Source organism: Curtobacterium sp. AC273 (assembly GCF_979253735.1).
The window spans coordinates 114,448-171,909 of sequence record NZ_CEEDDU010000004.1; the positions used below are offsets into that span (position 1 = coordinate 114,448).

The window sequence follows — 57,462 nt, forward strand, 5'->3', positions numbered from 1 at the left end:
AGCGACTTCGACAGGAACGCGGCGGCCCCGGCGGCGAGTGCGCGGTCGCGGGACTCGCGGCTGTCGACGCTCGACAGGACGATCACCTTCGCGCCGGCGGCACGGCGGGTGCGCACGCGGGCCTCGATCGAGACGGGCTCCTTGAGCACGTCGAGGAACACCAGGTCGGTCGGGAAGTTCTCGCTGTGCACCATCTCGAAGGCCACGTGTGCGCCGTGAGGGCCAGGTCGAAGTCGAAGGCGTTCACCGCGATCCAGCTCGACAGGCTGTCCAGCAGCACCTCGTGGTCGTCGAGGATCGCCAGCCGCGCGCGTCGTGTCCCGGGTTCGGCAGGGCGGGCGTGCCCTCCGTGATCCGGCTCGGGTCAGTGCTGGTCATAGGAGAACCTTAATGCGAGGGCGGAGGGTCGGACGGCGACGTCCAGATCGGGGAACGTCACCGGAGCACCGCGAAGTACGGGTCGAAGGTGCGGTGGATGCCGACGTCGGAGGCGGCGACGGCGAGGTCGATGGCGACCGCGACGCGGCGGCTGCTCCGGCCGCCGGGGTCGTTCGGACCGTCGAGCGGGTCGGGGCTGCGCACCGGGGCGCCGTCGGCACCGGCCGGGCGGATCACGGCGCGGAAGCCCGCCGGGTCGACTGCGGAGGCGCGGAGCGCCGCGCGGACGAACGTCCGGGCAGGTCCGCTGGTCGACGTCGAGCGTGGCGATGAGGCCGTCCGGGTCGTCGACGTGCGCCTTCCCGTCCCCGGCGACGGTCACCGCCTGCTCGAACCAGGTGCGGTCGGCGTCGGCGACCATCGAACGGCGGATGCCGTCCGCGATCGCCCGGGCCCGCGCCCCGGTCCGCGTCGGTGATGACGTCCTTCGTGCGGAGCTCGGCGAAGAACGGCGCGACGTCACGCGTGAGGATCGTCGACCGGTCCTGCTGCACGCTCGCCGCGATGCCGTCCCGCTCGGCGCGCTCCACCGAGTACGACCCGGCACGGATCTGCACCCGTTCGGCGAGCCCGCGAACGTCCACGCGAACACCACCGACGCCGCGGTCAGCACGAGCGTCGGCGCCGCGGCGAGGAACGCGGCGACGGCCACCGGCACGTGGTGCGGGAACACGGAGGCCGACGCGCCCGCGGTCACCCCGGCGACGACGGCGAGCACCAGCCCGCCCACCGCCAGGTCGGCCCACGGCCGGTACGGCGCCGTCATCACGATGCCGGTCGCCGCGAGCAGCGTCATGAAGTCGTTGAGGGCGCTGCGGTCCGGGCCCACTGCGCTGCGACGCTCGTCACGGTCGCCGCGGCCAGGAGCGCGACGTGCAGGACGAACGCCCCACCGCGGGAACGGCGCGCGGAACGGGCTCGAGGCGACGAACACGACGGCTCCGGACGCGGCCACGAGCAGCACCGTCAGCGCGCTCAGCGTCGGGCTGCCCGCCACGTCGCGGCTGAACACCGACACCAGGAGCGCCCACAGGACGCCACCCACCCCGAGGACGATCGCGAGCGGTCGTGAGCCCATCGCGCCGAGCGGGTCGTACTGCTGCGCCGTGCGGGTCACCGCTCGGCCTCGTCACGGCTGACGGGTGTGATGGCGGGGACGGCTCCGGTGAGGGCGCCGTACGGCACCGACATCATGACGCTCGTGCCGGACCCCGGCGACGACCCGCACCTGCACGTCGCCGCCGACCCGGCCGATGCGCTCCCGGACGGAACCACGCAGGCCCATCCGGTCCGGGCTCGTCTCGGCCTCGTCGAACCCACGCCCGTCGTCGACGACCATCACGGTGCAGGCCACACCGTCGTCGAACACGCTGACCTCGGCCGCGTCCACGCCGGCGTGCTTGTGGACGTTCGCCAGGCACTGGGACACCGCACGCAGCACCGCCGTCATCGCGGGCTGGTCGAGTCGGGTGAACGCCGCGGGGTCGCCGGTGACCGTCACGTCGAGCCCGGCGTCGCGGTGCTCGTCGACCATCCGCTCGAACGCCTGCACCGACACCCCGGGACGGGGCCACTCCGGCGCCGCCACGGGAGCGGGCCACTCCTTGCCGGTGAGCATCGCCACGTCGGCCTCGACCGTGCGCGCGAGCTGCGGGTCCATCGGGCCGTCCGGGGCGAGCGCGATGGCGCCGAGGTGGTTGAGCACCGTGTCGTGCAGGATCGCCGCCGCCTCGGCCTCGACACCGGCGCGGTAGGCCGAGGCGTGTTCCTCGCGCGCGGAGCGAGGGCTCCGGCTGGACGCGCTCGGACCGCGCGGTGTTCCGGCTGGTAGAAGAGCACCAGGGCGATGACGAACGCCAGCGTGATCCGCGCGAGCACCAGCGGGCGGGCGGGACCGCCCTCTTGTGCGATGGCGATCGAGGTCGCCACGCGACCGACGAGGAACCCGGCGACCGACCACAGCACCACCCGACCGGCGACCGCACCGGCGCCGCCGACCAGCACGAGCGGGACGATCGCCAGCGACAGCAGGTACGACCCCACCCAGCCGGGCGGGGACCTCGCGCTGCACGACGACGGCGAACCACCAGGCGCAGACCCCGCCGACCACGAGGAAGGCGACGGCGGACCGCCAGGTGCCGAACTGCACGTGGACCGCGATCATGCCGAGCATGGGCCACCAGGGCCAGCACGGCGCCCACGGCACGGACGTCCGGGTCGGCCAGCCGGAAGAGCAGGAGGGCGATCGCCGCGGCCACCACGGGCCCGGTCGCCGCCGCGTGGAAGGCCCGCACGGTCGACCACGCGTTGACCCGCGGAGCAGATGCGTGGGGATGCCGAGCACGAGGGTGGGTCCTTCCGGACGGGTGGGAACGCCGCCCACGATCCAGCCACCGTTGGCGCGATCGTGTACCCCGAATGGCAGGGCGATCGGCGACCCGCTCGATGATACCGGCAGCGCGACGATCCAGGTGTCCCCCGAACGCGGACCGACGAGTACTCAGAAGAATGGCGGTGCACCCACGGTCACCGGGGGTGTGCGACGCCGGTCGAAGGCCGGATCGGCGCGCTTCAGTGGGGACGTGACCGGCACGGACTGCTCGACGAACTGGTCCGGTCGTCCGGCCCGCCCGTCCCCAGAACCCGTGCCCGTGCCCGTGCCCGTGCCCGCCAGCGTGCTCGAACGGTCTCCCGCTCGGTTCGAGAACCCCATCGAGCCGGTCGCCGGGTCCACCCGGCCGAGCCCGAGCCCGTGCGCGCGCAGGATCGGCCGCACCCGCTCGGCGAGCCAACGCCGGTAGTCCGCCGGGGCGTACGTGTTGTCGAGGTACATCGCCCGGTACCGCGCGACCAGCTCGGGCCGGGTCCGCTGGAGCCACTCGAACCACCACGGCTTCACCCCGGCCGCAGGTGCAGCGCGGAGTACATCACGCTCGACGCCCCGGCCGCCGCCGCCCGGCCGGCGTCGTCGAGGTGCGCCCGGGTGTCGGTGATGTAGGGCAGGACCGGCATGAGGAACACCGAGCAGTCGAGCCCGGCGTCGCGGATCGCCCGCACCGTCGCCAGCCGCGCGGTCGTCGTCGGGGTGCCTGGCTCGACCTGCTGCTGGAGTTCGTCGTCGTACACGGCGATCGACATCGCGAGGTCGACCAGGACCGACTTCGCTGCCTCGACCAGCAGGGGCAGGTCCCGCCGGAGCAGGGTGCCCTTCGTCAGGATGCTGAACGGTGTGCCGGAGTCGGCCAGGGCCGGATCACGCCGGGCATCAGGCGGTACCGACCCTCGGCACGCTGGTACGGGTCGGTGTTCGTGCCGAGGGCGACCGGGTGCCGGTCCCAGGTCGGCTTCGTGAGCTCGCGGTGCAGGACGTCGGCCACGTTCGTCTTCACGACGATCTGCTGGTCGAAGTCCGCTCCCCGTCGAACTCGAGGTAGGTGTGCGTCGGGCGGGCGAAGCGGTACACGCACGCGTGGCTGCACCCGCGGTACGGGTTGATCGTCCAGCCGTACGTCCCGCTGCCGTCGGCCGCGGGCACGCGGTTCAGGGCGCTCTTCGCCAGGACCTCGTGGAAGGTGACGTCGGCGAACTCCGGCGTCGTCACACTGCGGACGAACCCGCTGTTCGACTCCATGCCCGGGGAGCGCATCGCTCCGCGAGGCATCGATCGCCTGACCACTCCACCGCATGCCGTCATTCGAACACATGTTCGAGCGACGCGCAAGGCGAGAGTGCCCGGAGCCGCTCAGTGGTGCAGGCCCAGCACCTTCGCCGTGCGCTCGAGGGTCTCGTCGGCGAGCTGCGGGTCGCTGCCGAGTCCTGCCCGTAGGTCGGCACCATCACGCGCACCGCCGACTCCCACCGGTCCCAGCGGTCGGGAAGCACTTCTGCAGCATGCTCAGCATGATCGGCACGGCGGTGGAGGCCCCGGGCTGGTCGCCGAGGGCCCGGCGATGGAGCCGTCAGCCGAGGTGATGACCTCGGTGCCGAACTGCAGCACGCCGCCCTTCGCCTTGTCCGGCTTGATGACCTGCACGCGCTGCCCGGCCGTGATCCGGTGCCAGTGCTCGGGCTCCGCTGCCGGCATGAAGTCGCGCAGAGCGTCGAACTTCGTCTGCTTCGATGCGAGCAGCTGCCCGATCAGGTACCGGACGAGGTCGAAGTTCGAGGACGCGACGCTCAGCATCGGCCGGAGGTTGTGCGGCTTGATCGACTTGACCAGGTCGAGGATCGGCCCCTGCTTCAGGAACTTCGGGCTGAACCCGGCGTACGGGCCGAACATCAGCGAGGCGCTGCCGTCGACGATGCGGGTGTCGAGGTGCGGCACCGGCATGGGCGGAGCGCCGGCTACTGGCCTTGCCGTACACCTTCGCCGCGTGCTTCTGCGACCTCGGGGTCGTCGGTGCGCAGGAACTCCCCCGACACCGGGAACCCGCCGTAGCCGCGGATCTCCGGGATGCCGGACTTCTGCAGCAGGTGCAGCGCCCCACCGCCGGCACCGACGAAGACGAACTTGGCGGCGATGCGCTGCGTCGAGCGTCCGACGTCGTTGCGGACGTCGAGCACCCAGCCCTCGCTGACCTTCGACCGCGTGAGCTTGGTCACCTGGTGCGACGGTTCGAACTCGACACCGTCGATCTCGAGCTGGTCGAACAACTGCCGCGTGAGCGACCCGAAGTCGACGTCCGGGCCGGCGGCCGAGTACGTCGCCGCGGTCGGCTGGTCCTTCTTGCGGCCGGGATGAGCGCGGGCGCCCACTGGCGGATCTGCGTCGGGTCGTCGGAGTACTCGATGCCGGCGAACAGCGGGTGGTCCTTCATCGCCTCGTACCGCTTCCGCATGTACTCGACGTTGTCGGCGCCCCAGACGAAGGAGATGTGCGGGGTGGGGTTGATGAAGTTGGTCGGCTCGGGCAGCGCGCCCGTCTCGACGAGGTGCGCCCAGAACTGCCGGGACACCTGGAACTGCTCGTTGACCGTGACGGCCTTCGCGATGTCGACGCGACCGTCCGGGAGCTCGGGCGTGTAGTTCAGCTCACAGAGCGCGGAGTGGCCGGTCCCGCGTTGTTCCACGGGTTCGAGCTCTCCTGCGCGACGCTGCCGAGGCGCTCGTAGACGCGGATCTTCCAGCTCGGCTCCAGCCGGTGGATGATCGCGCCGAGCGTGGCGCTCATGATCCCCTCCCCCGACCAGGACGACGTCGATCAGGTCCACCTGCTTCTCTGCCACCCGTCGATCCTAGCGGCGCAGGCCCGGCAGGCGGCGACCCGACGGACTGGAGGCGCGGTGCCGAGCTGGCACCGCGCCTCCTGTCCAGCAGCTCGTCGCGACCTACGCGGCGACCGTCCGACGCGCGACGATCGCCTCGGCGATCTGCACCGCGTTCAACGCGGCGCCCCTTCCGGAGGTTGTCGTTGCTGACGAAGAGCGCGAGGCCGTGGCCCTCCGGTGCGGACTGGTCGGCGCGGATCCGGCCGACGAAGGTCGGGTCCTGCCCGGCGGCCTGCAGCGGCGTCGGGACCTCGGACAGCTCGACGCCCGGTGCGTCGGCCAGGATCTCGGTCGCCCGCTCCGGCGTCAGCGGCCGGTCGAACTCGGCGTTCACGGAGATCGAGTGTCCGGTGAACACCGGCACGCGCACGCACGTCCGCGACCAGGGAGGTCGGGAGCTCGAGGATCTTGCGGCTCTCGTTGCGGAGCTTCTTCTCTTCGTCGGTCTCGCCCAGACCGTCGTCGACGATGCTGCCCGCGGCGGCACCACGTCGAACGCGATGGGCCGCACGTACTTGACGGGTTCGGGGAACGTCACCGCCGAGCCGTCGTGGGTGAGCACCGCGGTGTCCTGCTCGAGCGCAGGCCCGCGCCTGGCCGAGCAGTTCCTCGACGCCGGCGGAGTCAGGCCGAGACCGCCTGGTAGGTGGTGGCGACGAGCCGGCGGAGACCGGCCTCGGCGTCGAGCACCTTCAGGACCGGCATGATCGCCATCGTCGTGCAGTTCGGGTTCGCGATGATGCCCTTCGGAGCGGCGTCGATCGCGTGCGGGTTGACCTCGCTCACGACGAGCGGGACCTCGGGGTCCATGCGCCGGGCGCTGGAGTTGTCGACGACGAGCGCACCGGCGGCGGCGAACTTCGGCGCGAGCGCACGCAGGCCGTGGCCCCGGCGGAGAACAACGCGATGTCGATGCCGGACGGATCGGCGAGCTCGGAGTTCTCGACGACGATCTCCTCGCCGCGGAACGGCAGGGTCGTGCCGGCGGACAGGCGCTCGCTGAAGAACCGGATGTGGTCCGCCGGGAAGGCGCGCTCCTCGAGGAGGCGACGCATGACCGCGCCGACCTGCCCGGTGGCGCCGACGACGGCGACGGTGAGGGTGCTCATGGACTGCTCCTGCTCGTTCAGCGGCCGGTGCCGGCGTGGGCGACGGCTTCGGAGTCGGCGTCGAGACCGAACGCGTTGTGGACGACGCGCATCGCCTCGTTGAGGGTGTCGGCCCGGGTGACGACCGAGATGCGGATCTCCGACGTGGGAGATCATCTCGATGTTGATCGACGCCTCGTGCAGGGCACGGAAGAGCGCCGCCGAGACGCCCGCGTTCGTGCGCATGCCGGCACCGACCAGCGCGAGCTTGCCGATCTGGTCGTCGTACTGGATGCCCTCGTACCCGATGTCGGCCGCGGCTACCTCGAGCGCGGTGAGGACTCCCTGCCCCTGGTCCTTCGGCAGCGTGAGGAGATGTCCGTGCGACCGGTGACGGCCTCGGACACGTTCTGCACGATCATGTCGATGTTCGCGCCGGCGCGGGCGACGATCGTGAAGATCTCGGCCGCCTTGCCGGGGGTGTCGGGCTCGCCGACGACGGTGATCTTGCCCTCGGAGAGAGTCTCCGGCGATGCCGGTGATGATCGGTTCTTCCACGGTTTCCCCCTCTGCCAGGGTTGTAGACGATGGTTCCCTCGGCGTTGCTGAAGGACGAGCGGACGTGCAGGGTGACGCCGTGCCGGCAGGCGTACTCGACGGCGCGGATGTAGAGGACCTTCGCACCCGAGGCTGCGAGTTCCAGCATCTCCTCGCTGGTGATGCGGTCGACCTTCTGCGCCTTCGGCGCCACGCGCGGGTCGGCGGTGAAGATGCCGTCGACGTCGGTGTAGATCTCGCAGATGTCGGCGTCGAGCGCGGCCGCGAGCGCGACGGCCGTCGATGTCCGAACCGCCCCGACCGAGCGTGGTGATCTCGCCCGTGGTGCGGTTGAAGCCCTGGCACCCGGCGACGATCGCGACGTGCCCGGCGTCGAGGGCTTCGCGCACGCGCTTCGAGGGTGACGTCGACGATGCGGGCCTTGCCGTGCTGGGCGTCGGTGAGCATGCCGGCCTGGCTGCCGGTGTACGAGGACACTTCGACCCCGAGGCTGCTTGATCGCCATCGCGAGGAGCGCCATCAGGATGCGCTCCCCGCGGTCAGGAGCATGTCGACTCACGGCCGGCGGGGATCGGCGTCACGGGTGCGCGAGGTCGACAGCTCGTCGGTGGTGTCGCCCATCGCCGGAGACGGCCACGACGACGTCGTTGCCGGCCTTCTTCGTCTGGACGATCCGCTTCGCCACGCGCTTGATGCTCTCGGCGTCCGCGACGGGCGATCCACCGAACTTCTGCACGATCAGGGCCACTGGCTGGTACTCCGGGGACGACGGTTCCGCGAGGGTGACGCGGTCTGACAGTGGTAGTCGGTGTTTCGCGGATATTGCGTCGGAGCAGGGGCAGACGCAACGATCCTGCGTGGGCTGGAGACGCCCGACGCTCGTCGCTTGGGGCCCGGACGGGGCCGGATCAGCCTCCGACGACCCGGCGTCCCTCGAAGGCGCGCCGAGGGTGACCTCGTCGGCGTACTCCAGGTCGCCGCCGACCGGCGGCCCGGACGCCAGCCGGGTGGTCCGGATGCCCATCGGGACGAGCAACCGGCTAGGTAGGTCGCCGTCGCCTCGCCCTCGAGGTTGGGGTCGGTCGCGATGATGACCTCGTCCACGGTGCCGTCGGCCAGCCGCGTCATGAGCTGCTGGATGCGGAGGTCGTCCGGGCCGATGCCGTCGATCGGGCTGATCGCGCCGCCGAGCACGGGTACAGCCCGCGGAACTCCCGGGTGCGCTCGATCGCCGCGACGTTCTTCGCTTCCTCCACGACGCAGATCGTGGTCGGCGTGCGGCGCGGGTCGCGGCAGATGCTGCACTGGACGTTCTCGGTGACGTTGCCGCAGATCTCGCGAAGCGGACCCGCTCCTTGACGTCCGCCAGGAGCTCGGACAACCGGCTCGCGGTCGAGCGACTCCGTCTGGAGGATGTGGAACGCGATGCGCTGCGCCGGCTTCGGTCCGATGCCGGGGAGGCGACCGAACTCGTCGATGAGGTCCTGCACGATGCCGTCGTACATCAGGCGCCTTCCTCGTGGAGGGAGGTCTCCTCGATGAACTGGGCGTTCAGGATCTCACGCACGACCGCTTCGCCGTACCGACCGGCCACCGGCGTGCGGCGGACCTGGTGCGGCGCCCTGGCGCTGCGGCGCTGCCTGCTGCGCTGGAGCCGTCGCGGGGGCCGGTGCGGGCTGCCCCGCGGCTGGCGATCCGACGGCGGGTGCGCTCGGCGCGTTCGTCGCGGGAGCCCCAGCGGTCGGCGCGTCCGGGTAGGGATCGCCGTCGCCGTAGGGGTCGTCGTCGAGCGGGTAGTCGTCGACGGGCACGTCGTCGGCCGGCGGTCCGGCCGGAGGCACGGCACCCGTGGTCGTCGCCGGCTGCGGTGCGGTGGCACCGGCGGCCGGGGCGGCGTCCGGACGCGTGGGCGCTGCGGGAGCAGCCGGGGCCGTTGCCTCGAGCGAGGACGCCGGGCGGAGCTGTGCCGCGAGGGCAGCGTCGACGTCCGGATCGGACACGGTCGGCGCGGGGGCCACCGGTTCGCCGGTGTCGGTGGTGCCGAAGGGGGGCCGACCACGAGGGTTCGACGTGCTCGGGCACCTGCACCGACGGTCGGGTCGGTCGCGGGGATGGCCGCGACGGCCCACTCGGTGACCGGGGCGCCCGTCGGCTCGGGGGAAGCCGGCTTCGCAGCGGGGGCCGACGCTGCCGGGGCACTCGGAGCATCCGATGCCGGCCGCTGCGACGCGGACCGCTCGGGTGCCTGCTGCTGCTGCGCCGGGGGCTGGGAGGTCGGAGCTGCCTGTCGCGGAGCGGACGCGGATGCCGATGCTGACGCCGTCTGAGGTGCACGGTCCTGCTGCTGCGCTGGCGCCTGCTGCTGCGACTGCTGTGCGGGCTGGGCCTGCGCCGGCTGGGGCTGCGCCGGCTGGGGCTGCGCGGACGGGGACTGCGCGGGCCGCTGCTGCCCCGGACCACCGGGACCGCGCGCCACGAACTTCACGCGGAGCCCGAGGACGTCGACGATCGCCGAGCGCAGGAGTTCGCTCACGCTCGTGGCCGGGTCGGACATCTCCTTGAACGAGGCCACGTCCTGCTGGCTCGGGAACGTCAGGGTGAGCACGTCCTCGCGCAGCGCGGTCACCTGTGCGGTCACCACGACGGACCACGCCGAACGCTTCGCGCGCTGGACGTGCTCGACGATCTGCGGCCACGAGTCGCGGAGCTGCTGGAACCCGACGGCCGCGACGGGGCGCACAGCGGGCTCGTCACCCGCGGCGGTGCCCTGCCCGGTCGACGACGCGTTGGCGGCGCCCGACGGCGCGGGCGTGCTGGTCGGAGCAGGCGTGCTGGTCGGCTGCGCGGCATCCGACGGTGCTTCAGGAGCGCTCGGGACGGCGGCGGCCCACGAGGCTGCTGCTGCTCGCGCGGCGGATCCGGGGTCGGTCGTCGGCATCGCGGCAGTCGCCGGCTCGGGTGCTGCCGACGCCGGCGCAGCAGCAGGAGCGGCGGCCGGTGCGGGCGCGGTCGCAGGTGCAGGTGCAGGTGCAGGTGCAGGTGCAGGTGCAGGTGCAGGTGCAGCGGACGCACGCGCACCCGGCGCGGGCGCGGACGCAGCCGGAGCCGCAGCCGCAGGCGCAGCCGCCGGCATCGTCTCGGGTCCGGCCTGGTGCCCACCGGCGTCCCCGACGCCGACCCGGCGCTCGAGCCGCTCGACGCGGGCGAGTGCGCCGCGCTGGGTGTCGTCCGCCTCGGGCACGAGCATGCGTGCCGTCATCAGCTCGGAGGTGGAGCCGCGGTGACGTCGCCCCGGTCATCTCGGTGAGCGCACGGTTCGCGATGTCGGCAGCTCGCGAGAGCCCCGTCGCACCGAAGACCCCGGCCTGACGGGACATGGTGTCGAAGCTCTTCCGGCGACACCCCGCGCAGCACGGCGGCCGCGCTCTCGTTCGTCGCCGCGACGACGATGAGGTCACGGAGCCGTTCGAGCAGGTCCTCGACGAAGCGCCTCGGGTCCTGCCCGGTCTGCACGACGCGGTCGATCGCCGCGAAGGCCGATGCCGGGTCGGCGACGGCGAGCGCGTCGACGACGTCGTCGAGCAGCGCGGCGTCGGTGTACCCGGGCAGCGCGACGGCCCGCTCGTAGGCGATGGCACCGTCTTCACTGCCCGCCATGAGCTGGTCGAGCAGGGACAGGGTGTCGCGGACGGACCCGCCACCGGCACGGACCACCAGCGGCAGCACGCCCGGGGCGACCGTCACCGACTCCTGCGTGCAGAGCTGCTCGACGTACTCGAGCATCGCGGCCGGCGGACCAGACGGAACAGGTAGTGGTGGGTGCGCGACCGGATCGTGCCGATGACCTTCTCGGGCTCGGTCGTCGCGAAGATGAACTTGACGTGCTCCGGCGGTTCCTCGACCAGCTTGAGGAGGGCGTTGAGCCCTGCGGCGTCACCATGTGCGCCTCGTCGAGGATGAAGATCTTGTAGCGGTCGCGGGCCGGCGCGAACACGGCGCGGTCGCGGAGGTCACGGGCGTCGTCGACGCCGTTGTGGCTGGCGGCGTCGATCTCGATGACGTCGAGCGACCCGCCACCGCCGCGCGCGAGCTCGACGCAGCTCGGGCAGACGCCGTATGGGGTGTCCGTGGGGCCCCTCGGCGCAGTTCAGGCAGCGCGCCAGGATGCGGGCGGACGTCGTCTTGCCGCAGCCGCGCGGGCCGCTGAAGAGGTACGCGTGGTTGACCCGGTTCGTGCGCAGGGCCGTCCGGAGGGGATCGGTGACCTGCGACTGACCGATCAGCTCGGCGAAGTTCTCGGGCCGGTAACGGCGATACAGGGCGGTGACCACGCCCCAGGGTAGCCGGGACGACCGACACCCCGCGGCCGGACGTGACCACCTGTGGGAAGCGGGTGGTGCGCCGGACGCACCGCGCCTCCCGTCCGTGCAGATGACGGACGAGAGGCGCGGTGCAGGCGAGTGCGCGGGGTGTCAGGCGCGGCGGCGGCGGCGGAGGCCGCGCGCCAGACGGGACAACCCCTGCAGGAGGAACCCGAGGACCACCGGGCCGCCTGCGGCCTGCTGCCGAGCTGGGGCCACGTCGGCACCGGTGTAGGCGAGCCTGCCCGAGGCGGACCCGACCGCCGGACCCGACCCGGCGCCCGAGCCAATCCCGCTCCGGACCCGGTCCCGGGTGCACCCGGCAGTCGGCGCGCCCGTGCGCACGCAGGCGATGCCCGGCGTTCCAGGCGTGCCCGGCGTTCAGGCGTGCCCGGCGTTCCGGGGTCGCCAGGCGTACCGGGCCCGCCCGGTGTGCTGCCCAGCGTCGACCACCACGGCGACCGACTGCACGGCCGAGGTGGCCCCGTCGACGGTCTGGGTGACCCGGATCGTGGTGCCCGACCGACGCCGAGGTGGAGCACGACCGACCAGGCGCCGGTGTCGTCCGCGGTGGTGGTGACGGGCGTCCCGTCGTCCGCCACGACCGTCACGGTCGCACCCGGCTCCGCGGTGCCCGTCACACGCCAGTCGACGGTCCCCGTGGCCGAGGCGGTCTGGTGCGCGCCCGGGGTGGGCGACGTGACCGCGAGCGGGTCCACGTCGGCGACCACGATCGGCACCGGCTGCGCCGAACTGGTCGTGCCGTTGACGGACTGGGATGCGGTGATCGTCCAGTCCCCTCCGGCGACGCGGTCGAACGTGACGCTCCAGTTGCCGTTCGCGTCCGCGGTGGTGACCCGGACCTGACCGTTGGACAGGCGGACGGTCACCGTGGCACCCGGCGTGGCGTGGCCGGTCACCGTGAGGAACCGGTGTCACCGGTGCCGTCCGCAGGGAGAACAGCTGGCCCGGCTGCGGGTTCGTGATGGTGACGTCGCCCGGCTGGGCGACGACCACGCGGATGCTGCTCGTCACCGGCTCGGAGGTCCGTCCGCCGACCGTCTCGGTGACCGACACCGTCTGCGTCCCGTCGGGACGTTCCCGACGGTCGCGGTCCACGAGCCGTCGTCCCCGGCGGTCGTCGAGACCGTCCGGCCGCTGACGGACACGGTCACCGTGGCACCGGGCTCCGCCGTGCCGCTCACCGGGATCGATCGTGCTCCCGGTGATGGGGAACACCAGGCCGTCGGCCGGGCTGGTGACCCGGACCGGCGTCGCCCGCGGCGACGGAGATCCCGACCTGGGGGCAGCGGTGGTGTCCCCGTCGACCGTCTGCGAGGCGACGATGGTGTGCGTGCCGGTGCCGACACGGGGGACGGTCACCGCCCACGCCGTCGTCGTCCGCCGTCGTCGTGACGGGGGTCCCGCCGTCGATCCGGACCGAGATCGCGGCGTTCGGCGCGGAGACGCCCTCGACGCGGACGTCGGTGGTGCCGCCGATGACGCGGTACGCGGTGCCGTTCGCCGGCGAGGTGACCACGATCGCGTCCGCCGGGGCGACCTCGATCGTCAGGTCGCGCTCGATCGGCGACGAGGTGGTGCCGTTCACGACCTGCGTGACGACGATCGTGTGGTCGCCCTCCTCGAGGCCCGTGAGCTCCGTCGTCCACCGGCCGTCGGGACCGACCGGGACCACGACGGGCGTCCCGCCGTCGACCACGACGCGGACTGTGCCGCCGGCCTGGCCCTGCCCGCTGACCGGGACGGTCGCGCTGGTGGTGCCGGACGGGACGGTGATGGTGTCGCCGTCCGCGGGGTGTCCACGGTGAGCGCCGTGCCGGGGCGACCGTGAAGGTGCTGCTGACCGGAGCGGACGTCGATCCGTCGACGGTCTGGGTGGCGCGGACGTGTGCTCGCCGACCCCCAGGCCCTCGAGGTCGAGCGACCACGTGCCGCCGGTCGCGGTCACGGTCACGGGGTCGTCCCCGTCGATCGAGACCCGCACCGCGGCTCCGGCCTCGGCTGCACCGTTCGCGGTGACGGTCGCGACCGAGTCGCGCTGGGCGACGCGGACCGTGGAGCCGTCGGCCGGGGTGGCGATGGTGATCGGGTCGCGACGAGCACCCGGATGCCGACCGTGACCGGGGCGGAGACGGTGTCACCGATCCGCTGCGTCACGCTGACCGTCGGGGTCCCCGCCGGTACGTCCGGCACCGAGACGCTCCAGGCGCCGGTGCCGTTCGCCGTCGTGGACTCGCTGCGTCCGCCACCGAGGTCGACGACGACGGTCGCGCCGGGTTCGGCGGTCCCGCTGACGGCGACCGTGGTGGTCGCGCCCTCGCCGGCGACGGTGTACTCCTGGCCGGCCGTCGGCTCGGTGATGCGGACAGGTGCCCCCGCCTCGATCTCGAACGAGGTCTCGACCGGGGTGGTCGACGTGGACCCCGTCGACGGTCTGCGTGACGCTGACGTCGTGCGTGCCGACACCGAGGTCCTCGACGTCGAGCGTCCAGGTCCCGTCGTCGCCGACGGGCACCTCGACCGGGTCGCGGTCGTCGACGGTGACCGTCACGGTGGCGCCCGGCTGGGCGTCGCCCGCGACCGTCACGGTCGTCGTGGCGTCACCGTCCGCGACAGTGATCGGGTCGTCGCCCGGCTGGCGGATGGTCAGGTCGGCGGCCGCGACGACTGAGACCGGGCGTTCCACCGCGGCGCTCGTCGTCCCGTTGACCGCCTGCGTCACCGCTGCCGTGTACGAGCCGGTCGGCACGTCCTCGACGGTGGTGGACCACTTGCCGTCCTGGCCGACCGGCGCCGTCGCGGTGCCGCCCGCTCCGAGGCCGACCGTGACGGTCGCCCCCGGCTGGCCGGTGCCGGCGAAGGCGACGTCGGTGGTGGCGTCATCGTCAGCGACGGTGACGGACGTGGACCCGCTGGGCGTGGTCACCGTGAGCGGTGCACCGGCCCGGACGGGAGACCGCGGCGCTGACCGGTGCCGAGTCTGCCCCTCGACGACCTGGGTCGCGCGGACGGTGTAGTCACCGACCGGGACGTCCTCGAAGGTGGTCCCCCACGAGCCGTCCGGCGCGGCCGTGACCTCGTCGGACTCGCCGTTCGACAGGGTCACGGTGACCGTCGCGTCGCGCTGGGCGACACCCGTGACGCGCACGTCGGCCGTGCCCGCCGCGTCCGCGACGGTCAGGACGTCGCCGTCCTCCGGTGCCGTCAGTGCGAGCGCGGTCGCCGCACGGACCGTCACGGTCTGCTCCGGACTGGAGGCGGTGGTCCCGTTCACCGTCTGGCTGGCGGTGAGCGTCGGGGTGCCGACACCGACCCCGTCGAACGTGACGGTCCAGTCGCCGTCACCGTCCGCGGTCGTGGTGAGCTCGTCGTCGCCGAGTCGCACCGTGACCGGGGCGCCCGGCTCCGCCGTGCCCGACACCGTGACGTCGCGCGTCGCGTCGGCGTCCGGCACGAGGAGCACGTCGCCCGTCTCCGGGGTGGTGACGGTCACCGCGTCGGCAGCCTCGATCGTGACGGTGCGGGTGACCGGCTCGGACGTCGCGAGGTCGGAGACCGACCCGGGCAGCGTCTGCGTGACCGACACGGAGTGCGTGCCGACCCCGAGGTCCGGGAACGTGACCGACCAGGTGCCGTCGGGAGCGACGGTCGTCGGCCGGTCGTCGGCGTCGGGCGTCGTGGCGACCACGGTGGCGCCGGGCTGGCCGGTCCCCGTCACGGTCACGTCACGCACGACGTCCTCGCCCGCCACCGGGATCGCCGCCGTGGTGGGGGTGGTGATCGCGAGCGGGTTCGCCGCGACGACCTGGAAGGTCGTCGGGATCGCCGTCGTCACGGTGCCCGCGACGCTCTGGCTCGCGTTCACCGTGTAGGTGCCCGTCGGTGCGAGGCCGTGGCGTCGACCGTCCACGCGCCGTCGCCGTTCGCCGTCGTCGTGAACGTGGTGTCCGGGCCGAGCGAGACGGTGACGTCGGCGTTCGGTTCGGAGGAGCCGGAGATCGTCACGGTCGCGGTGGCGTCCCCGTCGACCACGACGAAGCGCGACCCGACGGCCGGCGACTCGATCGTGATGGCCGTCCCCGGCACGACCGTGAAGTCGCGGGTGACGGTCGGACCGGTCGTGCCGTTCACGGTCTGCACCGCGGTGACGGTGGTCACCGACGGCGAGGTCGACCGCGTCGGTCTCCCAGTTGCCCGAGGCGTCCGCGACGACGTCGACGGGGTCGCCGTCGTCGACCGTGACGGCGACGCTCGCGCCGGGCTCCGCAGTGCCCCGCACCACGATGCCGACCTGGCCGTCCGAGCCGGCCGGCACCTGCTGCGCGTCGGTGGGCGACTCGATGACGAGCGCGTCACCGGCCTCGACCGAGAAGTCGCGGTCGACGGGTGCGGAGGTCGCCCCGCCCACGGTCTGCGTGACCGCGGCGGTGTGGTCGCCGGTGTCGACGTCCGGCAGGGTGACGGTCCACGTGCCGTCCGTCCCCGCGGTCGTCGTGACCGGGTCGTCGGCGCCGTCGAGGACCACGCTGATGTCCGCGCCCGGCTGTGCCGTGCCGGAGACCGTGACGTCGATGGTCGAGTCGTCGGTCGCGACGGCGGTGGTGCTCCCCTGCGTCGGCGTCGACACGACGAGACCGGCACCGGCGGCGACGGTGATCGTCTGCCGGACCGCCGGCGAGGTGGTGCCGTTCACGGTCTGCGTGGCGGAGATCGTGTGACGGCCGACCAGGACGTCCTGGACGGTGGCGGTCCAGTCCCCGTCGTCGCTCGCCGTGGTCGTCGCGGTCAGTCCGCCGCCGAGCGACACCGCCACGTCCGCGCCGGGCTCGGCGGTGCCGACCAGGTCGAGGTCCGTCGTGGTGCCCGCGTCGAGGACCGTCACGGTGGCGCCGGGCGCCGGGGTCGTGATGGTGATCGGCGCACCGGCGGCCACGGTGAAGTCCGTGGTCACCGGGCCCGAGGTCGTGCCGGCGACGGTCTGTCGCGCGGTGACGGTGCGGTCGCCGACCGGGACGCCCTGGAAGGTGGCCTCCCAGTCACCGTCGTCGTCGGCCGTGACCGTGGCGGTGAAGGACCCACCGATGCCCACGGTGACCTGCGCGTTCGGCGCTGCCGTGCCGGACACGGTGACGGGAGTCGTCGACGTGGTGTCGGCGACGGTGATGGTGCTGCCGTCCTCCGGCCGGTCGATCGTCAGGCCCGGGGCCGCGGTGACGGTGAAGTCGCGTGCGACCGGGGCGCTCGTCGAGGCCCCGACCGTCTGGGTCACGGTCGACTTGTAGTCGCCCGCGGGGACGCCGGTGATCGTGGTCGACCAGGTCCCACCGGCGTTCGCGGTGGTCGTCGCGGTCCGGTCGCCGCCGTTCACGGAGACGTCGACCCGGGCACCGGGCTGCGCCGAGCCGGAGAACGGGACGTCGCGGGTGGTACCGGCGACCAGGAACTCCTGGTCCTGCGTCGGGGTGTCGACGGTCAGCCCGGCGGCGGCGACCACGCGGAACGCGCGGGTGACCGGTGCCGAGGTGCTGTCGCCGACCGTCTGGGTGACGCTGGCGGACTGGTTGCCCACCGGGACCTCGGGAACGGTGACGCTCCACGCGCCGGAGGCGTTCGCCGTGCCGTCCGCGGTCAGCCCGCCGCCGAGGTCGACGTCGATCCGGGCGTTCGCGGTGGCGGTGCCGGTGAGGGTCACGGGGCGGTGGTGCCGGTCGTCGTGGAAGGTCTGTCCGGCCGTCGGCGTCGTGATCGTCAGCGCCTGCTGCGCGACCACGGAGAACTGCTGCGTGGCCGTGCCCGCCGCGGTCCCGCCGACGGTCTGCGTCGCGGTGGCGGTGTACTCGCCCGTCGGGACGTTCGCGATGGTCGTCGTCCACGTGCCGTTCGCGGCGACCGTCGCGGTGCCCGTGCGGCCGTTGCCGAGACTCACGGCGACGGTGGCGCCGGGCTCACCGGCACCGCCCACGGTGACGCTGCGGGTCGACGTGGCCGTCGGCACGCTGAACACCTGGTTCGCGGTCGGAGCGGTGATCGTGGGTGCGACGAACGCGGTGGCCCGGACCGTCGAGGTCGCCAGGTCCACCGTCGCGGCGTTCACACCGGGCAGGACCGACAGGCGCAGGGCGTGGACGCTCCGCGGGCCGGGGTCGTACCCGCGTCCGTCGCGGAACCCGGTGGTGGTGTCCTGCGCGTTGACGGTCAGGTCGATCACCTGGCGGAGGAGCAGCACGACCGGGGCCAGCAGGGTCGAGACGGCCGTCGTGGTGGTCGTCAGGGTGGTGCCGAGAGCGGTCAGCGCGGTGCCGCCGACCAGGGGCGCGGAGGGCGGTCTGGAGCGTCGGCACGAGGATGCCGCTCACCACCGGCGCGAGCACGGTGCCGAGGGGCAGCGGCAGACCGAGCAGGTTGCCGGTCGCGGTGATCACGGGCGTCGCGGTGGTGGTGCCGGCGAGCGCGCCGAGCGTGGTGTCGGCGCGGAGCCCGATGGCGACGGCCGCCGCACCGGCGACGGAGACGTTCGTCGCCACGTCGACCCGGACGGCGGTGGAGTTGATCGTGTTCACGACCGCGGTCTGCAGGGCCGTGGGCAGCTGCGTCCCGAGGATCGTCGCGATGCTCTGGTTGATGGTGTTCACCGCGGCGGTGGTGAGCACCGGGGTGTTCGCCGGCCGGCCGTTGAGCGCCGTCAGCTTGTCGAGGTCCACCGTGATCGTGCCGGTCGACGGGGTGATCGTGACCGCCCCGTCCGGTGAGCGGCTGCTGCAGCACCTGCGTGAGGGTGTCGTCCAGGTTGAGGTTCGCCGTGGCGGTCACCGTGGTGCCGTTGACCGTGACGAGCCCGAGGAGCGCCTGGCGGAGCAGCTGCTGGATCTGGTTCGTGACCGCGGTCGTCGTCCCGGGGAGCACGCCGTTCGTGCCGAGCACACCGTTGACCGAACTCGACACGTTCCGCAGCTGCGTGCGGAGGGACGTGGTCGGTCCGGCGACCGCCGGGCTGGTGAGGGTTCAGGTTCGCCCCGGCGATCCGGTAGTCGCTGGCGGTCGTGACCGTGGAACCGCGGGTGGCCGACAGTCGCGAGGCGAGGGCCCCGACCTGCAGCTGCGCGTTCGAGAGCACCGTCGTGTCGGCTCCCACCCGCGAGAACAGCGGGTTGAGGTCGAGCGTCGCCGCGCCGGTGCCCGACCCGGTGCCGACGCCGATGCCGCCGTCGTTCGTGAGCAGGCCGGAGGACGCCGTCGCCCCGTTCGCCGAGGTCGTGGCGTACTGGCCGTCGACCCCGAGGGTGAGGATGCCGTTCGGCCCGAGCAGGTCGACGTCGTTGCCGAGGTCCACCCCGACCGCGTTGAGCGCCGTCAGGTTGAGCGGCTGGTTCGTCGTGCCGCCGCCGCTGGTGGCCCCGCGCGCGGAGTACGCACCGCCGAGCTGGGCGATGGAGTCCACGTTCACGATGCCGGAGCCGCTGAGCAGGACGCCCTCGGCCTCGGCGACGTCGGTCTGGGCGGCCGCGGCGGGCTGGATCGCCACGGTGGCGGCGACCAGCGCCGTCACCGTGGCGATGACGCCGCCACGCAGGAGGAGACGCCGGTCGTCCGAAGCTCGTCGTCGAGCTCGGCCGCCAGCAGCGATGATCCGTCGTGTCCAGTCGTGCGCTGTCGTGGGTACACGGGTACCCCGAAGCGACGCGTGCCTGCGCATGCGTGTCTCTTTTCCTGGCGGGCGAACCCACCACCTGATCCGGAACTCCCCCGCTGGTGAGGCAGAGGAGGTGCAGGGAACCCTGGTTGGGAGTTTGGAGGTGATCTTTACACACGATCAGGGTGATGTCCGCTGCCCGTTACGGAATGGACTACCTTGCGTGTCGGCCACGCCCGAGGGAAGCCGGGCGGGAAGGAGCACTTTGCAGGAAGACGCAAAGACTCCTCCGCACCGCGCCAAGGCCCGGTTACCCTTGCTGCGTTTCCGCCCTGGGGGAGTTGGCCTGGATGGCGTCACGTGAGGAGCCTCCGGCAGTCTGCCGGACGGAGCGGGCAGACTCGGACACGCCGAAGATCGCCATCGCCGGAGGACACGGCCAGATCGCGCTGCTCCTCGCCCGCCTCGTCACCGACGCCGGCCACGACGCCGTCGCCATCGTCCGCAACCCCGCACACGTCACCGACGTGGAGCAGCAGGGCGCCCGGGCGATCGTCGCGGACCTCGAACAGCTCGACGGCGGCAGAGCTCGCGCTCCGCCTGCGCGGGGTCGACGCGTTGGTCTTCGCCGCCGAGGGCCGGACCGAACAGCGGCGCCGAACGCAAGACTCACCGTCGACCGCGACGGCGCAGATCCTGCTCGCGGACGCCGCCGGAGAGCGCGCGGGGATCGGCGCGCTACGTGATGATCTCGGCTGATGGCGGCGGATCTGGCAGGCGCGTGGTGCCCGCCGGAGCGAGGACGACGTCTTCCAGGTCTACCTGCGGGCGAAGGCCGAGGCGGACGCGACCTCCGGGCCGTAGCCTGCGCTGGACGATCGTGCGGCCGGGTGGCCTCCTCGACACGCCGCCGCGGGGCACGTTACGTCGGCCGGACGGTGCCGCGCGGCGCCATCCCCGCGCGGACGTCGCCGCGGTGGTGCTGCGCGCGCTCCTCGACGACACTGCGGTGGGCGTGCAGTTCGAGGTGACGAGCGGCGACACCCCGATCCCCGCCGCACTGGCCGCGCTCGGCTTTGACGCCGGCGCGCGGCGCTGACGCCGCGCGCGCCGCGACTACAGCGCGACCGCGGCCGACTGCCGGGCGATCTCGAGCTCCTCGTTCGTCGGGATGACGAGCACCGCGACACGGGACGCGTCCGTGGAGATGAGCCGCGCCTCGCGGGTGCCGGCGTTGCAGTCCGGATCGATCTCGATGCCGAGGTGCCCGAGGTCGGCGAGCACGCGCCGGCGCAGCAGCAGCACGTTGTTCTCCCCGCCCTGCATGACGACCGCGTCCAGCCCGCCGAGCTGCGCCGTGTAGGCGCCGACGTACCGGCGGATGCGGTGTTCGGTACACGGCGAGCGCCGCCTCGGCCTCGTCGTCGCCGTTGAGGGCGGCGTCCTGCGCGTCGCGCATGTCGCCGTTGCGGGTCAGGCCCTCGAGCAGCCCGGACTCCTTGTTGAGCATGGTGTCGAGCTCGTCCGGGGAACAGCCCGGCCTCGCGGTGCAGGTGGATGAGGACGGCCGGGTCAAGGTCTCCGGACCGGGTCCCCATCACCGAGACCCTCGAGCGGGGTGAGCCCCATCGACGTCTCGATCGACCTCCCGCCGTCGATCGCCGCCGCGGAGGCCCCGTTGCCGAGGTGCAGCACGATGGTCTTCAGCTCGCCGAGGGGTCGGCCGGGGAACTCCGCCGCCTGCTCGGAGACGTACTTGTGGCTCGTGCCGTGCATGCCGTAGCGGCGGATCCGGTACCGCTCCGCCAGGTCCGCGAGGATCGCGTACGTGTACGCGTGCGGCGGCATCGTCTGGTGGAACGCGGTGTCGAACACGGCGACCTGCGGCACGTCGGCGAAGACCTGCTCGGCGGCGCGGATGCCCTCGAGGTTCGCGGGGTTGTGGAGCGGCGCGGGGCTGCATCAGTTCCTCGATCTCGCGCTCGACGTCGTCCGTGACGACGGTGGCCCAGATCCCGAACGAGGTGCCGCCGTGCACGACGCGGTGCCCGACCACGGCGGGCGGGTACTCGTCGAACGAGGGACCGACCTTCGCGAGCGCGTCGATCATCGCCTGGAACCCGGCGGCGTGGTCCGCGACGGCGGCCGAGTCGTTCGACGAGGACTCGCCGGTGGAGGGCGTTGGTGTGCTTCCACGCGCCGGTCGACTCGCCGATGCGCTCGACCAGTCCGAGAGGCGAGCGTGCGCTCCCCCTCGAGCTCGATGAGCTGGTACTTGAACGAACTCGAGCCGGAGTTGACGCTCGACGAGGGCTGCGGTACTGGGCGGTCGCTTTCTGTAGGGGCCAGGGAGGCGCGGTGCGGGTCGGTCGGTCAGGCCGCGTCGGACTCGGTGCCGGCCTGGATCGCGGTGATCGCGACGGTGTTCACGATGTCGCCGACAGGCGCCGCGGGAGAGGTCGTTGATCGGCTTGCGCAGGCCCTGCAGCACCGAGGCCGATGGCGACGGCGCCGGCCAGAGCGCTGCACGGCCTTGTACGTGTTGTTGCCGGTGTTGAGGTCGAGGAAGATGAACACCGTCGCCCGGCCGGCCACCGGGAAGTCCGGCATCTTCGATGCTCGCTGACCGTCGGGTCCGCTGCGGCGTCGTACTGGATCGGCCCCTCGACGAAGCAGGTCGGGGCGTCGTTCCCGCACGAACGCGGTGCCGGCGCGGACCTTGTCGACGTCGGCCCCGGTGCCGCTGTCGCCGGTCGAGTAGCTGAGCATCGCCACCCGCGGGTCGATCCCGAACTTGCGTCGCGGTCTCGGCGGACGAGATCGCGATGTCCTTGAGCTGCTCGCTCGTCGGGTCCGGGATAATGACCGCGCAGTCGCCGTAGACGAGGACCCGGTCGGCGAGCTGCCATCGGGAACACGCTCGACGCGATCGAGGTGTCCGGCCGGGTCTTGATGATCTCGAAGGACGGCCGGATGGTGTGCGCCGTGGTGTGCTTCGCGCCGGATACCATGCCGTCGGCCAGGCCGAGCATGCACCATCATCGTGCCGAAGTGCGAGACGTCGGTGACGGTGTCGCGGGCGAGCTCGATCGACATGCCCTTGTGGGCACAGGCCGGGCAGCGTACTCCTCGGCGAAGCGTTCGCGGAGCTCGGGGTCGAACAGGCTGACGAGCTGGGCGGCCTCGAGGTCGAGGCCGAGCTCCGTCGCCCGGGTGCGGATCGCGGCCGAGGTCGCCGAGGATCGTCAGCTCGCAGACCTGGCGCTGCCGCAGCGTCCAGGCCGGCGCGCAGGACGCGGTCGTCGTCGCCCTCGGGCAGCACGATCCGCTTGCCGTACCCGCGGGCCCGGTCGAGCAGCCCGTGCTCGAACATCAGCGGCGTGACGACACCGGACAGGGTGAGCTGCAGCCGGTCGCGGGAGGCGTCGGCGTCGACGTGCTGCTCGAAGAGCGCCAGCGCCGGGTCGGCCTTCCGCGGGGAGTCCGCGGTGAGCCGCCCGCGCGCGTCTGGGTGATCCGGAGGGCGGTGTCGTACGTGCCGAGGTCGTTCTGCGCGATCGGCAGCAGAGCTCGACAGCCCCTCGAGCAGCCGGGAGATCATGCGGCGCGGTCTCGAACCCGCCGTTGGCGAGGATCGCGCCGACCAGGCTCGGGAAGGTCTCGGACTGGTTCGCGAGCAGGGTGGCGATGAGCACGTCGCTGCGGTCCCCCGGCACGACGACGGTGCCGCCCTCGATGAGTCGGGCCAGCACGTTCTCCATGCTCATGCCGGCGACGACGGTGCCGAGTGCCTCGCGGTCGAGCAATGTGTGTGCTGCCTCGTCGCGCCACCTGGCGTGGTCCTGGTCTCGCCTGCAACAGGGCCCGCACGGTCGGGGCGACGAGCACGCGGTCCTCGGGGATGGCCCAGACGAGGCCGGGTCCGGGTGGTGGTCGCGGACGGCCGCTGCTGGACGCTCGACACGATCGCGGCGAGGGCGTCGGGGTCGGCGCGGTTCACGACGATGCCGAACACCTGCGTCCGTGCGCCGCCCGCGGCTCGCTGGTCGTGACGTCGGCGACCTGCGCCGCTGTCCTCCGGGGTGCGGGCACCGTGCTCGGCGGCGTCGCGGCCACCGAGGACGAGCAGGACGGGCGCGCCGAGGTTCGCGGCGACCTTCGCGTTGAACGACAAGCTCGGTGGGGCTGCCGACGTCGGTGTAGTCCAGGCCCGAGGACCACGACGGCGTCGCGCTGCCGCTTCGACCTGGGCGAACCGGGTGATGATCGTGGCGAGGGCGGCGTCCGGGTCGGCGTGCACGTCGTCGTACGTCACACCGACGGCGTCGTCGTAGGAGATGCCGACCGCGGTGTGCTGGAGCAGCAGCTCGAGCACGTAGTCGGGTTCGTCCACCGACCGGGCGACCGGCCGGAACACGCCGACCCGTCCGACCGAGCGCGCGAGGGTCTCGAGGACACCGAGGGCGACGGTGCTCTTGCCCGTGTGTCCTTCTGCTGACGTGATGTAGATGCGGGTCGACACGTGCCCAGGGTAGCCGCGCCCTTGTCGTGACATCTGGGAGCGAGGACGCGTGGACGGTCGTGGTCGTGCGCACTCCGGAAGACCTGTACCATTGGGTGTCGCCGCCGCGAGACGGCACCAGGAGAATTCGCCTAGTGGCCTATGGCGCACGCTTGGAAAGCGTGTTGGGTGCAAGCCCTCGGGGGTTCGAATCCCCCATTCTCCGCCAGCACACAGAACACCCCGGACCGGATCGGTCGGGGGTGTTCTGCGGTCCGGGGTCGTCCGGTCCCCCACGCGGTGGACCGCGCTGCCCCCGTCCGCCATGGACTGGCCGCGAAACGAGGAACCGGGGTGGAACGGGCTGTCCCCGATACCCACGGGTCGCCTAGACTGCGCAGACGGACGATCCCGGGACGGGTCGGACACGGTGCACGGAGCGGCAGGGGCGTCGCTCCCGGGCGGACGATCCAGTGCTGCCCGGGCACCCGAGGGACGAGGAGTCCACGTGGGGGACCTGACGGCGCCGGTGACGACACGCCCGCGCAGCACCGCCTACGACGTGGTCGTCCGACCGCGTCGCTCGCTGGTGCGGTCGACCATCCTCAGCGTCGTGTTCTCCGCGGTGCCGCTCGCCGTCGCACTGGTGTGGGTGTCGCTCCCCCTGCGCCTCTGGACCTTCGTCGCCACCGTCGTGATCGTCGTCGCCGTCCTGGTCGGCATCGTGTTCGTCCGGCTCGGCACGGCCTTCGTCGGCATCGATCCTCGGGAATCGCCGTGCACGGCGTGGTGACGCCCAACCGACGGATCCCCGCGAGCGCGTGCATGCAGCCTGGTCCTCGCGACCACCTACGGCAGCACCGTCGAGCGGACCACCCGCGAGCTCGTCGCGTTCGACGCCACGGGCGCGCACCTGTTCCGGTTGCGCGCCGACGTGTGGGGCGACGACGGCATCGACCGCGTCGTCGAGGCGCTCGGGGTCCGGGTCGCCGACGACGACCGACCGGTGCCGGCGCGGGAGTTCGCCCGTCGCTACCCGGCCAGCCGCGCCTGGTACGAGCAGCGCGGGGCGTACGTCGTGGTCGGCGCCGTCGCCGTCGCCGCCGTGGCCGGGCTGCTCGTCGTCGAGACCACGGGCCTCATCGGCGGCTGACGGCTGGCCGCCCCGCCCCGAGCAGGCGCTCAGCGCCGCCGGCGCAGCGTCGAGAAGATCCTGCACGACCTCCTTGGCGATCGTGCCGCCGAGCCCCGACCCGAGCAGGTCGGACAGCGGGTCGTTCGCCTTCCGCGAGGCCGTCGTCCGCGTCGACGTCCGCGACGACGTCCGCTTCGTCCGCCGCGCATCGGCAGCCCGCTCGGCCCGCTCGAACTCCCGCTGCGCCCGCTCGTACTCCTTCTGCGCCGCGGCACGCTCTCGTGCCTCCTGCTTCTCGACGGCGGCCGCCTCCTTCGCGGCGGCCGCGGCGGCACGCGCTGCGTCGCGCTCGGCCTCCGCCGCCCGGGTCGCCGCTTCCGCCTGCTCCTCCGCTGCCGCGGCCTCGGCTGCCGCCGCCTCCATCCGGCGCGCGAGCATCTCGTACGCGGAGTCCGGGTCGAGGCGGGTGCCGTAGGTCGCCAGGAGCGGCGACGCCTGCACACGTGCCGCCATCTCGGCGGCGGGCATCGCGTCCATCGACCCCTCGGGGGCGCGGAGCCGCGTCCAGGCGACAGGGGTCGGCGCACCCTTCTCGTTCATGACGGTGACGATCGCCTCGCCGGTGGCGAGCGAGGGTAAGGACCTCCCCCAGGTCGTAGTCGCTCGTCGGGTACGTCGACACGGTGGCGCGGAGTGCTTGGCGTCGTCGGGCGTGTGCGCCCGGAGCTGGTGCTGGATGCGGGACCCGAGCTGCGCAAGCACGTCGTTCGGCACGTCCTTCGGCGTCTGCGTCACGAAGAAGACGCCGACGCCCTTGGACCGGATCAGCCGGACGGTCCGGATGATCTGGTCGGTGAAGTCCTTCGACGCCCCGTTGAACAGCAGGTGCGCCTCGTCGAAGAAGAACACGAGCTTCGGCTTGTCCTGGTCGCCGACCTCGGGCAGCTCGTTGAACAGGTCGGCGAGCAGCCACATCAGGAACGTGGAGAAGACCTCGGGCTGGTCCTGCACGCCGGGCACCTCGAGCAGGCTGACGACGCCACGGCCGTCGGCGGCGGTGCGGAGGAACACCTGCGTGTCGATCTCGGGCTCGCCGAAGAACTGGTCGGCTCCGGCGTCGGCGAAGGTGATGAGTTCGCGGAGGATGACCCCGGCCGTCTGCTTCGACAGGCCGCCGAGCTCGGCGAGTTCGCCCTTGCCCGCGTCGCTCACGGGGAAGGTCAGCACGCTCCGCAGGTCGGACAGGTCGACGAGCGGCAGCCCGGCGCGTTCCGCGTAGTGGAACACGAGGCCGAGCGAGGACTCCTGCGTCTCGTTCAGGCCGAGCACCTTGGACAGCAGCAGCGGCCCGAACCCGGACACGCTGGCCCGGATCGGCACGCCGGTCCCCTGCCCACCGAGCGAGTAGAACTCGGCCTCGCTGGCCACACCCTGCCACGCCTGCCCGATGCCGGCCGTCCGTGCGGTGAGCTTGTCGTTCGCCTGCCCGGCCACCGCGAGGCCGGACAGGTCGCCCTTGACGTCGGCGGCGAACACGGGCACGCCGTTCGCCGCGATCTGCTCCGCCAGGACCTGCAGCGTGCGGGTCTTGCCGGTGCCGGTCGCCCCCGCGACGAGGCCGTGCCGGTTGAGCATGCCGAGCGGGATGCGGACCTGCACGTCGGGCAGCGCCTCGCCGTTCACCAGCGCGCCGAGCTGCAGGGCGCTGCCCTCGATCGCGTAGCCGTCGCGGATCGCGGTCACGGCTGCCGCGTCGAGCGGCCCGCCGGGAGGCACGGTGCCGGTCTCCGGCGCTCCGTCCGTCGCCGGGGTGGTCGCGCCCACCGCCGTGGTCGCGGGCTCCGCGTCGGGCGCGAGTGGCGCCTCCAGGCCGGTGGGTGCCGGCGACGCTGCGATCACTGGTTCCGCGTCGGGCGCGAGTACCGGCGGTGCCGCCGCGTCGGAGGCGGGCGCCGGCGGCAATGCCGCCTCGAGCGCCGCGGCGGTTCCTCCGCCCGCGCGGCCGCCTCGTCGGCCAGTCGTCGTGCCTCGTCGGCGGCGGCGCGCGCCGCCGCTGCTGCCGCTCGGGCCTGGTCCACCGCGTCGCTCATGGGCACAGCCTATGGACGGGCGGCCCGCGACGGAACGGATCCGTCAGTGCGTGAGGGCCGGGACGGTCCGCGGTCGGACGACGCCCCACAGGATCGCGATCGCGACCGCCGACGTGCACGCCATCACGGCGGCCATCGGGGTGGCGGTCGTGATGCTGATCCAGCCGACGATCGGCGAGATGGGCCCGGCGACGCCGAAGTTCAGCGCACCGAGGAGCGACGCGGCCGTGCCGGCTTCCTTGCCGTGCGCGGCGAGCCCGATGACCTGCACGAGCGGGAACGAGAACCCGCACGCCGCGATGAAGAACCAGAGCGGGACGAGGACACCGACGAGACCGGCCCCGGCCTGGTCGAGCACCATGATCGCCACCGCGGCGAGGAACAGGGTCGCGGTCGAGCACGCCAGGATCCACTGCGGGCCGACACGCTGCGCCAACCGTGCCGACACCTGCACGCCGATCACGACGCCGACCGAGTTCACCGCGAAGAGCAGCCCGTACTGCTGCGCGTCGAGTCCGTAGAGGCCCTGGAACAGGAACGGCGACGCGCTGAGGTACGAGAACAGGCCGCTGAACACCATCGCACCGATCAGGGCGACCCCGACGAAGATGCGGTCCGAGAAGAGCGCCTTGTACCGCTGGCGCATCGTGGAGTGACCGGACTCGTGCCGGCGGGCCGGCGGGAGGGTCTCGACGATGAGGAGTACCGCGGCCAGCACCACGGCCGCGCCGTAGCACGCGAGGAACACGAAGACGCCGTGCCAGCTCACGAACCGGAGCATCTGGGAGCCGATGAGCGGCGCGAGGATCTGTGCGAGGCCGTTCACCATCGCCAGGCGCGACAGCATGCGCACGAGCGGCTTGCCGCCGAAGAGGTCGCGGACGGTCGCCATCGCCACCACGCCGCCGGCGGACGCGCCCATGCCCTGCAGCACGCGGAAGAGCGCGAGGACCTCGACGTTCGGTGCCAGGGCGGCCCCGACCGAGGCGCCGACGTGCACGGACGTCGCGATGATGAGCGGCAGGCGGCGAGCCGACGCTGTCGCTCCACGGACCGACGAGCAGCTGTCCGATCGCGAAGCCGAGCGTGGTCGCCGTCAGGGTGAGCTGGACCGCACCGTCGGTGATGCCGAACTGGTCCTTGATGGACGGGAACGCCGGCAGGTACAGGTCGATGGTGAACGGCCCGAGCGCGGTGAGCGCGCCCAGGACGAAGACGTAGACGAGTCGCTGCCTGCGCGGGAGAGCGAGTCTCCGGGGTGCAGGACGACCCGGAGCGAACCGGTGGTGGCGGGCGCGGTCACGAGCAGGGTCCTTCGGCGGGGAGGGGAACGGAGGTGATCGCGGGATCGATCGAATCGAATCGATTCGCCCGCGGAAACATCCCTACGGGTCGAGTGAGCGTCTCGATGACCCCGCTGTGGGATTCCCGCGTGTTTCCGCGCTCGGAGGACCGTCCGTGAGCAGCGCATGCGATAGGGTCTGACTGCCCGCCGAAGCCGGGCAGAACCGGATCAGAAGGGGGTGGGCGTCATGGTGGATGCCCGGATCCTGCACACGACCGCGGCCCTCCGCGAAGCGATCATGCGGCTCGCGGCCGACCGTCCCGTGTCCCGCATCACCGTCGCCGACGTGACCCGCGCCGCCGGCATCAGCCGCGCGACCTTCTACTCCACGCCGTCTCCCCCGGATCGCTACTCGCCGACGTGCTCACGCCCGAGCTCGACCGCATCCGGGAGGACGACACCGAGGCCCGCCGTGCCGCCGCCGACCGCGGTGCCGGCGCCGACGAGCTCGCCGCCATCTACCCGGCGCGGGGATCAACGCCGTCATCGAGCACGTGGTGACCCATCGGGACATCTACGCGAAGGCACTGCCCGACCCCGAGGACGCCTCGCTGCACCGGCTGCTCGTCGATCACTTCACGGTCTCGAGCGCACAGCGCATCCGCTCGCTCGACACCGTCGACCGCCCCGAGCTCCTCGCCGACGTGGCCGCCGGGTTCGTGGCGCGGGGGCTTCGTCGGCGCGATCGAGGCCTGGCTTGCCGGACCGCGCCGGGCCCTGCAGGCGCTCGTCGACACGATCGTGCTGTCGTTCCCGTCCTGGTGGCGCTGACCCGGTCGGACGACCGGCCGCGGCTCCGGACGCACCACGCGACGGACGGGAGGCACGGTGCCAGCCGGCACCGTGCCTCCCGTCCGTCCCGGGTCGCGTCCGTTACCGGCGCGCCACCTGCGTCATGCCGGTGAAGGACACCGCACCGAGCCCCGTGACGTCGTCGTACCCCTTGGCGGTGGTGAGCGACGTGTCGTGGTCGAGCGTGACCAGGTAGTCCTTGCCGGAGGTCGCGCTCGTGGTAGGCCAGGCGCGATCGGCGACCGCGGCGGCCGACGTCGCTGAACGCCGTCGGTGCGGCACGGTACGTCGCGTACAGCGTCGGGTTCGCGAACCCGAGCCGCGTGTGCGTCGACTGCTGGACGAGCGCCGACAGCGCCGCGGTCAGCGGCGAGGCCAGCGACGTGCCGCCGTACGTCTCGTTCTCGAACGCGCCGACCGCGAGCGTCGAGTCGTCCGTGATCGGACGGATGCCGATCGAGAACCCGGTGTACGGGTCGGCGAGTGCCGCCAGGTCCGGCGAGACGCGCTTGCCACCGGCGAGCGACGCCGGGACGACGCCCTTCTGGTACGCCGGCTGGTCGAAGAGCGTGCTCCGACCACCGCCGGCGCCACCGCCGACCAGGCCACCGGGGAGCGGCGTCGAGGTAGACGTTGCCGCGGTCGCTGCTGACGATCTGGTCGAGCACGTCGCCCCACCCGGTCTCGAAGGTCTTGCGGCCGTCCTTCCCGATGCCGAGGCTCGTGCCGCCGACCGAGGTCACCCACGGGCTGGACGCCGGGAAGTCGGGCTGGGCGCTGCCGAGCGCTGCGGACTCGTCGCCGTTGTCGCCGCTCGAGAAGTACAGGCCGATGCCCTCGCCGGCGGCCTGGACGTGCAGGTTCTCCTGACCGCGGATGCTCGACAGGGGCACGTTCTCACCGACGTCGCCGTAGCTGTTGCTGACGAGGTTCGCGAGGCCCTGGTCGAGGATCTTCGACATCGCCACGTCGAGGCCGCCGCCGCAGTTCGTGCCGCCGACGTAGAGGATCTTCGCGGCCGGGGCGACGGCGTGCACGGACTGCACGTCGAGGGTCTCCTCGCCCTGCCACCCGCTCGGCTGCTGACAGAGCGCCTGGTCGGTGAACTGGGCGGGCGACGGGATGCGCTGGGCGAAGGTCGCGCTCGTCAGGGCCGGCTCGCCGTTCTGCACCGAGTAGCTGTTCGTGTCGTGGACGATCGACGGCGAGGCGTACGCGTCGATGATCGCCACGGTCTGGCCCTGCCCCTGGACGCCCCTTCGCGGCCAGCCCGTCGACGCCGTACGCCGAACGGATCTGCTTCGGGACGTAGCCGCACGCGAACGTGTGCACGCTGGTCTTGCCGTAGGCCGCCGGCACCGTCGCGGTGTGCTGGCCGTCGTACTGCGAGCACTTCGCCTGGATGCCGGTCGGGGCCGTCGCCTGCTGCTTGAGCGAGCGGGCGGGGGTCGAGGTCGCCGGTGTCTCCCCCTGCTGGACGAGTTCCGGGTGGGTCAGCAGGCGGCCCTGGTCGACGCTGACGCCGCTGACGAGCCCGGCGACGGACGCGGGCAGGCTCGGCGCGGACGACGGCGCGACGAGGGTCCGACCCGCGTGCTGGTACTGGTGCAGCGAGACGCCGAGCACCGAGTTCACCACCGAGGCAGGACCGCGGAACACGACGTACTCGTGGCTGGCCGGCACGGCGGTGATCGAGAGGCCCTGCGCCCGCAGGAACCCCGGTCACCTGGTCGGCGTCCGCCTTCGTCGGCGCGTACTTCGCGATCCACGCCGACGGGCTCAGGGGCTTCCGGTAGCGCGCGCTCCCGGGCGTCGAGACGGCGGTCGCGAGGGCCTCGGCCCCGCGCTGGTCCCCCCTGCAGCGGCAGGTACACCTCGCCCTCGACGTCGGTGCTGGCTGCGACCGTGCCGGCGTCGTTCGCGCTCGTCGCCCAGGTCGGGGTCGAGTCCGGCAGCACGTCGTCGGGTCGCCGCGTCGGCCGGGCCGGCGGCGAAGAGCACGGCGCCGATGGTGCACGCCGCGGTGGTGAGCGCGATCGCGGTGGTGCGCGTCCGGCTCGTGGAGGGGGTGGTCCGACCGGGGTCGGTGGGCGTCGTTGCACTTCGGGTCCTCTCGACGGTGAGCCCCTCGTGGTCGCGGGTCGCCGGGGCGGTCCGTTCCCAGCGCTTTCGTGGGCTGCGGTGAGGTGACTGTAATGAGTCGCGCAACGGCTCGGACAGTCGGTGGTTCCACCGACGAACCATGTCACCCGTCCGGGGGGCGAAGCTGTTGCTCCCCTCAGCCGTTCCGCCCCGCCGTTGCTGGGATCGACGGCGGCGTGCTGGGTCCCTGCCCTGAACCGGCGTGCCGGTGTTGCGCGCGGCGCGGCGGCATCGCGCGCACTTCCCGCGCTCAGCCCGTGGTGGGCTTCTCGCCCCGCTGCAGCGACTCGACGACGGCGACGGACTTGCCGACCAGGGCCGCGTCGGAGTCCGTGCCCTGCACCGGTAGTCCGAGGCGACGCCGTCACCGCCCGTCCCCGACGCCGGCAGCGGGTCGCCGAGTGCGACGACGACCGCACCGGCGTCGTGCGCGACCTGGATCTTCACCGCTCAGGGCGGACGGGTCGGCGGCCTCGACGAGGAGCACCTTCGCGCCGGCTCGGACGAGGGTCCGGAGTGCCGCCCGCTGGTCACCGGACGGGTCCGTCGCGCCGGCCACCCGGACGTCGGGCCGGAAGCCCGCCGAGCTCAGGTCCCGCTCGAACCGGTCCGGCAGAGCGACCCCGCCGGAGGGTCGGACCGGCGGTGGCGGCCGCGGGGAGCAGGACGACCCCGACCACGGCGTGCTGGTCGAACCCGCCGTCCGAACTCGTCAGGTCCGAGCTCTCGACCGGGGTGGGCGCATCGGACGTCGTGCCCTGGCACCCGGCCAGGACGAGCATCGAGCACACCGCCACGACGGCGGCCACGGAGCGCAGCACGACGGATCCTCCAACGCTTGATCGATCTGCCACGCTACCCGGTCCCGCCGGTGGCCGACGCCGAGCCCGAAGCCGAGCCGGACGCCGGCGGCGGCACCGGCCCGAGCCGACGGACGGCGGCGATCGCCAGGACCGCGATGACGATCATCCCCGCGAAGACGAGCGGGAACGACACCGTGCCCTCGGCACCGCCGGTACCGATGAACAGCAGGCCGGTGACGGCGAGGCCGATCACGCTGCCCGAGGCGTCGGCGATCGTCAGGGCCGAGCTCGCGAAGCCGTCGTCGCCCTCGCGCGAGAACCGCAGCGTGAGCATCGAGGTCCGCGGGTAGATCGCGCCCATGCCGGCACCGCCCACGAACCACCCGACGACGAGCAGCCACCACGGCAGGGCCAGGGACGCGACGGCGAGCGCGGTGAGCAGGCTGACGAGGACGAGTGCCAGACCGACGCCGAACGTGCGGGCGGCGGTCAGCCAGTCCTCCCAGGCGGCCGTGCACCCACGACGCTCCGGCCCAGCTCAGCGCGGCGACGGTGAGCGCGAGCCCGGCGGCCGATGCCGAGAGTCCGTCCTTCGCCTGCAGCAGGAACGGCACGTACGCCTCGCTGCCGAAGAACGCCGCCGCGACGAGGCCGCGGAGCAGGACCACCGACGACAACCCCGGAGCGGGCGCGGAAGGTCCCGGCGGGCAGCAGCGGGCGCAGGGCGAACCACGTGCCGACGAGTCCGACCACGACGGCCGCCACCCTGGCCCAGGCGCCGAGGTCCGGAGCGATGTTGAGCAGCAGGATCGCGACCGCGGCGCCGACCGACCACGCGATGCGGGCACGCTGCCACGGCGGTCGGAGCGACGCGGCCGGCGGGTGCAGGCGGCCGAGGGTGGGGACGAGCAGGGCGAAGGCGCCGAGGGCGATCACGAGCGCGCCGGCGAAGACCCAGTGCCAGTTCCAGACGTCGGTGACGATGCCCGCCAGGGCCGGACCGACGAGCGCGGGCACCACCCAGGCGGCGGCGAACCCGGCGAACACCGGTCCGTGCAGCTCGGCGGGGAAGATGCGGGCGACGAGCACGTAGAGGACGACGTCGATCGCGCCGGCCCCGAAGCCCTCGACCAGGCGACCGGCGAGGAAGACCTCCATCGTCGGCGCGAGCATCACCACGGCGGTCCCGACGGCGAACAGGGCGGCGGACACCCACGCCACGACCCGGCCGCCGGCGCGGTCGGTCCAGTTGCCGGCGAGCACCATGCCCGGCACGCCCGCCGCCAACGGCGCCGCGAAGGCGAGGGCGTAGAGGGTCTCACCGTCGAGGTCGCGGCTGATCTCCGGCATGACGGTCGTCATCGCCAGGTTCTGGAACGCGGCGACGGCGACGATCGCGACCATGCCGACGGTGGCGAGGGCGTACGGTCCGCTGAACAGACTCGTCCTCGTCGCCGCGGTGCTCACCGATCATCGTAGGGCGAGCCCACGACGTCGGCGCGTGCGCGCCGTCCGTCAGCGCGCGAGCGCCTGCTGCAGGTCCGCCACCAGGTCGCCGGCGTCCTCGATGCCGACCGACAGCCGGACGACGTTCTCCGGCACGGCGAGCTCGGTGCCCTTCACCGACGCGTGCGTCATCTCGGACGGGTACCCGATGAGCGACTCGACGCCGCCGAGGGACTCGGCGAGCGCGAACAGCTCGGTCGACTCGGCGAACCGCCGTGCGGCCGACGGCCCACCGGACAACGCCACCGAGAGCATCCCGCCGAAGCCCCGCATCTGCCGGGCGGCGATCTCGTGCCCCGGGTGGTCGGACAGCCCCGGGTAGTAGACGCGCTCGACGCCCGGCGCGGCGACGAGTGCCTCGGCCACGGCCTGCGCGTTCAGCGAGTGCCGCTCCATCCGGACCGCGAGCGTCTTGATGCCTCGGGTCGTGAGGAACGCGTCGAACGGCGACGAGATCGCCCCGGCGCCGAACTGCAGGAACTGCACCTTCGCCGCGAGCTCCTCGTCGGCGAGCACCACGGCACCGCCCACCACGTCCGAGTGGCCGCCGAGGTACTTCGTGGTCGAGTACACGACCACGTCGGCCCCGAGCGCGAGCGGCTGCTGCAGCGCGGGCGAGGCGAAGGTGTTGTCGACGACGACGAGCGCACCGGCCTCGTGCCCGAGGGTCGCGAGGGCGGCGATGTCCGCGATCTTCATGAGCGGGTTGGTCAGGGTCTCCACCCAGAGCACCGTCTGCGCCGGAGCGCCCTGGAGCGCGGCGCGCACCTGGTCGAGCTCGCTCATGTCCACGACGACCAGCTCGACGCCCCACGGCACGTGCAGGCGGCTGACCAGGCGGTGCGTGCCGCCGTAGACGTCGTTGCCCATCACGACGCGGGCGCCCGGGGCGAGCGCGGCACGGAGCAAGGCGTCCTCCGCCGCCAGCCCGGAGGCGAACGAGTACGCGGCGACGCCGCCGTCGAGGTCCGCCAGGAGCGTCTGCAGCGAGTCGCGCGTCGGGTTGCCCGCGCGCGAGTACTCGTAGCCGTTCCGCATGCCGCCGATGCCGTCCTGCACGTACGTCGAGGTCAGGTGGATCGGCGGGATGACGGCGCCGGTGGGGCCGTCGGGCTCCTGGCCGGCGTGGATGGCGCGGGTGCTGAACTCGGTCATGCTGGGCGGGTTCCTTACTCGGGAGCGGTCGGGCGACCGGTCACTCGGACAGGCCGGTCATTCGGACCGGCCGGTCACTCGGACAGGTAGGTGAGGAGGTCGTGGCGGGTGAGGACCGTGACGGGCTTGCCGTCGGCGACCACGAGCAGCGCGTCGACGGACTCGAGGGCGCGGCGCGCGGACGACACGGACTCGCCGACGCCGATGAGCGGCAGCGGGTCGCCGACGAACCCGGTCAGGGCGTCCGCCATCTTCGCGGCGCCGGTGAAGACCTGCTCGAGCAGCGCCTTCTCCTCCACCGCGCCGACGACCTCACCGATGACGACGGGTGGCTCGGCGCTCAGCACGGGCATCTGCGAGACGCCGTACTTCGTCATGATGTCGACGACCTCGCGCACGGTGTCGGACGGGTGCGCGTGGACGAGGTCCGGCAGTCGGCCGTCCTTGCCCGCGATGAGCGAGCCGACGGTCCGCTCGTCGTCCGTCTCGGCGAAGCCGTACGAGCGCATCCACCGGTCGTTGAAGATCTTGCCGAGGTAGCCACGGCCGCCGTCCGGCAGGAGCACCACGACCACGTCGTCCTCGGTGAGGTCGCGGGCGGCACGGAGCGCGGCGACGACCGCCATGCCGCTCGAGCCACCGACGAGCAGCCCCTCCTCGCGCGCGAGCCGCCGGGTCATCGCGAACGAGTCGGCGTCCGACACGGCGATGATCTCGTCCGGCACGCCGGCGTCGTACGCGCCGGGCCAGAAGTCCTCGCCGACACCCTCGACCAGGTACGGGCGACCGGTGCCGCCGGAGTAGACGGAGCCCTCGGGGTCGGCGCCGACGATCCGGACGCGGCCGTCCGACGCCTCCTTCAGGAAGCGCCCGGTGCCGGAGATGGTGCCGCCGGTGCCGACGCCCGCGACGAAGTGGGTGATGCGCTCCTCGGTGTCGCGCCAGATCTCCGGACCGGTGGTCTCGTAGTGGCTGCGCGGCCCGTTCGGGTTCGCGTACTGGTTCGGCTTGTACGCCCCGGGGATCTCGCGGACGAGCCGGTCGGACACCGAGTAGTAGGACTCGGGGTGCTCCGGGGGCACAGCGGTGGGCGTCACGACGATCTCGGCGCCGTACGCCGTCAGCACGTTGCGCTTGTCCTCGCCGACCTTGTCCGGCAGCACGAAGACGCACCGGTAGCCGCGCTGCTGCGCGACGAGCGCGAGCCCGACGCCGGTGTTGCCGGAGGTCGGCTCGACGATCGTGCCACCGGGGCCGAGCTCACCGGAGGCCTCGGCCGCGTCGAGGATGCGGGTGGCGATCCGGTCCTTCGAGGACCCGCCGGGGTTGAGGTACTCGACCTTGACGAGCACGGTCGCGCGCACCCCCTCGGTCACCCGGTTGAGCTTGACCAGCGGGGTGTCGCCGACGAGGTCGATGACGGAGTTCGCGTAACGCACCCGTCGATCCTAGGCGGCGGACACCGTCCGCCGCTGGGACGCGACGCGTCGTGACGTTCGCAGGACAGGCGGGGTCGTCCCGCGCCGGACGGGAGGCGCGTGGCGGCGCCGACCCGCGCCTCCAGGCCGTCCCGGTGGTGCGCTGGGACGTGCGCCGCTCGCGCGCCGCCGGGGCGCCCGCGGACCGTGCCGCGTCAGCTGCCGAGTGCGTCCGCCGGGGCGTTCTGCTGCCGGTGCAGCGTCGCGTAGATCCTCGTCGCGGCCGAGCAGTTCCTCGTGGCTGCCCTGCTCGACGATCTGGCCGTGGTCGAGGACGAAGATGACGTCCGCGTCACGGATCGTCGACAGCCGGTGCGCGATCGAGATCGTCGTCCGCCCCGCGGCGGCCGTGTCGAGTGCCGTCTGCACCACGCGCTCCGAGATGGAGTCGAGCGCGCTCGTGGCCTCGTCGAGGACGAGCACCGGCGGGTCCTTCAGCAGCACCCGGGCGATCGCGATGCGCTGCTTCTCACCGCCGGACAGCCGGTACCCACGCTCCCCCACGACGGTGTCGTACCCGTCCGGGAACGACGCGATCGTCTCGTGGATGTTGGCCGCTCGCGCCGCCTGCTCGAGTTCCTCGTCGGTGGCGTCCGGCTTCGCGTAGCGCAGGTTGTCGCCGATCGTGGCGTGGAACAAGTAGGTCTCCTGGGAGACGATGCCGACGTGGCGCATGAGGTCCTCGTGCACGATGTCCCGGACGTCCTGCCCGGCGAACCGGACCGATCCCGCCGTCGCCTCGTAGAGCCGCGGCACCAGGTACGACACCGTCGTCTTGCCCGCGCCCGAGGGGCCGACGAACGCTGCGAACTGTCCGGGCTGGAGCTCGAACGACACCCCGCGGAGGGTCGGCTTGTCGGCCTCGCCGTCCGGGTAGGTGAAGGTGACGTCCTCGAACGCGACGTGTCCGACGCGCGACTCGTCCACCGGCTTCGCCGTCGGTGAGTCCGTGATCGCCGGCTGGAGGTCCATGTACTCGAAGATGCGGGCGAACAGTGCGCCGGAGGTCTGCAGGTCGAGCACCACGCGGGAGGAGGCCGACGGTCGGGAAGAGCAACCGGGACTGCACGGTCGTGAACGCCACGATCGTGCCCGCGGTGATGGGGACGTCGCCGATGATGAGGAACGCGGCGACGACGTAGATGATCGCCGGGATGATCGACAGGAAGATCTGCACGATCGCGAAGAACCACTGGCCGGACATCTGCTGGCGGACCTGCAGCCGGATCTGGTTCCGGTTCTCGGCGCCGTACCGCTGGGCCTCGCTGCGCTGCTGGTTGAAGCTCTTCGCGAGCAGGATGCCCGAGACGCTCAGGGCCTCCTGGGTGATCGCGGTCATGTCCGACAGCGACTCCTGCGTCTCGCCGGCGATGCGTGCGCGGACCTGTCCGACCCGGCGCTGCGCGATGACGAGGAGCGGCAGCAGCACGACCGCCACCAGGGTCATCTGCCAGCTCAGCAGCAGCATCGCGACCACCGCGGCGATCACCGTCACGGTGTTGCCGAGCACGGACGAGATGGTGTTGTTCAGCACGCTGGCGACCCCGCCGACGTCGTTCTGCAACCGCGACTGGATCACGCCGGTCTTCGTGCGGGTGAAGAACGCGAGCTCCATCCGCTGCAGGTGCCCGAAGAGCCGCATGCGCATCGAGCCCATGACCTTGTTGCCGACCGTCGCCGTCAGGTAGGTCTGCCAGACACCGACCCCGGCGCTCGCGATCCACAGCGCGACCATCGCGCTGACGAGTTCGTAGAGCACGGGCAGGTTCGGCCCGCGGCCGTCCTTCGGGAAGAGGCCCTCGTCGAACGCCTTCTGCGTGAGGAGCGGCGGGATCACCGAGATCGCCGCGCCCACCAGCACGAGCACCACCGTGAGCATGATCGCGTTCCGGTGCGGCACGAACAGCCCCGAGATCCGCTTGACGAGGTTCGGGATCCGGGGCGCCTCGGCGTTGGCGGCCTTCTGCGCCGCGAAGTCGCCGCTCGAGATGCGACCGCCACCGCGGCCGCCACCACCACCGCCGCCGCCGCCGCGCATCCCGCCGCCGTGCATGCTCATGGAGCCAACCTAGCCCCGGGGTGCGGACGTCGGCCGTCCCCGCTCATTTGACCCTGTTCAGGGGCATGCGACGATTTCCCGTCCCCATCCCCGCACCACTCGAGGTCCCATGACGTCCGCGTCCACCCGCCCCACGTCCCTCCGCACGCAGCTCGCACGCCGCAAGCCGATCGAGCGGCTGCAGGCCGAGAGCCTCGGCGGGCGTGGACGGCGAACCGCTCCGCCGCTCCGCTCGGGGTCTGGCACCTGACGATGATCAGCGTCGGTGCGACGCTCGGCACCGGCATCCTGGTCGTCCTCGGCACCGCCGTGCCGCTCGCCGGGCCCGCCGTCTGGATCTCGTTCGTGCTCGCCGGGATCGCCGCGCTGCTGTCCGCGCTGTCGTACGCCGAGATGGCCGGGGCGGTGCCGACCTCCGGGTCGAGCTACTCGTACACCTACGCCACCATGGGCGAGGGGATCGCCTGGGTGTGCGGCTGGTGCCTCGTGCTCGAGTACGCCGTGTCGGTCGCCGCCGTCGCGGTCGGCGCGAGCGAGTACGTCGACGAGACCCTGCGCGTGTTCGGGCTGCACCTCCCACGGCACTCTCGGCGCCTCCGGGCGACGGCGGTGTGGTGAACCTGCCGGCCGCGGTCCTGGTGCTCCTCGCCACAGCGATCCTGCTGCCCGGCGCGCGGGAGAGCGCCTGGGTGAACACCGTGATGGTGCTCGTGAAGATCGCCCTGCTCGTGTTCTTCGTCGTCGTCGCGTTCTCGGCGTTCCAGACGCAGAACTTCGAGCCGCTCGCGCCGATGGGTGCGGCCGGGGTCACCGCCGCGGCATCGCGCCTGTTCTTCTCGTACATCGGGTTCGACGCGGCGTCCACCGCGGGCGAAGAGGCGAAGAACCCCCGCCCGCGACCTCCCCCGCGCCATCATCGGCTCGATCGTGCTGATCACCACGCTCTACATCCTCGTCGCGATCGCCGCGATCGGGGCCCGCTCGTGGACGCAGTTCTCGTCGTCCGAGGCGTCGCTCGTGCGCATCGTCGTCGACGTCACCGGCCAGCCGGTCGTGGCGCTCGTGTTCTCGATCGGAGCCGTCGTCGCGATCGCCAGCGTCGTCCTCACCGTGCTCTACGGGCAGACCCGCATCCTGCTGACCATGGCCCGCGACGGCCTCGTGCCGAAGGTCTTCGGCAAGGTCTCGCGCCGCACCGGCACCCCGATCTGGAACACGCTCATCATCGGGCTCGTCGTCACCGTTGTCTCCGCACTCGTGCCGCTCGGGGAGCTCGCCGACGCGACGAGCATCGGCACCCTCGTGGCGTTCGCCCTGGTCAACGTCTCCGTCATCGTGCTCCGCCGCACGCAGCCCGGACTCGAGCGGTCCTACCGCGTGCCGCTGTTCCCCGTCGTGCCGATCGTCGGCGCGCTCTGCTGCGTGCTCCTCGCGGTGTTCCTCGGCGTCGGGACGTGGATCGCGTTCGGCATCTGGATGGTCGCCGGCGCGGTGCTGTACCTGGCCTACGGCCGCCGTCACAGCACGCTGCGCTGACGCGCGCGGGCGGGGCGGGCGCGCACGCGGCGCGACTTCACGCGCTCAGCGACACTTCACGCCCTCGATCGCCCGTGAAGTGTCGCTGAGCGCGTGATCCCGATCGTCCACAAGCACGCGTGCCGGGCCGGCTCGTCCACAGATGTGACCCGGCAGCGCTCCACGACGCGCTCACCGTCGAGCATTGCCGCATGAACGAGAGCACGCGCCGCCCGAACCTCCTCCGCGCAACGGCGCAGGATCCGACCTCCGCCCGGCGGTTCCAACGCCAGCACACGGCGGGCACGCTGGTCCGGCTCCTGGCCGGGGTGTACATCCTCGCGGACGAGTGGAGCACGCTCAGCCCGGCCGGGCAGCACCTCGCCCGTGCTCGGGCGATCGCTCCACAACTCCGACCGGGGACGGTCTTCTCGCACGTCAGCGCAGCCCTCATCCACGGCTGGCCGATCACCGGCGTCGTCCCCGAGCGCGTCCACGTCATCGACCCTGCGGCCCCGGTCATCCAGCACCGGGCCGGTGTCATCCGCCACCCGAGCAACCGACCGCCCCGCACGGCCGCGGTCTTGTTCGACGGCGTTCCCGTCACACACCCGCTGGACACGGCGGTCACCCTCGCCACGTCGGCAACGCCACACATCGCAGCGATCGCCGTCGACGCGGCGCTCCGTCAGGGAGAACTGTCCCTGCCCGACCTGCGGGGCTCCATCCCGCTCCGACCGGCGCGCGGGGCGATCCGCGCCGCGTCGGTGCTCGCCGCCCTCGATGCCCGACACGAATCCGTCGGCGATACCTTCGCAGCGATCCGGTTCGTCCAGCTCGATCTCCCGCCGCACCAACCGCAGGTCGAGTTCCGGCACCCCGATGGCACGGTGGACCGCGTGGACTTCTGGTTCCCGTCGCTCGGCGTCGTCGTCGAGTTCGACGGCAGACAGAAGTACGTCGACCCGTCGATGCTGGGCGGACGCGACCCGTCCGCCGTGCTCTGGGCGGAGAAGCGGCGGGAGGACCGGCTCCGCGCCCTCCCCGGAGTCCGCACCGTGATCCGCGTCACGTGGTGGCACCTCGTCGAACCCGACCGCCTCCGCGCACTCTTCCGCTCGCACGGGATCGTCCTGTGACCGAGCGACTTCACGCCCTCAGCGACACTTCACGCCGCGATACGCCCGTGAAGTGTCGGTCAACGCGAAAGTCCGGCGGATCACCACACCGCACCGCCCCCCACACACGACGAAGGCCGCCACCCCCGGAGGGCTAGCGGCCTTCGCGCAGAGTTGCGCAGTACTTACGCGAGCTCGATCGTGGCGCCGGCGGCCTCGAGGGCCTCCTTCGCCTTGTCGGCCGTCTCCTTGTTGACACCCTCGAGGATCTTGGCGTCAGCGGTCTCGACGAGCGCCTTGGCCTCACCGAGGCCGAGCGACGTCAGGCCACGGACCTCCTTGATGACCTGGATCTTCTTGTCACCGGCCGACTTGAGCACGACGTCGAACTCGGTCTTCTCCTCGACCTCCTCGGCGGGGGCAGCAGCGCACACCGACCGCGGCAGCGGCGACGGGGGCAGCAGCGGTGACCTCGAAGACCTCTTCGAACTTCTTCACGAAGTCCGAGAGCTCGATGAGCGTGAGCTCCTTGAAGGCCTCGATGAGCTCGTCCTGCGAAAGCTTCGCCATGATTTTCTCCTACTACTAGCTAGTACGTGTGGTTGATGAACGCGTGCCTGATCAGGCCGCGGACTCCTGCTTCTCGCGAAGGGCGTCCACGGTGCGGACGGCCTGCGAGAGGGGTGCCTGGAACAGGTACGCAGCACCGAACAGCGAGGCCTTGAAGGCGCCGGCGAGCTTGCCGAGCAGAACTTCACGGGACTCGAGGTCGGCGAGCTTGTCCACCTCGGTCGCGGAGAGCGGGTTACCGTCGAAGTAACCACCCTTCACCACGAGCTCGGGGTTCGCCTTGGCGAATGCACGCAGCGACTTCGCGACGGCGACGGTGTCACCGTGGACGAAGGCGAGCGGACGGACCGGCGAGGTCGTCGTCGAACGACGAGATGCCGGCGTTGTTCGCCGCGATCTTGGTCAGCGTGTTCTTCACCACGGCGTACGTGGCGTGCTCACGGATCGAGTTGCGGAGCTCCTTGAGCTGCGCGACCGTGAGACCGCGGTACTCGGTGAGCAGAACGGCGTTCGAGCTACGGAAGGACTCCGTGAGCTCGGCGACCGCAGCTTCCTTGTTCGCCATGGTTCTCCTTGGGGGTCTTGCCGGCAGCCCCAGGTCCACGAACGAAAAAATGCTCCGGCGCAGAGGCTCGGAGCTGCTCTCACCAGATGGTGGGAGTGGTTCGGAACACCTGCGCGGGATGCCTCTCTCGAGAGAGGACCTTCGGTTGCGACGCAAGCGCAGCAACATCCGGCGGTCTTTGGCTTCGAGAACTGTACCAGACGCTCTGATCGTCACCAAACGGCGGTCGGGAGGCGCGGTGCGGGCCCGCCCCGCGCCTCCCGACCGACAGACCGACAGACCGACGGACCGACGGACCGACGGACCGATGGACCGATGGACCGATGGACGGTCAGTCCTGGGCAGCCGACTGCGAGACCGGCAGGTGCACCGTGAACACGGTGTCCCCCGGCTCGCTCCGCACGTCGACGGACCCGCCGTGCGCCTGCACGACGGCGTCCACGATCGCGAGCCCGAGGCCCGTCGACCCGGCGGTCCGGGATCGCGAGCTGTCCGCACGGGCGAACCGCTCGAACAGCTTCGGCAGGAACTCGGGGTCGATCCCCTGCCCCGTGTCCCGCACGGTCAGGTCAACGCCGCTCGCAATGGGCGTGATGCCGACGGTGATCCGGGTGCCGTCCGGCGTGTGGGTCCGGGCGTTCGTGACCAGGTTGACGATGACCTGGTGCAGCCGCGCGGCATCGCCGACGACGACCACGGGCGAATCGGGGACGTCGACCTCGATCGGGTGGTCGGGCGACGCGGCGTGGGCGTCGTTCACGGCGTCGAACACGAGGCCGGTGAGGTCGACGTCGTCGAACTGGACCTCGCGGCCCTCGTCGAGGCGGGCGAGGAGCAGCAGGTCCTCGACCATCGACGTCATCCGGATCGACTCGGACTCGATCCGGCTCATCGCGTACACGACGTCCTGCGGCAGGTCCCCGCCCATCCGCCGGGTGAGTTCGGCGTAGCCGCGCACCGACGCGAGCGGGGTGCGGAGCTCGTGCGACGCGTCGGCGACGAACTGGCGCACCTTCTGCTCCGACCGTTCGCGGGCCTGCATGGCTCCGGCGATGTGCCCGAGCATCCGGTTGAAGGCGCTGCCGACCCGACCGACCTCGGTGCGGGGGTCGGTGTCGGGGACGCGGACGTCCTGCAGTGCGTCGCTCCGCTCGAGCGGCATCCGCGCGACGGTCGACGCGGTCTCGGCGACGCGTTCGAGCGGCCGGAGGGAGCGGCGGACGACGACGGCTGCCACGAGCGACGCGGCGACGAGTGCGGCCGCGACGACGAGGATCACGACGAGGAGCAGCGACCGGACGCTCTCGTACACCGGGGACATCGGCAGCCCGACGACCAGGACGGCGTTGCCGAGCACGGGGTTGTCGACCTGCACGGCAGCCACGCGGTACCGGCCGATCCCGCCACCGAGGTCCATCGTGGCCGGCGCGACGCCGACCTTGACGTCGCCGAGGCGTTGCAGCTGCAGCGCGGAGAGCTGCCCGCGCGAACCGTCCTCCTGCAGCACGATGCCACCGGCGCCGCCACCCGTCACGTAGTAGGCGGTCAACGTGCCGGCGGCCTGGCCGAGCGGTTGCAGGAGGTCGTCACTCGGACGCCCGCCCTGCTGCCCGTCTCCCTCGCCGAACTTCGTGCTGGCACGGGTCGTGGCCTTCTGCAGCTGCCCGTCGATCGCCCCCGTCTGGATGGACGCGAGCGCGATGATGCTGCCCGCGCCGATGACCGCGCTGACCGCGACGACGAGGGCGACGATGCTCAGGACGAGCCGACGCCGGAGGGTCACGAGGTGGGCTTGATGACGTACCCGACGCCGCGCACCGTGTGGATCATGGGGGTCTCACCGACGTCGATCTTCTTGCGCAGGTAGGAGATGTAGATCTCGACGACGGAGGACTTCCCGCCGAAGTCGTACGACCACACGCGGTCCAGGATCTGCGCCTTCGAGAGCACGCGGCGGGGGTTGCGCATCAGGAACCGGAGCAACTCGAACTCGGTGGCGGTCAGCTCGATCGGACGGCCGGCACGGTGCACCTCGTACGACTCCTCGTCGAGCACCAGGTCGCCGACGACGATGCGGGAGTCCCCGGCCTCCGAGACCGAGATCTGCGAGCGGCGGATGAGCCCGCGCAGCCGTGCCACCACTTCCTCGAGCGAGAACGGCTTGGTCACGTAGTCGTCGCCGCCCGCGGTGAGCCCGGTCACGCGGTCCTCGACGGAGTCCTTCGCGGTGAGGAACAGCACCGGGGTGTCGTCGTTGTTCTGCCGGAGCCGGCTGAGCACCTGCAGGCCGTCGAGGTCCGGCATCATCACGTCCAGCACCATCGCGTCCGGCTTCCACTCCCGCGCCGTCTGGAGTGCGTCCTGCCCGCCGTTCGCGCTCTTCACGTCCCAGCCCTCGTACCGGAGCGCCATGGACAACAGGTCGGTGAGGCTGGCTTCGTCGTCGACGACGAGAGATGCGCAACGGGGTTCCGTCGGCACGCGTGAGGCGCGGGGCTGCTGCAGGCTGGGAGATGGTCACGTCTTCGAGTATCGAGAGATTCCTATGAGGCGTCTGTGGAGCGCCCCTCTGCCGTCTGTGGGTTGCCGAGGACACGCACGGACACGCCTCCGTAGGTTCGAGGAATCGCTGCGTTCCTCGGCCTGGCCGTCCTCCGCCCGTCGCGTCGACAGCGCCCGGATCGAGGAGCAGGCCGGGAGGCACGGCTCGTCCCCGGCGGACCGGCTCGCGTTCGCGCAGACGGTCACCACCACGGCGTCGATCCTGTCCGCGGGCACCGCCGGCTCGTGCTTCGCGACGCTCGCGGCGATCGCCGCGGCCGACGTCGCGACCGCTCGGACCGTCGAGCCGCACCTGGACGCGCTCGGCATCCTCGCGCAGGCCGGAGTCGCCGTGCCGCCGGGGTCGACGTGGGGTGTGTTCGCCGCCGAGGGGCCGGGGCTCCGACTGACGGCCTCGCGCAGCTCGTCCGACGGCTCGGCCGACGGTCCGGTCGTGCTGGACGGGACGAAGCCCTGGTGCTCGCTCGCGTCGACGCTCTCGCACGCGCTCGTCACCGCGCACGTTTGCGATGCGCGTCAGCTGTTCGCGGTCGACCTCCGCCAGCCCGGCGTGACCGTGCACGACGAGGCCTGGGTCGCCCGGGGCATGCCGGACGTGCCGAGTGGCCCCGTGGACTTCGACGGCGTCCGGGCCGAACCGGTCGGCGGACCCGGCTGGTACCTGCGGCGTCCGGGTTCGGGTGGGGCGGGATCGGCGTCGCGGCGTGCTGGTGGGGCGGCGCGGTCGGACTCGCCCGGGTGCTCCGCGCGCTGGCTGCCGACCACCCTGATTCCGAGTTGCTGCAGGCGGCGCTCGGGGCCACCGTCGCCGACCTCGCGGACGCCGAGGATGCCCTGGCCGACGCGGCCGCCCGGATCGACGCGCCCGACCCCGACGACACCGACTGGTCCCTCCTCGCGCAGCTCGTCCGGTCGCGCGTCCGCCGCGCCGTCGACGCCGTGCGCTCCCGGGGTGGTCGCGACGGTCGGCCCCGGCCCGCTGGCCACCGACCCGGCGGTCGCCGCACGGTTCGCCGACCTCGAGCTGTACGTGCTGCAGGACCACGGCGACCGCGACCTGGCACGCATCGGCCGGAAGGTCCTGGCGGGCTCGGGCGGTGTCGCGTGGTGAGCTTCGACCACCGCGAGCCCGGCACCGACCCCGCTGCCTGGACCCGTTCGACGGCCGACGTCGCGGCAGCGCCGGTGACCCTCGACGGCACCGGCGCCGTCGTCGTGGTCGCACCCCACCCGGACGACGAGACCCTCGGCGCCGGTGCGCTCATCGCCACGGCGGCCGACGCCGGTGTCCCCGTGCACGTGCTGCTCGTCACGCGCGGCGAGGGATCGCACCCGGACTCGCCGACGACCACCCTGACGACCTCCGGAGGGGTCCGCGAGGACGAGTTCCGAACCGCCCTGCGCGTCCTGCACCCCGCGGCGAGCGCCACCGTCCTCGACGTGCCCGACGGCGGGCTGCGCGAGCACCCCGACGTGCTCCGGGACGCCCTGGCCGCTCGGTTGGCGGGGGCGTCGCGGCCAACGCTCGTCGTCGCACCGTGGCGCGGCGACGGCCACCGGGACCACCGCGTCGCGGGCGAGATCGCCGAGGACGTGGTCGGCGCAGTCGGGGGCGCGGTGCTGCTGACCTACCCGATCTGGGCCTGGCACTGGGACGACCCGGACGCATCGGCGATGCCCTGGGACCGTGCACGGGTGCTCGCGGTGCCGGCCGACGTCCTCGACCGCAAGCGACGGGCGCTCGACGCGTACCGGTCGCAGACCCATCCGCTCTCGCCGGCGCCCGGGGACGAGGCCATCGTCGATGACCGGCACGCCGCACACCACCTCCGCCCCGTCGAGTGGTTCTTCGCGCCGGACGACGACCGTGCCTCGGCGGCCGAAGTCTCCCGATCCCGGGAGTCCTTCGACGCCCACTACGAGCGAAAGCCCGAGGGGTGGGACTTCGACGGCTCCTGGTACGAGCGGCGGAAGCGTGCCGTGACCCTGGCGGCGCTCCCCGCGAGCGCTACCGATCGGCGCTCGAGCTCGGCTGCGCGACCGGGGTGCTGACGGCAGCACTCACGGAGCGGGCGGACGACGTGCTCGGCACCGACATCTCCGCCGCACCGCTCGAGCGTGCGCACCACCGTGCACCGACCGCGCGGTTCGTGCAGGCCGCGCTGCCGTCGGAGTGGCCGGCCGGCCGGTGGGACCTCGGTCGTGATGTCCGAGGTCGGCTACTACCTGTCCCCCGCCGACCTCGACGCGACGATCGACCGCGTGCTCGCCTCGCTCGACGACGACGGCGTCCTGGTCGCCTGCCACTGGCGGCACCCCGACGACGAAGCGGTGTCGAGCGGTGACGTCGTCGACGCGCGGCTCGCCGAGCGGTGGCCGCGCCCGGCGCTCGTCCGACACGTCGAGGAGGACTTCGTGCTGAGCGTGTTCCCCGGCGCCACCGTCGTCTCGGTGGCGACCGCCGAGGGACTGACCCCGTGAGCCTCCCCGCGCGCTCTCGACGTCGTCGGTCCCGGCGCACGACGAGGAGGACGGGATCGCCGGCTGCGTGGGCGCGCTCACCGACGCCGTCCGGGTGCTGGCCCGTACCCACCCGGAGGTGGCGGTCGCCGTGACGGTCGTGCTCGACGGGTGCACCGACCGGACCGCTGACGTCCTCCGCGCCGCCGCAGCCGCCGATCCGCTGTGGGAGACGCTGCCGTCGACGTCGTGGAGACCGAACGGCTCGGCGTCGACGGGCGGCGCCGTGGGCACCACCCGCGCCCTCGCGACCGGTCCGGAGCCGTCGCGCCGGTGGACCGCGCACACCGACGCGGACTCCCGGGTCGACCCCGGGTGGCTCGTGCAGCAGGTCGAGGCCCACGACGCCGGTGCGCACGTGCTCGTCGGGGCGGTCGTGCCGGACCCGGACGACCTCGACCCCGTGGTGCTCGCGCGGTGGCTGCACGCCCACCCGCCGGGGTCGACGCTCGGCCACGTCCACGGCGCGAACCTCGGGCTGCGTGGCGATCGCCCCCTCGCGCTCGGCGGCTTCGACCCGTACCCGAGCACGAGGACGTCCGACTAGTGGAACGCGCCCGCGCCCTCGGGTTCGACGTCCGCGCGACGACCGAGCTGCCGGTGGTGACGAGCGGCCGGTTCGACGGCCGGACCCCGGGCGGGTACGCCGAGCACCCCGGGTCACCTACGGCGACGCGAGTTGAGGCGTCCTTAGGATTCACATAGCGACGGGCAGTGCCGGTGATAACCGCGCTGCCTAGGTTCTCCTCCGTCGGCCCCGCCGTGCGCTCTGCACGGCCGGTGACCCCAGCCGGCCACCACCGAGGAGAACCATGTTCCTGACCTACCTCAGGCGCCGAACTCACGAACCGCAAGAAGCAGACCGTCATCATCGCGATCGGCATGGCCCTCGCCATCGCCCTCGTGGTCATCGTGTCCTCGATCGCGGGCGGCGTGCAGGCCGCGCAGGCGACCGTGCTGGCAGTCCGTGTACGGCGTCGGCACCGACATCACCGTCACCAAGACCGAGGAGCCGACGTCGTCGAGCACCGGCCGGCCGAGCTTCGACTTCGGCAGTCAGGGCAGCTCCGACAGCGGCAGCGGCTCGACGGACCTGTCGCAGTCCCGCCTCGCCGTCACCCGCGGGACGAGCACGCTCAGCGCGGCGGACGTTACGACGGTGACGGGCACGAGCGGCGTCAAGGCCGCGACCGGCGTCCTCACCCTCGAGAACAGCACGTTCTCCGGCCAGGTCCAGCAGCAGTCCGGCAGCGGCTCGAGCGACAGCACCGCCCAGCAGGCGCCGTCCACCGGTGGGACCGAGGGTGGGCGTGGCTTCGGCGGCGGCTCGTTCAGCGTCGACTCGTTCACGGTCACCGGCATCCCGGTCTCGGGCGACGCCGTCGGCCCGCTGACGAGCACCGAGCTCACGAAGGGCCGCACCTTCACCGCGAAGGACGCCGGCAAGGACGTCGTCGTGCTCGACGCGACCTACGCGAAGAGCGAGTCGAAGGCCGTCGGGGACACCGTGTCGATCGGCGGGAAGGACTTCACCGTGATCGGCATCGTCTCGTCGACCGGTTCGTCGTCCACGACCGGCTCGAACACCCACGTCCCGCTCGACACCGCGCAGGCCCTGGCGGACCTCGACGGCAAGGTCACCTCGATCTCCGTCTCCGCGACGTCGTCCGCCGACGTGGACACGATCAAGTCCGCCCTGCAGAAACAGCTCACGAGCGCGACCGTCTCCACGGAGTCCGACCTGGCATCGAGTGTCTCGGGGTCGCTGAGCACGGCCTCGAACCTCGTCTCGAACCTCGGCACGTGGCTATCGATCGTGGTCCTCGCCGCGGCGTTCCTCATCGCGATCCTCTTCACGATCTCCGGCGTCACCCGCCGCACGCGTGAGTTCGGCACGCTCAAGGCGATCGGCTGGTCGAACGGCCGGATCACCCGACAGGTGGCCGGCGAGTCCCTCGTGCAGGGCATCATCGGCGGCGTCATCGGCGCCGCCGTGGGGCTCCTCGGCATCACTCGTGGTGAACGTCATCGCCCCGACGATCTCGGCGAGCGCCACGGGCGGCCGACGGCGGAACCGCGGGCCCGGTGCCGGTGCCGGCGGCATGCCTGGCGGCGGCACGACCGTGGGCGGCGCCCTGGCCGGCGGGTCTACAGCGGCGATGCGAGCACGGCCAGCACGACCAGGACGTCGTCCTGCACGCGCCGGTCACGGTCGAGGTGATCCTGCTCGCAATCGGGCTGGCGATCCTCGGTGGCCTCATCGCCGGCGCCCTCGGCGGCTGGCGCGCGAGCCGGCTCCGTCCGGCCGAAGCACTCGCGGAGCGTGGCCTGATGACCGAACCGACCACGACCGCCACCGACGTACCCAACCGACGACAGGAGCCCCCGTGACCAGCACCGAGACCGCAGCCTCCTCCGGCGGACGCGAGCCGCGCCTCCAGTCCGATCTACCGTCTGGCGCAGAACGTGAGCAAGACGTACAAGCAGAAGAACCGGACCGTCACCGCGCTGACGAACGTCGACCTGACCATCCCGCAGGGGCAGCTCGTCGCGGTCCAGGAGCCGACCGGCGGCGGCAAGTCGGCCGACTGCTGCAGATGCTCGGCGCGCTCGACCGGCCGAGTGCGGGATCGATCCTGCTCGGCGAGCGGGACGTCGCGAAGCTCGGCGACGGGGCGCTCACCGACCTGCGGGCGACCGAGATCGGCTTCGTGTTCCAGAGCTTCAACCTCATCCCGACCCTGACGGTGCTCGAGAACGTCGAGACCGCGTTCGCCGGGTCGCTGGCGAACCGCTCCCGGGCCGAGGTCCGGGCACGCGCTGACGGCGGCCCTGCAGGAGGTCGGGCTCGGCGAACGGCTCGACCACCTGCCCGCGGAGCTCTCGGGCGGGCAGCAGCAGCGCGTCGCCATCGCCCGGGCACTCGTGAAGAACCCGAGCGTGCTGCTCGCCGACGAGCCGATGGGGGCCCTCGACGAGGCGACCCGTGCCGAGATCATGGGGCTCTACTTCGAGGAAGCAGTGGAAGGACCGCGGGCTGACCGTGGTCATCGTGACGCAACGACCCGTGGGTGGCCAAGCGGGCCGAGCGCCGGCTGCACATCAAGCAGGGCCAGGTGCGCGAGGTCTAGCGGGGCGGGCGGGCGGGGCCGGACGCGCTAAACGCAACCAGGGCGGTTTTATCGCAGCGTGTACAGCGCTGCGAGGAACCGCCCACGTCGCGTTTTTGCGGGCACGGGCGCCGGCGCCGGCCCGGCCCGGGCCGGGACCCGGAGGGCCGCCTACCGCGCGACAGGGTAGTCGCAGTAGGCGAACCAGGTCGAGTCCGGCGCCCACGGCGGCACGTTGACCGTCCTGGCCACCCTCGAGTGCGACGAGGGTCTCCGGCAGCACCGCGATCCGTGCGCCACGCACCAGGCTGCCGGGCAACAGCCGCAGCTCGACCGGGTGGTCCGCCGGGTGTCCCTTTACGCCGGGCTCGTACGACAGGTAGAGCAGGTGCGCGGCGTCCGGCGACAGGTGCGGGAACCAGTCCACGCGGTCGTCGTTCGTGAGCCGACGGGGTCGTCGGCGCCCGGCCGGAGGGTCGCGAGCTGCGCCGTCCCCGGGGTGAACCGTTCGGTGTTCCAGAGCAGCGTGCCGTCGGCCGCGATCGTGCAGCCGTCGTCGGGGTGCTCGTCGCGGGTGACGAAGGTGGTCTCCCCCGTCGTCGCGTCGACCATCGCCACGTCGGTCGTCCAGACGCCGTCCTCGGACAGCTCCCCCACGATCGCAGCCAGGGACGAGCCGTCCGGGGCGATGCCGTGCAGGTAGTACTTCCGCGTGATGGGCAGCACGGCCGCCGCGTCGGTGATCTGCGTCGTGGCACCACCCGCGGGCAGGGGCACGCGGTACAGCTCGCCGTTGCGCGCGCTCACCACGATCGAGGTCCCCGACGGGTCGAGCACGTGGTCGTTGTTGATCTCGTCGACGCCGTCCATCGGCACCGGGACCAGCGCCGACTCGTCGAGCACGGTGCCGCTGTCCGCCGCCGGCAGCCGGAGCAGCCAGAGGTCCCCGTTGCCGTTGAGCACGAGGGTGTCGGCGTCGAGGATCGTTCGGCGCCTCGACGAGCACCGTGTCGGACTCGAACACGGCACGCGAGGCGCGGGCCTCGACGTCGTACACGTGCACGCGGCTGGTCTGGCCGGGCAGCAGCTGTCGCCCTCGGGTCTCGGTCATGCGTCCATCCTGTCGTCTGGGGGGGAAAAAAGCAGAGACTCGGGCTGAGCGACGTCGCTCGGGCTCCGCGCCACGAGATCAGTCGCCCAGCCCGAGTCTCGGGTGGGGCAGCGTGCCTACTTCACCGCGCCGGCGGTCAGACCGGCCACGAACTGGCGCTGCACGATGAGGAACGCGGCCACGACCGGGATCGACACGACGAGCGACGCCGCCATCACCTGGTTCCAGTAGACGTTCGTCTGCGTCGAGTACTGCTGCAGACCGACCGCCAGGGTGGAGCCGAGCCCGTTCGTCATGACCGAGGCGAAGAGGACCTCACCCCAGGCGGTCATGAACGAGTAGATCCCGACCGCCACCAGACTCCGGACGGGCCGAGGGCAGGATGACCTCGAACAGGGCACCCATCGGGCCGGAGCCGTCGACCATCGCGGCCTCGTCCGAGCTCACGCGGGATGGTCTCGAAGTAGCCCGCGAGCATCCAGATCGAGAACGGGAGCGTGAACGTCAGGTACGTGATGATCAGGCCGGTCCAGCTGCCGACGAGCTGGATGCCGAGCGAGTTCCCGAGGTTCGTGAAGATGAGGAACAGCGGCAGCAGGAACAGCACGCCCGGGAACATCTGGGTGGAGAGCACCGCGGTGGTGAAGGTGCTCTTGCCCTTGAAGTCTGCAGCGCGAGACACCGTAGGCGGCGAACGTCGCGATGATCAGCGAGAACACCGTCGCGACCGTGCAGACCACGAGCGAGTTGATGAAGTACCGGCCGAGCGGCACCGTCGACCACATGTCGATGAACGGCTGGAAGGTGATGTTCGACGGGATCCACGTGAAGTTGTCCTGCACGTCCCCGAGGGAGCTTGATCGCCGTGGTGATCATCACGTAGAGCGGAACGACCGTGAACAGCGTCAGGACGATCAGGGTGATGATCTTGAAGGACTCTGGCGCCAGTTGTTCTGCCGCACGCACGGACCTCCGGTTGGCCGTCGGCACGGCGAGGTAGATGCCGGTGACGACGAGCAGGAAGAGCAGGGAGCAGGACGCTCTCGCGGCACCGGAGCCGAAGTTCCAGGTGATGAACGAGGCGTTGTAGATGTGGAAGCTCAGCAGGTCCGCGGCGGGTGGCTGCGCGGTCGAGCCGAACAGCACGAACGGCGTGTTGAAGTCGTTGAACGTCCACAGGAACATCACGAGCACGAGCGGCACAGTTGACCGGGCGGACCATCGGCAGCGTGATCGAGCGCCACTGGCGGAACGGCTTGGCACCGTCGACCGAGGCGGCCTCGTACACGTCGTTCGGCACGGAACTGCAGACCGGCCATGAGCATCAGGAACGCGAAGGGCCAGGTCTTCCAGATCCGCGACGACGACCACGGCCACGAAGGCGTTGTTGCCGATCAGCCAGAACGGGGCGTTGCCACCGAAGAGGTGCAGCTGGTCGACGAGCAGGTGGTTCAGTGCGCCGGTGTCACGCTGGAACATGAACTTCCAGGTGATCACGCCGGCGTACATCGGCAGCGCGTACGGCACCAGGAAGAGGGTGCGGAAGAGTCCGCGACCCGCGAACGGCTTCTGCAGCGCGACGGCCGCGGCCATGCCGAAGGTCCAGGAGAGCCCGACCACGAGCACCGTGAAGGCGCAGGTGATGATGAACGAGTTCAGGACGCCCTTGCCGATCGCCTGGTCGAAGTCGACCACGACGGCGTAGTTGCCGAACCCGGCGAAGGGAGCGGCGCCCCAGTTCGCGATGAAGTACTTGGTGAGCTGGATGAACTGATCCAGATGCCGACGGAGTACTGCGGGCCACGGTGAGGACTGCTCGAAGAGGATGGCCAGCGCGACGAGCGCGTAGGGCAGCCAGTGACGCTTCGGCTTCCGGCCCGGCTGCGGACCCGACAGGGTCGGCGCCTTCGTGTGGGTCAGGTCGATGCTCTCCGGAATCGGGCAGGACCGAGGTGGACATGGGGTGGTGGCCTTCCTTCGGCAGGAGGAGGATCGGGGCTTCGCGCCCGTGACCGTGGCAGCGGTCTGGAGGCGCGGCATGCGTGAGCCGATGCGTCTCCACCCCCGGCGCAGGGCCGGGTGTGGGGGTGGAGGCCCGGGACGCGTCCTGCGGACGCGCCCCGGGCCTCCAGGCGCTGGATCAGCCGTTCGCCTGGGACACCTGGTCCTGGGCGGTCTGGAGCGCCCCGGTCTTGATGTCCGACTCGGACACCTTCAACCGGCGGGCGATCTTGGCGAACATGTCGTTCAATCGCCTTGCCGACCGTGGACTCGAACTGGTCCTCGGCGGGCAGTCCATGCGGGAGCGGCTTCCGCCTTGTTGTTGTAGATGTCGAGGAACGTCTTCGTCTGCTCGTCGGTGACCGAGTCAGCAGCCGCGGCGAGCACCGGCAGAGCCGAGTACGGCTTGTCCAGCGTCGTCTGCGTGTCCATGCTCGTCATGTACTTGACGAACTTGAGCGCGCCGTCCTTGTTCTTCGTGTTCTTGAACACCGACAGGTTGATGCCGGCCGGGAAGCTGGCGATCTCCTTGCCACCGGACGGGGCCGGCAGCGGCATGACGCCGAACTCGTCCGACTTCATCCCGAGGGACCTCGATCTCGCGTTCGCGTTGTTCTGGCTTGAGGATGAACGCGGCCTTCTTCTTCGCGAAGTCCGTGGTCGACTGGGTCGCGTTGTCGTACTGCGCGTTCGACGGGTTCGCGACCTTGGCGTCCTGCATCAGGTCGAGGTAGCGCTTGATGCCGTCGACGTTGGCCTTCGACGTGAACGTCGGCTTGCCGTCCTTGTCGAACCACTCGCCACCGTTCTGTGCCGAGTTGATGAACGCGAAGTGCGAGTTCTCGGTGTACGAACCGCCGGCGAGGCTGGGAACCCGTAGAGTGTCACCCGTCGTCAGCTTCTTGGCGTCGGCGACCGAGGTCCTCCCACGTCGTCGGCGGGGTGATGCCGGCGTCGGAGAGCATCTTCTTGTTGTAGTACAGGCCGTACGCGAGGCCGTAGAGCGGGACGCTCGTGACGGTCTTGCCGGGCGCGCCACCCGTGGAGAGCGCGACCTTGCCGAACTTGTCGGACCCGCCGATCGCCTTCATCTCCGAGTCACCGAACTCCTGGAAGGCGCCGGTGGCCCCTGGAGCGAGGTCGCCCAGGTGTTGCCGATGTTGACGACGTCCGGGCCCTGGCCGAGTGTGACGGCGGTCTGGATCTTGTTCTGCAGGTCGTTCCAGCCGATGACCTGGAGGTTGACCTTGATCCCGGTCTCCTTCGTGAACTTCTTGAGGACGGGGGTCAGCACCTCCTTGTCGTTCTGGAGCGACGTGCCCTGGTTGGACGCCCAGTAGGTGAGCGTCTTGGGTCGCCGCCGGAGCCGGAGGACCCGGAGGAGTAGGCTGCGAGGCCGGTCACGTGTGAGTGCCGCGGCCGCGGCATGATGGCCAGTGTGCTGATGGCAGTGCGCGGACTCTGCTACTTTCTCGTCGTTGAGATGGTGCAGGGGATGGAAAGGGTGTTGCTGTCGGGTGCTGCTGTGTGGTGCGGTGTCGCCCGGTCCGTGGCGGCCGGGGTCCCGGCCAGGTCCGTCGCCGGGCGGGACCCGTCCGTCAGGACAGGGTGGACGCCGCGGGGTCCCAGCCCTCCCCGGGGAGGGTCGGGGAGGGTGCGACGGTGCTCTCGACGAGCACTGCCGCACCACGTTCGGCTGCCTCGGCGATGGAGACCATCACGTCGAGGACGTGGAAGGCGAGGGCACCGGGGACCCGGTTCTCCTCACCGGCGCGGAGGGCACGGGCGAGGTCGACCACGCCGGTTCCGCGCGAGTAGGTGGACCCCACGGCGGGGATCGTCTCGGGCTCCTCGGCGCCGAGCGCCGGCTACAGCTCGGTGTCGCCGTCGAAGTTGTTCGGGTCGGGGAACACGACCGTGCCGGTCTCGCCCGCGATCTCGACGAAGCCGGTGCGGCCACGGTCGGACTCGAACGAGAAGACGCTCTGGGCGCTGCCGCCGTTCTCGAACTCGATGAGTGCCGAGTGGTTCGTCGGGACGTCGACCGGGAACTCGGTGCCGGCCTTCGGGCCGGAGCCGATCGTGCGCGTGGCACGGGACTTCGAGGAGGTCGCCGTCACCTTCGCCACCGGGCCGAACGCCTGCACGAGGGCCGTGATGTAGTACGGGCCGATGTCGAACAGCGGGCCCGCGCCGTACGCGAAGAGGAACTCGGGGCTCGGGTGCCACGACTCCGGGCCGGGGCTCTGGAAGAGCGTCAGACCGTTGAGGGGGGTGCCGATCCGACCGTCGCGGATGGTGCGGAGGGCCGTCTGAGCCCGGCGCCGAGGAACGTGTCCGGGGCGACGCTGACCGTCTTGCCCGCGGCACGTGCGGCCTCGCGCAGTTCGGCGGCGCTCGAGCGGTCGGAGAGTGCGTAGGGCTCTCTCGCCCCAGACGTGCTTGCCGGCGGCGAGGGCCTTGCAGGGCGACCTCGACGTGGGCGGCCGGGATGGTCAGGTTGACGACGATCTCGATGTCGTCGTTCGCCAGGAGCTCCTCGACGGTGCCGGAACCGGCGACGCCCTACTTCTCGGCCTGGGCGGCGGCGCGCGGCAGGTCGATGTCGGCGATGAAGTGGACCTTCACGTCCGGGAAGACCGTGAGGTTCGAGAGGTACTGGTCCGAGATGACACCGGCGCCGATGACGCCGACGCCGACCGGACCGGTGCGCTTCGTGTCGTCGGTCGTCGTGCCGGTGGTGGTCGTGGTGTCGGTCAGTGCGCGGGCCCCCTCGAGGAACGTGTAGGAGTCGGCGACGGCCTTGAACACGTCGCCCTCGTGGTCGTCGAGCTCGATCACGTGCAGGGCGTCGGGCGCCGCGGCGATGATCTCGCGGATCGGCATGATGCCGTTGCCGACGGCGACCTGCTGCTTGTCGTCGTGCGAGCCGTCGCCGTCCTTGACGTGCAGGAACTGCACCTTGTCGCCGTACTTCGGCCGATGATCGCGACCGGGTCGTCGCCGCCGACCTGCACCCAGTAGGTGTCGAGCTCGAGGACGACGTCGTCGGACAGGGCGTCGGCGAAGACCTCGTAGGCGCTGACGCCGTCGATGCGGTTCGAGAACTCGAACGCGTGGTTGTGGTAGCCGAGCGTCAGGCCGTGGTCGGCCGCACGCGGGGCGAGGGCGCTGGAGCTCACGGGCGATCGCTTCGACGTCCTCGCGGGTGGTCCAGCGGGCCTCGTCGATGTGCGGGTCGATCAGCGTCTGGGTGCCGATCGTCGCGGTGGCGTGGAAGATGCGCTCGAGGTCCTGCTCTCCGGCGTCCAGCAGCCGGGCGTGACCGCTCGGCGCGGCGAGGCCGGCGTCCTTCAGGGCGGTCGCGTACTCGTCGGCGCGGTCCACGTAGCCGAAGAGCTCGACGTTCGTGAAGCCGATGCCAGCCGATGCGCTGCAGGGTGCCGGGAAGATCAGCACCGAGTGGCGTCGCGGACCGTGTAGAGCTGGACCGAAAGCGGTTGGGTCACCAGGGGGTTCTCCTCGTCGAGATGGTGGAGGTCGACTTCGACCGAGCGTCACACTATGAGGACTTTTGTCGGCGGTCAAGCAGATGTTCGAGGAATGTCGACGTACTTGGTTGCGTGGCGTGTCTCGATGTGTGCTTCACTCCCCCACATGGTCGACTTGACTCGGACGGCTGCGTCGCCTCCAGTCGGGACGAGCGAGCTCTTCCAGATCCTCCGCGACGGCGTGCCGCGCACCAGGGCAGAGCTCGCCTGGGCACTGGACAGGACTCGCACGCTCGACGATCGGCGTGCGCCTCGATGCCCTCATCGAGGTCGGACTTCGTCGGACCGGTGGACACCGCAGCCTCCACCGGTGGGCGCCCGCCTGCCCAGGTGGCGCTGAAGCCCCGCGCCCGGCTCGTGATCGCCGCCGACCTCGGCGCCCTCGCACGGCCGCGTCGCCGTGACCGACCTCGTCGCCGCACCCCTCGCCTCGCGCGAGGCCCGGATCGACATCGCCGCCGGCCCCGTCC

45 protein-coding genes, 1 tRNA gene, 1 other RNA gene and 18 pseudogenes (1 of these 65 only partly in view) are annotated in these 57,462 nt (G+C 71.9%); 18 read left to right on the forward strand and 47 right to left on the reverse strand.

Features of this window, described 5'->3' with window-relative positions; genetic code table 11:
- The 18 genes and pseudogenes from ACZ8AI_RS06425 to ffs all read right to left on the reverse strand — a co-directional run.
- Positions 1-194, reverse strand: the start of a protein-coding gene (locus ACZ8AI_RS06425) for a helix-turn-helix transcriptional regulator (protein WP_464857404.1). It extends 355 nt beyond the left edge of the window; the window shows 194 of its 549 coding nt (coding positions 1-194); it begins with the start codon at positions 192-194; its stop codon lies off the left edge, out of view.
- A gap of 170 nt (positions 195-364) precedes the next feature.
- The gene (locus ACZ8AI_RS06430) at positions 365-1,555 is read right to left on the reverse strand and encodes a hypothetical protein (RefSeq protein ID WP_464857406.1); all 1,191 of its coding nucleotides are present in this window, start codon (positions 1,553-1,555) and stop codon (positions 365-367) included.
- A 12-nt stretch (positions 1,556-1,567) separates the two neighbouring features.
- Positions 1,568-2,602: a sensor histidine kinase gene (locus tag ACZ8AI_RS06435; protein WP_464857408.1), complete on the reverse strand. Its 1,035-nt coding sequence runs from the start codon at positions 2,600-2,602 to the stop codon at positions 1,568-1,570.
- A gap of 336 nt (positions 2,603-2,938) precedes the next feature.
- Positions 2,939-4,124: pseudogene (locus ACZ8AI_RS06440) on the reverse strand (Rv2578c family radical SAM protein).
- 56 nt (positions 4,125-4,180) lie between these two features.
- Positions 4,181-5,663, reverse strand: a pseudogene (locus ACZ8AI_RS06445) (malate:quinone oxidoreductase).
- Positions 5,664-5,892: 229 nt separating this feature from the next.
- Positions 5,893-6,267: pseudogene (locus ACZ8AI_RS06450) on the reverse strand (Asd/ArgC dimerization domain-containing protein); the annotation flags it as partial.
- Positions 6,268-6,329: 62 nt separating this feature from the next.
- Positions 6,330-6,491 carry a hypothetical protein gene (locus ACZ8AI_RS06455; protein WP_464857522.1) on the reverse strand — a complete coding sequence of 54 codons (162 nt, stop codon included), beginning with the start codon at positions 6,489-6,491 and terminating at the stop codon, positions 6,330-6,332.
- A gap of 27 nt (positions 6,492-6,518) precedes the next feature.
- Positions 6,519-6,814: pseudogene (locus ACZ8AI_RS06460) on the reverse strand (aspartate-semialdehyde dehydrogenase); the annotation flags it as partial.
- Between the two features lie 17 nt (positions 6,815-6,831).
- A pseudogene (locus ACZ8AI_RS06465) lies at positions 6,832-8,099 on the reverse strand (aspartate kinase).
- Positions 8,100-8,259: 160 nt separating this feature from the next.
- A pseudogene (gene recR / locus ACZ8AI_RS06470) lies at positions 8,260-8,856 on the reverse strand (recombination mediator RecR).
- A complete protein-coding gene (locus ACZ8AI_RS06475) occupies positions 8,856-10,610 on the reverse strand; it encodes a DNA polymerase III subunit gamma/tau domain-containing protein (protein WP_464857524.1) in 1,755 nt (584 codons plus the stop codon). The pseudogene recR and the gene ACZ8AI_RS06475 overlap by 1 nt, the downstream one beginning before the upstream one ends.
- A pseudogene (locus tag ACZ8AI_RS06480) lies at positions 10,593-11,682 on the reverse strand (DNA polymerase III subunit gamma and tau); the annotation flags it as partial. The pseudogene ACZ8AI_RS06480 and the gene ACZ8AI_RS06475, both read right to left, overlap by 18 nt.
- Positions 11,631-12,632: an MSCRAMM family protein gene (locus ACZ8AI_RS06485; protein WP_464857410.1), complete on the reverse strand. Its 1,002-nt coding sequence runs from the start codon at positions 12,630-12,632 to the stop codon at positions 11,631-11,633. The pseudogene ACZ8AI_RS06480 and the gene ACZ8AI_RS06485, both read right to left, overlap by 52 nt.
- Before the next feature lie 281 nt (positions 12,633-12,913).
- On the reverse strand, positions 12,914-13,717 hold the full coding sequence (locus ACZ8AI_RS06490; protein WP_464857412.1) for a hypothetical protein: 804 nt from the start codon (positions 13,715-13,717) through the stop codon (positions 12,914-12,916).
- A 153-nt stretch (positions 13,718-13,870) separates the two neighbouring features.
- Positions 13,871-17,737, reverse strand: a complete 3,867-nt coding sequence (locus ACZ8AI_RS06495) for a beta strand repeat-containing protein (protein WP_464857501.1) — start codon at positions 17,735-17,737, stop codon at positions 13,871-13,873.
- Positions 17,679-18,434 (reverse strand): hypothetical protein, encoded by a 756-nt coding sequence (locus ACZ8AI_RS06500; protein ID WP_464857414.1) that lies wholly within the window; start codon positions 18,432-18,434, stop codon positions 17,679-17,681. Before ACZ8AI_RS06500 ends, ACZ8AI_RS06495 begins: the two co-directional genes overlap by 59 nt.
- The gene (locus tag ACZ8AI_RS06505; RefSeq protein WP_464857416.1) at positions 18,416-19,426 is read right to left on the reverse strand and encodes a choice-of-anchor G family protein; all 1,011 of its coding nucleotides are present in this window, start codon (positions 19,424-19,426) and stop codon (positions 18,416-18,418) included. The genes ACZ8AI_RS06500 and ACZ8AI_RS06505 overlap by 19 nt, the downstream gene beginning before the upstream one ends.
- A 216-nt stretch (positions 19,427-19,642) precedes the next feature.
- Positions 19,643-19,733, reverse strand: an RNA gene (ffs, locus tag ACZ8AI_RS06510) — signal recognition particle sRNA small type.
- Between the two features lie 79 nt (positions 19,734-19,812).
- Between ffs and ACZ8AI_RS06515 the strand changes: the two genes are divergently transcribed.
- From ACZ8AI_RS06515 to ACZ8AI_RS06525, 3 genes and pseudogenes are all read left to right on the forward strand, one after another.
- Positions 19,813-20,109, forward strand: coding sequence for a hypothetical protein (locus tag ACZ8AI_RS06515; RefSeq protein ID WP_464857503.1), 297 nt, complete (start codon positions 19,813-19,815; stop codon positions 20,107-20,109).
- Positions 20,109-20,303, forward strand: a pseudogene (locus tag ACZ8AI_RS06520) (hypothetical protein); the annotation flags it as partial. The gene ACZ8AI_RS06515 and the pseudogene ACZ8AI_RS06520, both read left to right, overlap by 1 nt.
- Positions 20,304-20,339: 36 nt before the next feature.
- Positions 20,340-20,462 (forward strand): hypothetical protein, encoded by a 123-nt coding sequence (locus ACZ8AI_RS06525; RefSeq protein ID WP_464857526.1) that lies wholly within the window; start codon positions 20,340-20,342, stop codon positions 20,460-20,462.
- Between the two features lie 17 nt (positions 20,463-20,479).
- On the opposite strand, the pseudogene ACZ8AI_RS06530 reads toward ACZ8AI_RS06525, so the two are convergent.
- From ACZ8AI_RS06530 to ACZ8AI_RS06550, 5 genes and pseudogenes are all read right to left on the reverse strand, one after another.
- A pseudogene (locus tag ACZ8AI_RS06530) lies at positions 20,480-21,712 on the reverse strand (acetate/propionate family kinase).
- Positions 21,713-21,736: 24 nt separating this feature from the next.
- Complete coding sequence (locus ACZ8AI_RS06535) at positions 21,737-22,132, reverse strand: phosphate acyltransferase (RefSeq protein ID WP_464857505.1); 396 nt, start codon at positions 22,130-22,132, stop codon at positions 21,737-21,739.
- Between the two features lie 188 nt (positions 22,133-22,320).
- Positions 22,321-22,395: pseudogene (locus ACZ8AI_RS06540) on the reverse strand (hypothetical protein); the annotation flags it as partial.
- Positions 22,396-22,608: 213 nt separating this feature from the next.
- Positions 22,609-23,130, reverse strand: coding sequence for a DRTGG domain-containing protein (locus ACZ8AI_RS06545; RefSeq protein WP_464857418.1), 522 nt, complete (start codon positions 23,128-23,130; stop codon positions 22,609-22,611).
- Positions 23,127-23,885 (reverse strand): AAA family ATPase, encoded by a 759-nt coding sequence (locus ACZ8AI_RS06550; protein WP_464857420.1) that lies wholly within the window; start codon positions 23,883-23,885, stop codon positions 23,127-23,129. Before ACZ8AI_RS06550 ends, ACZ8AI_RS06545 begins: the two co-directional genes overlap by 4 nt.
- 120 nt (positions 23,886-24,005) lie before the next feature.
- On the opposite strand from ACZ8AI_RS06550, the gene ACZ8AI_RS06555 reads away from it, so the two are divergent.
- Positions 24,006-24,093 (forward strand) — tRNA-Ser (locus ACZ8AI_RS06555).
- A 159-nt stretch (positions 24,094-24,252) separates the two neighbouring features.
- Here ACZ8AI_RS06555 and ACZ8AI_RS06560 read toward each other — a convergent pair.
- Together ACZ8AI_RS06560 and ACZ8AI_RS06565 are read right to left on the reverse strand one after the other, a co-directional pair.
- On the reverse strand, positions 24,253-26,823 hold the full coding sequence (locus ACZ8AI_RS06560) for a helicase HerA-like domain-containing protein (protein WP_464857422.1): 2,571 nt from the start codon (positions 26,821-26,823) through the stop codon (positions 24,253-24,255).
- 309 nt (positions 26,824-27,132) lie between these two features.
- Positions 27,133-28,398: pseudogene (locus tag ACZ8AI_RS06565) on the reverse strand (multidrug effflux MFS transporter).
- A 396-nt stretch (positions 28,399-28,794) separates the two neighbouring features.
- On the opposite strand from ACZ8AI_RS06565, the gene ACZ8AI_RS06570 reads away from it, so the two are divergent.
- Together ACZ8AI_RS06570 and ACZ8AI_RS06575 are read left to right on the forward strand one after the other, a co-directional pair.
- Entirely contained in the window at positions 28,795-28,935 is a 141-nt protein-coding gene (locus ACZ8AI_RS06570) for a hypothetical protein (RefSeq protein WP_464857424.1), read from the forward strand.
- A complete protein-coding gene (locus tag ACZ8AI_RS06575) occupies positions 28,932-29,339 on the forward strand; it encodes a hypothetical protein (RefSeq protein ID WP_464857426.1) in 408 nt (135 codons plus the stop codon). The genes ACZ8AI_RS06570 and ACZ8AI_RS06575 overlap by 4 nt, the downstream gene beginning before the upstream one ends.
- A gap of 784 nt (positions 29,340-30,123) precedes the next feature.
- On the opposite strand, the gene ACZ8AI_RS06580 is transcribed toward ACZ8AI_RS06575, so the two are convergent.
- From ACZ8AI_RS06580 to ACZ8AI_RS06620, 9 genes and pseudogenes are all read right to left on the reverse strand, one after another.
- Positions 30,124-30,909: a protease pro-enzyme activation domain-containing protein gene (locus ACZ8AI_RS06580; protein ID WP_464857428.1), complete on the reverse strand. Its 786-nt coding sequence runs from the start codon at positions 30,907-30,909 to the stop codon at positions 30,124-30,126.
- Between the two features lie 96 nt (positions 30,910-31,005).
- Entirely contained in the window at positions 31,006-31,227 is a 222-nt protein-coding gene (locus ACZ8AI_RS06585) for a hypothetical protein (protein ID WP_464857430.1), read from the reverse strand.
- Positions 31,228-31,732: 505 nt separating this feature from the next.
- A complete protein-coding gene (locus tag ACZ8AI_RS06590) occupies positions 31,733-31,927 on the reverse strand; it encodes a hypothetical protein (protein ID WP_464857432.1) in 195 nt (64 codons plus the stop codon).
- Positions 31,899-32,189 (reverse strand): hypothetical protein, encoded by a 291-nt coding sequence (locus tag ACZ8AI_RS06595; protein WP_464857434.1) that lies wholly within the window; start codon positions 32,187-32,189, stop codon positions 31,899-31,901. Before ACZ8AI_RS06595 ends, ACZ8AI_RS06590 begins: the two co-directional genes overlap by 29 nt.
- Positions 32,190-32,223: 34 nt before the next feature.
- Positions 32,224-32,664, reverse strand: coding sequence for an MFS transporter (locus tag ACZ8AI_RS06600; RefSeq protein WP_464857507.1), 441 nt, complete (start codon positions 32,662-32,664; stop codon positions 32,224-32,226).
- A complete protein-coding gene (locus ACZ8AI_RS06605) occupies positions 32,661-33,638 on the reverse strand; it encodes an MFS transporter (RefSeq protein WP_464857436.1) in 978 nt (325 codons plus the stop codon). Before ACZ8AI_RS06605 ends, ACZ8AI_RS06600 begins: the two co-directional genes overlap by 4 nt.
- A 48-nt stretch (positions 33,639-33,686) precedes the next feature.
- Complete coding sequence (locus ACZ8AI_RS06610; RefSeq protein WP_464857438.1) at positions 33,687-34,832, reverse strand: cystathionine gamma-synthase; 1,146 nt, start codon at positions 34,830-34,832, stop codon at positions 33,687-33,689.
- Between the two features lie 74 nt (positions 34,833-34,906).
- Positions 34,907-36,271, reverse strand: coding sequence for a cystathionine beta-synthase (locus tag ACZ8AI_RS06615; protein WP_464857441.1), 1,365 nt, complete (start codon positions 36,269-36,271; stop codon positions 34,907-34,909).
- A 194-nt stretch (positions 36,272-36,465) separates the two neighbouring features.
- Positions 36,466-38,348 (reverse strand): annotated as a pseudogene (locus ACZ8AI_RS06620) (ABC transporter ATP-binding protein).
- 130 nt (positions 38,349-38,478) lie between these two features.
- Between ACZ8AI_RS06620 and ACZ8AI_RS06625 the strand changes: the two are divergent.
- From ACZ8AI_RS06625 to ACZ8AI_RS06645, 5 genes and pseudogenes are all read left to right on the forward strand, one after another.
- On the forward strand, positions 38,479-38,619 hold the full coding sequence (locus tag ACZ8AI_RS06625; RefSeq protein ID WP_464857443.1) for a hypothetical protein: 141 nt from the start codon (positions 38,479-38,481) through the stop codon (positions 38,617-38,619).
- A gap of 2 nt (positions 38,620-38,621) precedes the next feature.
- The gene (locus ACZ8AI_RS06630) at positions 38,622-38,987 is read left to right on the forward strand and encodes an amino acid permease (RefSeq protein ID WP_464857445.1); all 366 of its coding nucleotides are present in this window, start codon (positions 38,622-38,624) and stop codon (positions 38,985-38,987) included.
- Between the two features lie 20 nt (positions 38,988-39,007).
- A pseudogene (locus tag ACZ8AI_RS06635) lies at positions 39,008-39,190 on the forward strand (amino acid permease); the annotation flags it as partial.
- Between the two features lie 106 nt (positions 39,191-39,296).
- On the forward strand, positions 39,297-39,905 hold the full coding sequence (locus ACZ8AI_RS06640) for an APC family permease (protein ID WP_464857447.1): 609 nt from the start codon (positions 39,297-39,299) through the stop codon (positions 39,903-39,905).
- 191 nt (positions 39,906-40,096) lie between these two features.
- Positions 40,097-41,023 carry a hypothetical protein gene (locus tag ACZ8AI_RS06645; protein WP_464857449.1) on the forward strand — a complete coding sequence of 309 codons (927 nt, stop codon included), beginning with the start codon at positions 40,097-40,099 and terminating at the stop codon, positions 41,021-41,023.
- Positions 41,024-41,187: 164 nt separating this feature from the next.
- On the opposite strand, the pseudogene rplL reads toward ACZ8AI_RS06645, so the two are convergent.
- The 4 genes and pseudogenes from rplL to ACZ8AI_RS06665 form a co-directional block, all read right to left on the reverse strand.
- Positions 41,188-41,572, reverse strand: a pseudogene (gene rplL / locus ACZ8AI_RS06650) (50S ribosomal protein L7/L12).
- A 51-nt stretch (positions 41,573-41,623) separates the two neighbouring features.
- Positions 41,624-42,137, reverse strand: a pseudogene (gene rplJ, locus ACZ8AI_RS06655) (50S ribosomal protein L10).
- Between the two features lie 331 nt (positions 42,138-42,468).
- Positions 42,469-43,920, reverse strand: a complete 1,452-nt coding sequence (locus ACZ8AI_RS06660; protein WP_464857451.1) for a sensor histidine kinase — start codon at positions 43,918-43,920, stop codon at positions 42,469-42,471.
- Positions 43,917-44,652, reverse strand: a pseudogene (locus ACZ8AI_RS06665) (response regulator transcription factor). Before ACZ8AI_RS06665 ends, ACZ8AI_RS06660 begins: the two are co-directional and overlap by 4 nt.
- A gap of 30 nt (positions 44,653-44,682) precedes the next feature.
- Between ACZ8AI_RS06665 and ACZ8AI_RS06670 the strand changes: the two are divergent.
- The 7 genes from ACZ8AI_RS06670 (at position 44,683) to ACZ8AI_RS06700 (ending at position 50,381) form a co-directional block, all read left to right on the forward strand.
- Complete coding sequence (locus tag ACZ8AI_RS06670; RefSeq protein WP_464857453.1) at positions 44,683-45,810, forward strand: acyl-CoA dehydrogenase; 1,128 nt, start codon at positions 44,683-44,685, stop codon at positions 45,808-45,810.
- A complete protein-coding gene (locus ACZ8AI_RS06675; RefSeq protein ID WP_464857455.1) occupies positions 45,804-46,751 on the forward strand; it encodes a PIG-L deacetylase family protein in 948 nt (315 codons plus the stop codon). The genes ACZ8AI_RS06670 and ACZ8AI_RS06675 overlap by 7 nt, the downstream gene beginning before the upstream one ends.
- A gap of 66 nt (positions 46,752-46,817) precedes the next feature.
- Entirely contained in the window at positions 46,818-47,180 is a 363-nt protein-coding gene (locus ACZ8AI_RS06680) for a hypothetical protein (protein ID WP_464857528.1), read from the forward strand.
- Positions 47,181-47,247: 67 nt separating this feature from the next.
- Positions 47,248-47,766, forward strand: coding sequence for a glycosyltransferase (locus tag ACZ8AI_RS06685; protein WP_464857457.1), 519 nt, complete (start codon positions 47,248-47,250; stop codon positions 47,764-47,766).
- A gap of 420 nt (positions 47,767-48,186) precedes the next feature.
- On the forward strand, positions 48,187-49,440 hold the full coding sequence (locus ACZ8AI_RS06690; RefSeq protein WP_464857459.1) for an ABC transporter permease: 1,254 nt from the start codon (positions 48,187-48,189) through the stop codon (positions 49,438-49,440).
- Positions 49,437-49,610: a hypothetical protein gene (locus ACZ8AI_RS06695; RefSeq protein ID WP_464857461.1), complete on the forward strand. Its 174-nt coding sequence runs from the start codon at positions 49,437-49,439 to the stop codon at positions 49,608-49,610. Before ACZ8AI_RS06690 ends, ACZ8AI_RS06695 begins: the two co-directional genes overlap by 4 nt.
- Before the next feature lie 477 nt (positions 49,611-50,087).
- Positions 50,088-50,381, forward strand: coding sequence for an ATP-binding cassette domain-containing protein (locus ACZ8AI_RS06700; RefSeq protein WP_464857509.1), 294 nt, complete (start codon positions 50,088-50,090; stop codon positions 50,379-50,381).
- Between the two features lie 305 nt (positions 50,382-50,686).
- Here ACZ8AI_RS06700 and ACZ8AI_RS06705 read toward each other — a convergent pair whose 3' ends face one another.
- The 9 genes and pseudogenes from ACZ8AI_RS06705 to ACZ8AI_RS06745 all read right to left on the reverse strand — a co-directional run bounded on the left by ACZ8AI_RS06705 (position 50,687) and on the right by ACZ8AI_RS06745 (position 56,201).
- Complete coding sequence (locus ACZ8AI_RS06705; RefSeq protein WP_464857463.1) at positions 50,687-51,292, reverse strand: TolB-like translocation protein; 606 nt, start codon at positions 51,290-51,292, stop codon at positions 50,687-50,689.
- A 264-nt stretch (positions 51,293-51,556) separates the two neighbouring features.
- A complete protein-coding gene (locus ACZ8AI_RS06710) occupies positions 51,557-51,772 on the reverse strand; it encodes a hypothetical protein (protein WP_464857465.1) in 216 nt (71 codons plus the stop codon).
- Positions 51,769-52,047, reverse strand: a complete 279-nt coding sequence (locus ACZ8AI_RS06715) for a hypothetical protein (protein ID WP_464857467.1) — start codon at positions 52,045-52,047, stop codon at positions 51,769-51,771. Before ACZ8AI_RS06715 ends, ACZ8AI_RS06710 begins: the two co-directional genes overlap by 4 nt.
- The gene (locus ACZ8AI_RS06720) at positions 51,960-53,480 is read right to left on the reverse strand and encodes a carbohydrate ABC transporter permease (protein WP_464857469.1); all 1,521 of its coding nucleotides are present in this window, start codon (positions 53,478-53,480) and stop codon (positions 51,960-51,962) included. The genes ACZ8AI_RS06715 and ACZ8AI_RS06720 overlap by 88 nt, the downstream gene beginning before the upstream one ends.
- Before the next feature lie 207 nt (positions 53,481-53,687).
- The gene (locus ACZ8AI_RS06725; RefSeq protein WP_464857472.1) at positions 53,688-54,023 is read right to left on the reverse strand and encodes an extracellular solute-binding protein; all 336 of its coding nucleotides are present in this window, start codon (positions 54,021-54,023) and stop codon (positions 53,688-53,690) included.
- A 100-nt stretch (positions 54,024-54,123) separates the two neighbouring features.
- A pseudogene (locus tag ACZ8AI_RS06730) lies at positions 54,124-54,339 on the reverse strand (ABC transporter substrate-binding protein); the annotation flags it as partial.
- Entirely contained in the window at positions 54,326-54,532 is a 207-nt protein-coding gene (locus ACZ8AI_RS06735; RefSeq protein ID WP_464857474.1) for an extracellular solute-binding protein, read from the reverse strand. The pseudogene ACZ8AI_RS06730 and the gene ACZ8AI_RS06735, both read right to left, overlap by 14 nt.
- The gene (locus ACZ8AI_RS06740; RefSeq protein ID WP_464857476.1) at positions 54,529-54,735 is read right to left on the reverse strand and encodes an extracellular solute-binding protein; all 207 of its coding nucleotides are present in this window, start codon (positions 54,733-54,735) and stop codon (positions 54,529-54,531) included. Before ACZ8AI_RS06740 ends, ACZ8AI_RS06735 begins: the two co-directional genes overlap by 4 nt.
- Positions 54,736-55,039: 304 nt before the next feature.
- A pseudogene (locus tag ACZ8AI_RS06745) lies at positions 55,040-56,201 on the reverse strand (Gfo/Idh/MocA family protein).
- Positions 56,202-57,462 lie beyond the last annotated feature (1,261 nt).

What these genes read in the sequence shown, in the direction of transcription:
- ACZ8AI_RS06545 (WP_464857418.1), bottom strand. Translation starts at nt 23,130, where the DNA reads ATGAGCATGGAGAACGTGCTGGCCCGACTCATCGAGGGCGGCACCGTC.
- ACZ8AI_RS06670 (WP_464857453.1), top strand. Translation starts at nt 44,683, where the DNA reads ATGAGGCGTCTGTGGAGCGCCCCTCTGCCGTCTGTGGGTTGCCGAGGA.
- ACZ8AI_RS06710 (WP_464857465.1), bottom strand. Translation starts at nt 51,772, where the DNA reads ATGACCGCCTGGGGTGAGGTCCTCTTCGCCTCGGTCATGACGAACGGG.
- ACZ8AI_RS06475 (WP_464857524.1), bottom strand. Translation starts at nt 10,610, where the DNA reads ATGACGGCACGCATGCTCGTGCCCGAGGCGGACGACACCCAGCGCGGC.
- ACZ8AI_RS06625 (WP_464857443.1), top strand. Translation starts at nt 38,479, where the DNA reads ATGACGTCCGCGTCCACCCGCCCCACGTCCCTCCGCACGCAGCTCGCA.
- ACZ8AI_RS06720 (WP_464857469.1), bottom strand. Translation starts at nt 53,480, where the DNA reads ATGCCGCGCCTCCAGACCGCTGCCACGGTCACGGGCGCGAAGCCCCGA.
- ACZ8AI_RS06645 (WP_464857449.1), top strand. Translation starts at nt 40,097, where the DNA reads ATGAACGAGAGCACGCGCCGCCCGAACCTCCTCCGCGCAACGGCGCAG.
- ACZ8AI_RS06535 (WP_464857505.1), bottom strand. Translation starts at nt 22,132, where the DNA reads ATGCTCAGCTACTCGACCGGCGACAGCGGCACCGGGGCCGACGTCGAC.
- ACZ8AI_RS06435 (WP_464857408.1), bottom strand. Translation starts at nt 2,602, where the DNA reads ATGATCGCGGTCCACGTGCAGTTCGGCACCTGGCGGTCCGCCGTCGCC.
- ACZ8AI_RS06505 (WP_464857416.1), bottom strand. Translation starts at nt 19,426, where the DNA reads ATGCGCAGGCACGCGTCGCTTCGGGGTACCCGTGTACCCACGACAGCG.
- ACZ8AI_RS06610 (WP_464857438.1), bottom strand. Translation starts at nt 34,832, where the DNA reads ATGACCGAGTTCAGCACCCGCGCCATCCACGCCGGCCAGGAGCCCGAC.
- ACZ8AI_RS06735 (WP_464857474.1), bottom strand. Translation starts at nt 54,532, where the DNA reads ATGAAGGCGATCGGCGGGTCCGACAAGTTCGGCAAGGTCGCGCTCTCC.
- ACZ8AI_RS06630 (WP_464857445.1), top strand. Translation starts at nt 38,622, where the DNA reads ATGATCAGCGTCGGTGCGACGCTCGGCACCGGCATCCTGGTCGTCCTC.
- ACZ8AI_RS06725 (WP_464857472.1), bottom strand. Translation starts at nt 54,023, where the DNA reads ATGAAGTCGGACGAGTTCGGCGTCATGCCGCTGCCGGCCCCGTCCGGT.